Origin of the sequence: Pseudomonas protegens CHA0 (assembly GCF_000397205.1) — a bacterium.
GTDB classification, from domain to species: Bacteria; Pseudomonadota; Gammaproteobacteria; order Pseudomonadales; family Pseudomonadaceae; genus Aquipseudomonas; species Aquipseudomonas protegens.
This window is the reverse complement of the sequence record NC_021237.1, coordinates 1,094,312-1,149,619: the sequence shown is the minus strand read 5'-3', so window position 1 is coordinate 1,149,619 and position 55,308 is coordinate 1,094,312. Positions and strand designations below refer to the sequence as shown.

Sequence of the window (55,308 nt, the reverse complement as noted above, 5' to 3'; positions counted from 1 at the left end):
AGCTCCGGCCAGAACAGCAGCCCCAGCCCCAGCAGCCCCAGGCCGCCGCCCAGCAGCACGTTGCGAGCGATCTTCTGGCCGAAGAACACTCGCGCATTCAGGGCGTTCCACAGGGTCGCGGTGGAAAACACCACCGCTACCAGGCCACTGGGAATCCACTGGCTGGCGTGCAAAAAGCACATGAAGTTGATGCAGAACAGGCACAACCCCTGGGCCAGGCAGATCAGGTGACCACGACGGTTCATCGGCTGCAGCTTGCGGCTGAGCAGCAACAGGACGAACAGCACCAGGGCCGCCAGGGCGAAGCGATAGACGATGGACACCGGAATCGCCACCACCCCCAGTTGCAGTTTCAGGGCGATCCAGGTGGTGCCCCAGATCAGCACGGTCAACAGGTACAGCGATAGGTTCATGGCGCGACTCCTTTGTCAGGGGTGCAGTGTCACGCCCCGCCGGCCTTGCGCGCTTGCACAAACTTGCGCTTTTTATCCGCCCGGGGCTGGCAGCGCACGGGCTACGGAGTAGCATGCAGCACACCGGCAGCCGCACCCATGTTGACGCCCCACCATGCACGCACTGGATACCCTGCAAGTCTTCCAAGCCCTGAACCGCTCGCCCAATGCTCGCCTGGAGCACAGCGCCGAGCTCGGTGACGGCTTGTCTGCAGCCTTGTGGAGCAACCATCACGACGCCCAGGAGTACGAGGCCCCCAGCCATCACACCCTGTCCTGCTACCTGGCCGGCGGCACCGGCACCTTCCGCCGCGACCAGCCGGGCAGCAAGGGCGGCCCGGGCAAGTTGTGCATCCTGCCCGCCGAGCACCAGTCGGCCTGGGTGATCAACGGTGATATTCGCCTGGCCCATCTGTACTTCAGTCCCGAGCAGTTCGCCCTGGGCTGCGTCACCCTGCTGGATCGCGAGCCCCGGGAACTGCAACTGCGCGAAAGCACCTTTCTCGACGACCCCGAGCAGACCCAGCGCTTTGCGCAGTTGGTCCGCCTGAACTGGGACGAACCCGGCGAGCGCCTGCTGACCAGCAGCCTGGCCCACGAGATGCTCAGCCATGCCCTGCTCAATCAAGTGGGCCAGCGCCAGGGGGCCCGGCTCAAGGGCGGGCTGGCCGCACACCAGCGACGGCTGCTGGTGGACTACATCGACAGCCAGCTGGACGCGCCCCTGAGCCTGGGCCAACTGGCGGGGTTGTGCGCCCTCTCCGAATACCACTTCGCCCGCATGTTCCGTGCAAGCTTCGGCCTGCCGCCCCACCAATACCTGCTAGCCCGACGCCTGAGCCGGGCCCGGCACCTGCTGCGCACCACCGCCCAGCCCCTGGGCGAGATTGCACTGGCCTGTGGTTTTGCCAGTGCCAGCCACTTCAGCAATCGCTTCCGGCACGCCCTGGGGGGCACGCCGGGAGACTACCGCCTGGCGTTCCTGCGCTGAGGCCAGGGCTACCCAAAACCCGCCTCTGCATGCTCCTTCTTATGCCAAAGCCCAGGCTGACACGCCTGAGTCAGTGAACGGTTAAAGTTCCTTACTTAAATAAGACAATTCTTACAAGCCAATTAAAAACCCCCTACATATCTCTCTCAGAAAGATCACGCCCGGCAAGTTCTTATATGACACTCAAGAACATAATCAGGTAATTATTTTAATATTTTATTTACCACTTCATTCATGGAGCTGATGGTTATTGTTTAAGCCCAGTTTCAACTTAGTCTTCGAACCCTGAGTGCCAGGCATTCCATAAATATCCACCCCCCTCACAGGAGCCAATTACCTGAAATACCCGGCAGACTCTTGCCCACAACAATTGACACACAACTTTCACCACACCCCTGAGGCAATCCAACCTTCGACCATTGGTCGTTGAACAAACCAGCAACAACTAAGCCGTTAATCGCCTTACTCCAAAACAACAAAAACAGAGGACGATGAAATGCTTTCACAAAGTTTGCCACGGCAATGGGTCAGACACTCGCCCCTGCTGTGTGCCTCGATACTGGCCATTCCGGTAAAAGCCGAACTGCTCGAGGACAGCAGCGCACGCCTGGAACTGCGCAACTACTACTTCAATCGGGACTACCGCGAAGGCACTGCCCCTACCCGTGAAGAATGGGCGCAAGGTTTCCTCTTGCGCCTGGATTCGGGGTTCACCGAAGGCAGCCTCGGCGTCGGTGCCGACGCCATCGGCATGCTCGGGATCAAGCTGGATTCCGCTCCTGGCCGGACCAGCACCGGGCTGTTGAAGGTGGCGCGCAATGGCCGGGCAGAGGATGACTATTCGAAACTGGCCCTGGCCGGCAAGCTCAAGACCAGCAAGACCCTGTTCAAGTTCGGAACCCTGGTACCGCCGGTACTGCCGACACTGAGACCCAATGACGGCCGCCTGTTTGCGCAGATGTTCGAAGGCGGGCTGCTGACCTCCAATGAAATCGAAGACCTGGAGTTTACCGCCGGGCGTCTGAGCCGGGTCCTGCAGCGCAACGCCACGCAGTACACACCGCTGACCCTGAGCCCCTTGAACCGGCGCTTCGAGAAGCTGGGGGCCACCGCGGAACACTTCGACATGGCGGGCCTCGACTATCGGTTCCACAAGCAATGGCTGGCTCGCGTGCATGTCGCCCAGCTGCAGGATATCTACCGCCAGCAGGTCTTCACCCTGGTCAACAAGAGCCCCTGGGGAGCGGGGACGTTCAGCAGCGATCTGCGCTTGAGCCTGATGAACGACTACGGCAATGCCAAAGGCGGCAAGATCGACAACCGCGCCCTGCAGGGGTTGCTCGGCTATGCCTATAAAGGCCACAGCCTTGGCCTGACTTATCAGCGAATGTTGGGGGACACCGGTTATGCCAACATCCTGGGTACCGATGCCAACTTGATCAACTTGTCCGTACTGGGTGACTTCGCCAATGCCAAGGAGCGCTCCTGGGCACTTCGTTATGGCTATGACTTTGCCAACCTGGGCTTGCCGGGCCTGACTATCAATAGCCGCTATATATCCGGCAGCCATGCCGAGATAACCGGCAGCCAAAGAATTGGCAAGTCATGGGAGCTGGATAATGAATTGCGTTATGTCGTGCAACAAGGCCCGCTGAAGAACTTAAGTGTACGTCTGCGCAGTGCGCTCTATCGCTCCAACTACGCCAAGAACTTCATTCGCGACACTGATGATACGCGACTGATGTTCAACTACACCTGGAATATCAAGTAACCAGACCACCAGAACCGATGTAACGGATCAAATGCCTAGAGGTACTATCTCCATGCAACGTCTATTATCGAAAAGTTTGGCCAGCCTGTTGTTTTTAAGCCTGTTCAACCCGGTCGCGGCGAAACAGCCCCTGCAAGCGCAAAGTGTCCCGGAGTTCCGACCGGGTTACTTGATCGGTTATCTGAAACAGCAGGATCTGCCCGACAGTCTGTCGCTGTTGCCGCCCCCTCCTGCGGTGGGGACCCCAGCCTTCGCTCTGGACCAGAGCATGGCCGAGAAAAACCAGGCCTTGCGGGGCAGCAAACGCTGGGAGTTGGCCGTCAGCGATGCCAACCTGAAGTTCCCTGCCACCGCGCAGACATTCTCCTGTGCCCTGAATGCCCCGATCAGCGAACAGCTGACACCTACGCTGTACAGAGTCCTGCGGCGGACCCTGGCCGACGCCGGGCTGGCCACCTACAGCGCAAAGAAGCGCTACCAGCGCACCCGGCCCTTCGTCTACAACCAGCAACCCAGCTGCACCCCGGAAGACGAGGCGAAACTGGCCGCAGATGGTTCCTACCCATCGGGCCACAGCGCAATCGGCTGGGCCTGGGCGCTGTTGCTGAGCGAACTGTCCCCCGAGCACGGCAATGCGCTCTGGGCCCGCGGCCGGGCCTACTCGCAAAGCCGCATGGTGTGCAACGTGCACTGGTACAGCGATATCCGTGAAGGCCGTGAAATAGGCGCGACCACCGTGGCACGCTTGCACGCCGACCCGACCTTCCAGGCCGATTTCGCCGTCGCCCGGCAAGAGTTGCTGGCCGTTCGGGCCCAGGGCCTGACCGCCGGCGCTGACTGTGCAGCGCAAGCGCAGGCCCTGGCACTTGACGCCGACTAGGGTGCCAGGGTGAGGACCTTGAAGGTATTGGCATGAAACAGCGGGTCCGGCTTGGGTTCGGCCGGGCTCGCGGCCGGTTGGGTGAAGTCCATTGCCGCCAGGTAGACCCGCCGGGTACGCGGGTCGAACGCCATGTTGTAGGCCATGGGCTGGGTGCTGACGCTACCCAGGAGCTGGTAGCGGTCGGCATCGAGCTGGGCGACGACGCTGAGGTTGGCGTCCACCCCGCTGGCGATCAGCAAGCGCTGGGCCTGCGGGTCGTAGGCCAGGGCGTTGACGTCCCGGGTGATCGGCAGGCTGGCCTTCAGCGCACCGTTGTCGCGGTCGAGCACCAGCAGCACTGGCCGCTCACCACGGCAAGCGACGAACAACCGCCCCCGTTGTTCATCCTGGGCCAGGGCACTGGGCCGCGGGCAGTCGGGATACTGCCAGCGGTCCAGGACCTTGAAACTGCTGGAGGACAACCGCGCGACGATGCCCTCATCGCGCATCGGCAGGAAGAAACTGCCATCGCCCTTGAGCAGCAACGGGTCGATCTTCTTCACCGCCAGCTCATGGGCGGCGCTGATGCGCTCTTCTTTGGGATCGAAGACGAACAGGGTGGAACGATCGGCCCGGCGCCCGCTGACAATGATCACCTGCCCGGTGCGCGGCTCGTACACCGCGCTGTTGAGGTTGCTCTGGGTCACGGTGATGCGCTTGAGCGGCTTGAATGTGGATAACTCCACCACCCCCAGGCTGCCGTCGGTGTTGAGCACCAGCAGGCGGTCCAGCTCCGGTACCAACACCACACCATTGGCGCCCCGGGACTGTTCGAGGGTGCGCACCGGGCGCTGCTTGTCCACATCGAACACGCTCAGGCCGTTTTCCCGACGGGCCAGGAACAGGTAGGGCCGGGTCGGGTCCAGGGCGATGAAGCCCCAACTGCTGCCGGAGCCCGGCAGCTGCACTTGCTGTTCGCGGTGGTACAGGCGCTCATCCGCCGGCGCAGCCGCCTGGGCCACGCCACAGAACGCCAGGAGCACACTCAGGGTCAGGGCTTTCATCAGAACTCCAGGGTGCTGGAGAGCGACACTTGGCGAGCATCCCCCAGGGACACGAAGTACTTGCTCACCGAGGAGGTGTAGTAGGTCTTGTCGAACAGGTTCTTCACGTTGAGCTGAAACTTGACCTTCTGCCCTTCGACCTTGGTGTCGTAGGTGGCGAAGGCATCGGCCACGGTGTAGCCCGGCAGGTCGAAGCTGTTGGGCGCATCCCCGGCGCGCTCACCGACATAACGGGCACCGGCGCCGACCCGCAGGCGGTCGCCGCCGATCAGGCTGCCGAAGTCGTAGACCGCCGACAGCGAGCCGGTGTTCTTGGCCACGTTCTGCAGTTGCTTGCCCTTGTACTGGGTGTCCTTGGTCACTTCGGCGTCGGTGTAGGCGTAGCTGCCGATCAGGCTCCACTGGTCGGTGAGCTGCCCGGTCAGGTCCAGCTCCAGGCCCTGGGAATGCACTTCACCGGCCACGCTGGTGACAGTCTCGGAGGCCGTGGCGGTGGTCACCAGCACGTTGCGCTTGGTGATGTCGAACAACGCCGCACTGGCGGTGATGCGCCCTGGAATGTCGAGCTTAGCCCCCAGTTCCCAGGACTTGGCTTCTTCCGGTGCGATGGAGCCGTCCAGCACCACGCTGCCGCCGGCCAGCTGGGCAATGCTGGAGTTGGGTTTGAACGACTCGGTGTAGCTGCCGTAGAACGACAGCTGGTCGGTGTAGCGGTACACCAGGCCGGCGCGGGGCACGAACTTCTGCCCGTTGCTGTCGGTATTGGCGTGGAACGGCCGGCCCTTGCCCGCGTACTGGTCGTATTCCTGGAAACGCCCGCCGCCCACCAGGATCCATTGGTCGGTGAGGTGGATGGCATCCTGGAAGAACAGCGAGTCACTGCGCAGCAGGTCGGTCTGGTCGCTGTCCGGGGCGCTGACGTTGGTCCCCGCCACTTGCTGGCCGTACACCGGGTTGAGGTAGTTGAAACTGGTGTTCTTGCCGCGGATCAGGTCGGCGCGGTAGATCTTGCGGTACTCGTCGTCCAGGCCGAACACCAGGTCGTGCTGCATGCCGCCCAGTTGCACCTTGCCTTCCAGGCTGACGGTGGCATAGCGGTCGGTGGTCAGGGCATTCTTGGTACCGTCCATGGTCCGGGTCAGGGTGCCGTTGGCGTTCACCGCGGTCAGGCGCACCTGGCTGGCGTCGTAGGTTTCACGGTTCCAGCTGTAGCCGAAGTGGGCCTTCCAGTCGTCGCTGAGCTCGTGATCGACCTCGAAACGATACAGGTCCGAACGCCCTTCCATGTTGTTGAACGGCTCGTCCAGGCGCCGGGTGGCCGGGATGTCCAGCGGGTGGTTGGTCTTGGGGTCGATGGCCGTGCCGCGGTCGAACGGGGTCAGGAATTCGCGATGCTCATAGGCCAGCAGCACCTTGGTGCGCTCGCCGTACCAGGCCAGGGACGGCGCCACCAGGGATTCGCGGTGGGTGCCGAAGTTGCGCCAGTAGTCTTCGTCTTCGTGGTCCACGACCAGCCGGTAGGCCAGCCCGGAATCCCCCAGCGGCCCGGTGGTGTCCAGGCTGCCGCCGCTCCCGTTCTTGCCCGAGCCGTAGGTCGAACCGCGCACGGTCAGGGCCGTGGACTGCTGCAACTCGGGTTTCTTGCTGACGATATTGATCACCCCGCCCGGGTCCTGGATGCCATAGAGCAGGGACGACGGGCCCTTGATCACTTCCACGCGCTCGGCCGTGGCGTTCAGGGCACGGCCCTGCACCACCGGCATGCTGTCGCGCATGATCGAGCCGTTGCGGTTGTCGCCGAAGCCGCGCAGCAGCACCGCGTCCTGAGTGCCGCCCAGGGTGTTGGTCTGGGTGATGCCACTGACGTTCTTCAGGGCGTCATCCAGGTTGCGCGGGGTCTGGTCGCGCAGCACCTGGGCCGGGATCACGTTGATGATCTGCGGGATTTCCTGGTTCAGCGCCTGGGAGCGGGCCACCGAGGTGGTGGCCGGCGGCTGGTAGCTGGTGCTTTCGTCGACGCCCTGGGTGGTGATGCTGGAAGTCCCCAGGTTCAGCCCGGCACCTTGGGGCAGGGGTTCGAGAACCAGGGTATGGGCGTCGCTGCGGCGATAGGTGAAACCGGAATTGCCCAAGAGACGCTGCAAGGCCTGCTCGGCACTGAGCTGGCCGGTGACGGCCGGGGCCTTGAGGTTGTAGGGCGCCTCGTCGGTGTAGACCACGCTGATCCCGGTGACCCGGGTGAAATCGCTCAGGGCCTGGGGTAGCGGCTTGGCCGCGATGGCGAAGTTGAACAGCGCACTGTGCTGCTCGCTGCCGGCCTGGGCCGCCAATGCCACGCTCAGGGGCAGCAGGGCCAACCCCGAAACCACCAGCGCCGAAGCGCCGAACCACCGTTTGACCGAACCGTTTACCGCCGAATTTGCCCTGGACTTCATGCTGGAGACTCGTGTGTAAAAGCACCATGAATGCGAATTAGTCGCACTTTCAAGCACTACACGTATGTCGCAGGCAAAGACCTCAGCATTTTTTTGAAAATATTTTCAGGGCGGCGAAAACGCCCCCCGCCCGATGCATCCCCTGTAGCCAGTGCCGCAGGCTGCGATCGGGCTGGGCGGCACTCCGACGAAGATCGCGGCGCTCGTGAGGCCGCAGGAGGTTTGACGGGAGACCGTCAAGCAAGGTCCTGCGGACCTTTTCGCAGCCTCGCAGGCTCGGCAGTGGCTACAGCGCTCGTTACAGGGATCGCTGGATGCGCCCGGCACTGGTGCTGGAGCCCACGGGCTTGCCCTGCTGGTCCATGTCCTTGAGGTAGTGCAGCATCGCCTCCAGGTCGCTGACCCCCAGGTCGCTGCGGTTCAGGCCGCTCTTGAACAGGCTGAAGCGGTCGCCGCCATCGGCCAGGAAGCCGTTCATCACCAGCCGGTAGTTCGCGCCGGCCTGCAGCGGCTTGCCGTTGAGGCGCACGCTGCCGGGGACGACACGGCTGTCCGGCGGGCGCTTGGGGTCCCAGCGATAGGTGAAGCCCTGGGACACTTGCAGGATGTTGGCATCGTCCGCGCCCTTCCATTGCTGGTTGAGCACCTGTTCGATCTGCCGGCCCGTGAGGTCGAAAGCGATCAGGTTGTTGTTGAACGGCTGCAACGTCGCCAGTTGCCCGTAGTTGACCCGGGTCTGCCCGGGCTCCAGGGCCAGGTCGCTGCGAATGCCGCCGGTGTTCATGAAGGCGATCTGTGCGCCGTTGGCCCGGCCGCCGGCCAGATGCGCGTCGGCAATCAGGTCACCGATGGGCATTTCCCCGGCCGCGTCGGCACGCCGGGCAATCGGCGAGGCGGCAATCGCCCCCACCGGCTTGAGCAGCACCTGGTTGCTACGGGCCTCGACCTCCTGTTGCAACTGCGCCAGGGCCGGGTCCTGTGGATAACGGGCCGGATCGGCCAGCAGGTTGAGGGCCTGGATGCTCGCCACCCGGTGCTGGCCCGGGGTCACTTGCAGGGTCAGGTGAGTCAGCAGGTGGCCGTAGGAATTGCCCTGGGTCACCAGCAGCGGCCCGACCTTGCACAGGTAGCCCTGGTGCGAGTGGGCGCTGATCAGCACGTCCACCGCCGGGTCCAGGCGCTTGGCCACGTCGACGATATCGCCGCCGAGCTGCGAGCAGTCCTGCTTGTCGAACGGCTCCGGGGTCGAGCCGCCCTGGTGCACCACGGCGACGATGGCGTTGACACCCTGGGCATTGAGTTCGGGGATCAGCTTGTTGATGGATTCGGCTTCGTCGGCCACCTGCAAACCGCGCATGCCCTTGGCGCTGACCACCGAGGCCACGTCCCGCAGCACCGCGCCGACAAAGGCCACCTTGACCCCGCGCACCTCTTCGATGCGGTAGGCCGGCAGCAACGGCTTGCCGGTGTCGCTGTCCAGCAGGTTGGCCGCCAGGTAGGGGAAGCCGCTGCCGGGGTAGTTCGGGCGGAACTGGCAGGCCTTGTCCGGCCGCGACGACTGGCAGCCGCCATTGAGCTGGCGCAGGAACTCGGCCTTGCCGTTGTCCAGTTCGTGATTGCCGATGGCGCTGAGTTTCATGCCCATCTGGCGCAGGGCGTCCAGGGTCGGCTCGTCGGCCCACATGGCCGACAACGGCGGGCTGCCTCCCACCAGGTCGCCGGCGCCGATGAACAGCAGTTGCGGGTCCTGCTGGCGCAGTTGGGCAAGCATGCCGCCCAGGGTGGCGATGCCGCCGGCCGCAAGCTTGCGCACGCCGCCCGGGGCCTGGGGGTCCTTGTAGCTGAAGGGGTTGGCTTGCAGGTAGCCGTGCAGATCGTTGATGGCGACGATGTTCACCGCCACCGGTTGCGGCGGTTCAGACAGCGAGCTGCAACCGGCCAGGGTGACCAGGGCCAGGGTCAGTGCCCCCAGCATCCGGGGCATGGGACGAAGACGGGACATGAAAGAAATCCTTGGTAGATCAGCGAAAAAAAAGCCGCTGGCGCAGGCCGATCAGGCAGAGAACAGCGCTGGGAACAGCGCCGGCTTCGCCGTCGATCGCAACCCGTGCCCGCGGCAGCGGCTACAGGTCAGGTCATCAGGCAGGTTGCAGGCTGCCGTGGACCACCTGGGGTGCCGGCGGGGCCTTCAGCGCGGTGCCCATGCCGGCGCGCAGCAGCAGGATCTTCAGGTGGTCGGTGATGCGCTCGACCCGGTCCTGGAAGTGGTTGTGGAAGATCATGCTGCCCAGGGCAATGGCGATCCCCAGGGCCGTGGCATACAGCGCGGTGCCGATACCCTTGGACACTTCGCCCGGGTCGCTGACGCCGGTCTCGGCCAGGGCCTTGAAGGTGTCGATGATCCCCAGGATGGTGCCCAAGAGGCCCAGCAAGGGCGCAGCGGTAACCACGGTTTCCAGCAGCCACAGGCCATGCATCAGCTTGCTGCGGGTGGCGATGTAGATCGACTCGCTGAGGTCTTCCAGGTCCTTGTGGCTGGCCAGCCCCTGCTTGTGGGCAAACAGCTCGGCGACCATTTCCAGGGGCAGGCTGTTGCGCTCGCGTAGCGGGGCCGGCAGATCGTCGACGCTGTGCATCTTCGGGTTGAGCACGGTCTCCAGTTTCTTCGCCTGGCGCAGGCTGAAGCTGAAGTAGATGCCCCGCTCCACCGCGATGAAGGCGGCAATCGCGGCAGCGCCGTACATGGTGTAGAAGGTGATGTCGTGCAGCAGATTCATGTCCATCGTCATTTCCTCTTGTGCCTGAATCGAATCAGAACGCAGCTTCCAGGGAGACCATCGCGGTGCGTTCTTCACCCACGTTGTAATAGGCGGTGCTTGGCGCCAGGCCATTGGTCCTTACCGAGTTGAAAGACACGGTGCGTACCGACGCCAGGTATTCCTTGTCGAACACGTTGAGCATCGAGAAGCGCAGGGTCGCGGACTTCAGCACCTTCTTGTCCACCGGCAGGTGGATACCGGCATTGAGGTCGAACACGGTGCGTCCGGAGATCTTCTCGTCGTTGGTCAGGTCGCCGTAGAAGGCGCCGACGTACTTGCCCACCACGTTGCCGTAGTAGAGCGAATCGTCGTAGCCCAGGCTCAGGTTGAACATGTTTTCCGGAACGTTGGTCAGCTGTTTGCCGGACGTCGGCAGCAGCACGTTCTTGTTGGTCAGGTCATCCATCTGCTCGGACTTGGTGTAGGTGTACGAGGCGTAGTAGTTGAAGTTGTGTGGCAAGAGGCCGCTCCACTCCAGCTCCAGGCCACGGTTCTTCACTTCGCCGACGTTGGCCACGACGTAGTCGCCATTGAGGTCGGTGGTGGAGATCTGCCGGTCCTTGAAGGTGATGTAGAACAGGGTCGCGCTCAGGGCCATGTTCTCCTCGCTGTAGCGCCAGCCCAGTTCCTGGTTCCAGCTCAGCTCGGGTTTCAGGCTGATGGAATCACCCTTGTTGTAGAGCACGTAGTTGGGCGGCGTGCGCATGTTGCGGGTGACGTTGTAGAACGCCTGGTTGTTCGGGTCCACCTGGTACTTGGCGTTGAAGCTGGGCAGGAACTCGTGGTACTTGGCGTCGCGTTTTTCCGGCTTGTCGGTGAGGCTGCCCAGGTTGTTGCCATCACGCTCCACGTACTGGTAGGCCAGGGCCCCGGTAAGGGTCAGGTCCGGGGTCGCCTGCCAGGTGTCCTGCACCCAGAGTTTCTGCGCCGGGGTCACGGTGTACTGGTGGCGGCCCTGGACCGTCGCGCCATTGCGGTCCACCAGTTGGTCGGAGCCGTTGTAGTCGCCCCAGACGTTTTCCGGAGCGCCGTTGCCCTTGATGCCAATGAAGGGCTGGGTCTGGCGCTGGCGGGCGCGCTCGTACCAGTAGCCGACGTCCAGGCTGTGCTCTTCGTTAAGGTCCCATTTGAGCTTGGTGGTCATGCCGGGGCGCCAGGTCTCGGTCCACGAAGGCCGGTAGTAGGTGCCGCTGGGCAGCCCGCTCAGGTCATAGTTGCCGGCCCGGCTGGAGGTGCTGGACAAGGTGGTGGCGGTCTGGCCGCTGAAGCTGCCGCCGTTGGACCAGACGTAGTACGGGTTGAAGGTCAGGCTCAGGTCGTCGCGCAGCTGGAAGCGCTGGGTCACCGAGGCGGTCACGCTTTCGAAGGGGTTGCGGTTGAGCTTGTAGGACTGGGACACGCTGCCGTTCTTGAACACGGTGCTTTCCGAGTAGTCCAGGCGCCGGCCCTGGGTCTGGAACTGGGACTTGCTGACGCTGTTGTAGTTGTAGTTTTCCTGCAGGTTGTATTTGACGATGGCGTTGGTGGAGTTGCCGTTGCCGTCTTCGAACAGGGTGTTCCACTCGATCTTGTCGGCCCGCAAGGTGCCCTTGCCCTTCCACTTGTCACCTTCGGTATGGGACGCCGAGACCCAGGTCTTGAAGCCCCCCAGCTCGCCGGTGTTGAGGCGGGCAAAGGATTTGCGCAGGTTGTTGGAACCCACAGACTGCTTGACGAACACCCCGAAATCCTTGGTCGGGCGCACGGTCACCAGGCCGATGTTGCCACCGCTGGAACCGATGTGCGGGCCGTCGGCTTCGGACGAACCCTGGGTGACGAAGACTTCACTGAAGTTCTCCGGGTCGCCCATCAGGTTCGGGTAGATGCTGTAGTCCCCCGAGTCGTTGATCGGGAAACCGTCGGCGGAGAGCCCGACCTGGTCGGAGTTCATCCCGCGCATGGTGAAGTTGGTGCCGCTCAGGCCCGAGGCGTCGGTGCTGGAAACGTTGATCCCCGGGGTGTACTTGAGCTTGTCCACGGCGTTGGCGGTGGGGGCCATCTGATCCATGGCCTCCTTGGTCACGGTGGAGCGGCCCTTGGCGCTTTCTTCCTTGATCATGTGGCCGTTGCCCAGGGTCTGTTTACCGGCAACGTTCACCGAACCTACGTCCACGGTATCGTCGGCCAAAACCAGTGGCGCAAAACTGCCCAGGCCCGATGCCAGAAGCAGGGCATAAAGTTTATTGATCTTCACGGGTCAATCCCTTGCTTACAACTTTCGTTAATAGGTGATGGGTTTATTCCACGTTGTAACTAAAGGTCGCGGTAAAACGTTGCTTGTTCTTGCCGGAGAACGCGTCCGAGGGAAACGGCGAAACTTTCTCCACGCGGCGCAAACTGGTTTGCGCCGCGCGATTGAGCAACATGTTCGGCGCCTTGTTTTCGATGCCACTGTCGAGCACGTTGCCGGCCCGATCGACTTCCAGCCAGATCACCACATCGCCCTGGGGACGTTGCAGCGAGGCCTCGCGGCCGCTGGGGTATTGCTTGTGCTTTTCCAGTTCCTTGCGCAAAGCGGCGGTGTACAGACTTTCCTTGATTGCACTGCTGGGCGCCGCGGGCGCGGTGGCCGGAGCAGGTACGGGAGCCGGTGCGGCCACCGGTTTCGGCGCAGCGGCCACTGCGGGCTGCAGCGCGGTGGGGGCGTTCTGGGCCACGGCCGGGGCCGGCTTGGGTGGCGCAGGCTTGGCCACCATGGGCTTGGGCACCGGCGGCTTGGGCTTGACCACCGGCTTGGGTTTCGGCGGCTCGATCACCAGCGGTTCTTCCTCCGGCACCACCTGCGGCGGCTCGGGCTCGATGGGCAACGGCTCAGGCGGTGGCGGTGGTGGCTCGGCCGCCGCCAGCAGTTCGGCGGCATCGACCAGGGCGATTTCCACGGTGCTTTCGTCATACACCGGCTTGATCTGCAACTGCTGCAACTGGCTGGTATAGATCACCAGCAACAACAGGCCAGCCGGCAGCAGGCACGCAAGCAACTTGCGAGTTCTATAGAGGCTGAACATGGCGTCAGGACTTGCGTGTAGCGATGGAGACGGAAGAGAAGCCATTGCCCTTGAGCAAGTCCATCACCGAAACCAGGCGTTTAACTTCCACGCCCTGATCGCTGTTGATAATGATCACCAACTTTTCACTGCTGTCGTTCAACACTTTGAGTTGCGCCAGCAATGCACTTTCATCCAGGTCCTGGCCATCGAGTTGCAGGCGCTCTTGCAGGCCCAGGGTAATCACTGCCTTGTTTTGCGGCTTCAACTGTTGCGCGGTACTGGCGACCGGCAACTGCGTCTTGATCCCTACGGCCGGGATCACGTTGAGGCTGATGAGTACGAAGAACACCAGCAGAAACATCATCACATCGATCATCGGAATGATCTCGATATGAGCTTTTTTCTTTTTAGCTACATCCCAGCTGCGCATCGTCTTGCTCCCGCTTCAGCCATCCCTCCCTTGTGAGAGCTGAATCACAACCCTCGCCGATCCTGACCATGTGCTCAGGAATGCGCAGATCATCCCCGTCTGATGTAACGGTTTGGTGACAGAACGGAGTGATAACGATGAATGTTCGGGAGCTCTGGGACGCGGTTCTCAGCGCAGGACGATGAATCTCCCGAGCACCCGATGCTGCTGGAAGCCGAGCACCGCCTGCAGTGAATCGAGGACCGCCTGCGGGTCCTTGCTGGAGAAACTGCCACTGATGCGCCGCGCCGCCAGTTCATCGTTGAGCAGCAGGATACGCCCGGGGAAATAGCGCCGCAGGTCGTCCACCACCTCGGCCAGAGGCGCGTGGTAATAGTTCAGCCAGCCCTGGCGCCAGGCCAGTTGCGCCTCACTGTCGACAGCGTGCAGCGGGGCCGCAACGCCATGTCCGTAGGCCACTTGCTGCCCGGCGCCGAGCACCTGCTGCGCCGCGCCCTTGGCCGGCGTGACCCCCACCCGGCCGGACAGCACCGTGACCTGGGCCCCGCCCGGCTGCAGGCGCACTTCGAACTGGGTGCCCAGCACCCGCGCCTCCCCCTCTTGCGCGTCCACCACAAAGGGCTCGCCGGTGTGGCTGACGCTGAAGAAACCGGCGCCGCGACGCAGCTGCACATGCCGCTCGCCGCGGCTGAAATCCACGGCAATGGCGCTGTCGGCATCCAGGGTCACCTGGCTCTGGTCGGCCAGGATCAGGGTGCGCACCTGGCCCGGCGCGGAAACGTAGTCGGCCCCCAGGTCATCGACCCAGCGCCCGGGCTGCCAGCCGGCGCCCAGGGCCACCGCCAGCAATACACTGGCGGCCAGCGCCAGCCCCGCCGACCAGCGCCGCCGGGCCCGGCCCCTGGCAGCATCCATGGAACGCAGCAGGCCGTGCAGGGCAAAGGCGTCTTCATCGGCCAGGGTGCGCGCCGGCTGCTCGCTCAGCTCCCACACCACCTGGGCCTGGGCATAGGCCTCGATATGCGCGGGGTCGGCCTGCAACCACTGGCTGAAGGTGGCCTGGTCGCCACTGCTGGGCTGATCGTGGAGCAGGCTCAGCCAGGCCAGCGCGGCCTGCTCCTGAGCGGGCGTCGGGCAGATACTCGTGCGGTGGTTCACGGTGCATTCCTTGGCGTGCGCGTGCCCGGGGCTTCCCGCAGGCTGGCCTTGCAGGCTTCGAGGGCGCGCATCATATGTTTTTCCACGGCGCTTTGGGACAAGCCCATGGCCTTGGCGATCTCGGCGTACTTGCGCCCGTGGATGCGGTTGAGGAGGAAGATCTGCCGGGTGCGCTGCGGCAGGCTGCGCAGGGCCGCTTCGACATGCCGCAGGTCGTTGCCGGCTTCCAGCGCCGCCTGGGGCTCGCTGCCCTGGTTGTCCTGCTGCTCTGGCAGCCAGCCTTCATTGACCCGCACTCGCGCGCCCTCGCTGCGCAGGTGGTCGATGGCGATATTGCCGGCGCAACGCAGCAGGTAGGTGCTGAGTTCCTCGACCTGCACCAGGGGCCGGCGCCAGAAGCGCAGGAACAGGTCCTGCACCAGGTCGGCGGCGGTGGCCCGGCAACCGACCCGGCGGCTGACCAGGGCCTCCATCTGCGAACGCTGGGACAGGAACACCTGGAGAAAATGCGCACGGCTGCCCTGCGGATCAGGGTGATCCCCCTCGGCAGGCTCCGGTGGCAGGGTGCTCATCATCGTCGGTCCGCTCAGAAGTGGGCCAGGGCCGCGACCGGGCTGGCCAGCAGGCTGGCCCCCGCCATCGTCAGCACCAGGCGCGGCCGATAGGGCAACAGCAGCACCAGCAGCAAGGCGCTGAACATCAGCACCGCGCACCACTGCACCAGCCCCAGGCTCCAGCCGGTGCCCTGCACTGCTGCTGCCAGCGACAGGCCCAGCAACAGCCAGCCGCCCAGGCGCAGGCCGTGGCGGCGCAGGGCCGAAGGCTTGTGCCCGAGCAGCTCGCCGTGATGCCGGTCCAGGGACAGGCACAGGCCGGTGAATCCGGCAAAGCACAGCAGCAGCGCCAGCAGCATTCAGTTCACCTCGGTGTCAGGGGCCGGTGGCCGTTGTCGTGCGGCACGGGCCGCCGCCGGCTGGCCGCGATGCATCTTGCGCGCCGCCCAGGCCAGGAACAGGCCGCTGCCCAGGCAGGTCAGGTCGAAGCCTGCCAGCATCCAGTCGCCGCGGACCATGAGGCCGTCGGCCCGGCTCGGGCTGGTCAGGACGTCCAGCAAAGGAATGCCGGCGAACAGCAAGGCCGCCAGGCTCAGTTGCTCGACCCAGGCACGACGCTCCGGCCGCAGCACGGCATGCAGCAAGCTCAGGCCCCACAGCATGAAGAAGCCGTTGACCTCCCAATCGGCACGTTCGGCCAGGGTCACCGGCAACAGCCGGTTGGCCCAGAAGAATCCGGCCACAGCCAGCACCAGCCCGGCCATGCTGGCCAGGTTCAGCACCTGCACCAGACGCAGCTCGAAGGGCAGCGCCGGGCTCCTGGCGTGCTTGAGCTGGCGCTTGCCGAGCCAGAGCACCAGCCCGGTGCCGATCATCGCGGTGCTTGCCAGGCCACAGGCGAAGTACAGCCAGCGCAACAGCGGACCGGCGAACAGCCCCATGTGCAAACCATAGAAACTGCCGCTGATGGCCTTGGGCAGGGATTGTTCCGGACTGGCCTGCAACAGCTGGCCACTGACCCCGTTGAACGACAGGGTGCTGCCCCCATCGCGCACCACCCGGTCGGCGCTGTGGCGCATCACGTGCACCGAAGCGTTGGCATCCCCCGGGTGATTGATCACCAGCCGCTGCACCCGGCCCCCCGGCCAATGGTCCAGGGCCTGTTCGAGCAGCGGGTCGAGGGCGGTCAGGGGCGCTGCCCGACCGGCCGCCGGGGTGTTGTTGCTGGCCGGCCGCAGGTCCTTGAAGTAGGCGTTGCTGTCACCCTTGTAGGCCACCTGGATGCTCGCCGGCATGACCATGGACATGAAGATCACCAGGCTGCTGTAGGTGATCATCAAGTGGAACGGCAGCACCAGCACGCCCAGCGCGTTGTGCCCGTCGAGCCAGGTGCGCTGGCCCTTGCGCGGGCGGAAGGTGAAGAAGTCCTTGAAGATTTTCTTGTGGGTGATGATGCCGCTGATCAGCGCCACGAACATCACCATGGCCGCCAGGGTCGAGAGCCAGCGACCCCAGGGATAGGGCATCTGCAACTGGAAGTGGAAGCGGTAGAAGAACTCGCCGCCACGGGTATCGCGCACATGCACTTCGCTGCCGGTGCCGGGGTCCAGGAGCTTTTCCGTGAACACGCCGCGCTCGCCGGGGGCGCTCGGCGCCTGCCAGGCCACCGCCAGCAGCGGCTGGCGCGGGTCCGGCAGGTCGATGAACCAGCGCTGGGCGCCCTGGCCGTGCTGTTCCAGGTAGCGCTGGGCCAGCTCCAGACTGACGTCGGCGTTCAGGGCGCGGGCCGGCGCCTCGGGCTGCATCCAGTGGGTGATTTCCGCCTTGAAGTAGGACAGGGTGCCGGTGAAGAAAATCGCGAACAGCAACCAGCCCAGCAGCAGCCCGCTCCAGGTGTGCAGCCAGGCCATGGATTGCCGCAACCCCTCCTTCATGACCAGGCCGCCCAGTAGAGACTGCCGCTCACCAGCGCCAGCACCAGGCTCGGCAGCAATACCCCGGCCCAGGCCTGCCAGGCACTGCGACAGGCGAAGCACCAGAGCACCGCCAGCAGGTAGAACACGAAGGACAGGAGCATCCCGCTGAGCACGGCATCGACCCTGGGGCCAGGCAGCAACAGGGTCAGGCAGACACTGGACAGCGCCGCCAGCAGGTAGCCCCCCAGGACTGCGGCGCAGACCCGCGAGGCAACCGCCAGACGATAGGAAGCGGGGAGCCCGCCGGCCTTGCTTTTCATGTTTGGACCTGGATACGAAGGGAGAAGCCCGGGATGCCACGCAAGCACCCGGAGCCAACAGGCGCACGATAATAATGATAAATATTCTCATATGCAAAAAAGCCCAGGCACAGCCACTGGCTGCCGGCGATGCGGGCGGATTGCCGAATGCCATATCGCCCCACTACAATGCGAACAATTCTTGTTCTCTTATGCGCCATCTCGGTGCAGGAGCGTCCGGCTTGTCCCACACCGCTACCGTCGAAGGCCTCTACCAGGCCCATCACAGCTGGTTGAACACCTGGTTGCGGCGCCGGCTCGGCTGCCCCCACAGCGCCGCAGACCTGGCCCAGGACACCTTCATCCGGGTACTCAGCGCCCGGGAAACACCGGCCCTGATCGAGCCCCGGGCGTTTCTCACCACCATCGCCAAGCGCGTGCTGTTCAACCACTACCGGCGCCAGGACCTGGAGCGGGCCTATCAGGAAACCCTGGCGCAGATGCCTGAACAGGTGGCGCCCTCCGAGGAAGAGCGGGCCATCATCCTGCAAACCCTGATGGATCTGGACAGCCTGCTCGACGGCCTGCCGCGGCCGGTCAAGCGAGCCTTTCTGCTGTGCCAGCTGGACGGCCTGACCTACGGCGAAATCGCCCGGGAGCTGAATATCTCCATCGCCACGGTCAAACGCCACCTGAACAAAGCGGCGATGCGCTGCTACTTCGCCCTGTGAGTGCCTCGATGAACCCACACCTCAATGGCCAGCCCGATTTCAGCAACCAGGTGGCCGAACAGGCCGTGCACTGGCTGCTCGAAATGCAGGGCGGGCCCTTGAGCCCGCGCCAGCAACAGGCCTGGCAGCAATGGCACGATGCCCACAGCGAACATCAGCGGGCCTGGGAGCATATCCAGCGCGTCAACCAGCGCCTGCGTGGCCTGTCTTCGCCCCTGGCCCACGCCGCCCTGAACGCGCCGAAATCCGCCAGCCGGCGCCAGGCACTGAAGCTGCTGCTGATTCTCGGCGCCGGCTCGGCCGCCGCCTGGGGCCTGCGCGAACACAACCCGCTGCCGCCACTGCTGGCGGATTACCGCAGCCCCCTGGGGCAGCGGCGCAAACTGCAACTGAGCGACGGCAGCCAGTTGCAGCTCAATACCAGCAGCGCGGTGGATGTGCGCTTTGATGGCCAGCAACGGCTGATCCGCCTGCTGGAGGGCGAGATCATGCTCACCAGTGCCCAGGATGCCCGGCCGCTGCGGGTGCAGACCGCACAAGGGCAGGTAAGCCCGCAAGGCGCGCGGCTGAACCTGCGCCAATTCAAGGACTACACCCAACTGGCGGTGTTCTCCGGAACCGTCGGCGTGACGCCCTTGGACTACGCCACAACCCCGCCCCAGGTGGCGGCCGGGCAGCAACTGAACTTCACCGGCAACAGCTGGCAAGCTCCCCGGGCCCTGGATGCCGGCAGCGGCGCCTGGAGCGAAGGCATGCTGGTGGCAGCGCACATGCGCCTGGCGGACTTTCTCGACGAACTGGGGCGCTACCGCCGCGGCCAGCTCAACTGTGATGCGCAGGTGGCGGACCTGCTGATTTCCGGCAGCTACCCCCTGGATGACAGCGAGCGGATTCTCGACCTGCTGGAGATCAGCCTGCCGGTCAAGGTACGTCGCTTCACCCGCTATTGGGTCACCGTCCAGGCCCGCGCCTGACGGCACTCTGTCGCCGCTGCCGCGGGCTGCAACCGGCTCCGCAGGGGACGCGCCCTTGACCCGGGCCGCACCCAAGCCCCCGCAAACCAATCGCCGCCCGCCCCGGCACCGAAAAAAAACCACCGCCCATGAGCCGTTTCTCCAGGTTCAAGTGACAGAGAAGGAAAGCCACCTTGATTCCCCCTTCTCAGGACCCACCTTCATGACCGAGCAACCCACCTGCCTCACGCCTCTGGCCCGTACCCTGCGCCACTTGCTGCTGGGGGCCAGCCTGAGCCTGGCCAGCCTGCCCCTGGTCCAGGCCGCCGAGGCCCAGGCCCAGAGTTATCACATCGCCCCGACCTCGCTGGAAAACGCCCTGAACCAGTTCGGCCGGCAAGCCGGGGTGCTGATCTCCTTCGGCTCACACGTCACCAGTGGCGTGCAAAGCCGTGGCCTGCAAGGCCAGTACAGCCCGCAGGAAGGCCTGAACGTTCTGCTGCAAGGCACCGGCCTGCAAGCCCGGGCCGAGGGCAACAATGCCTTCAGCCTGCAACCGGCCAGCCCCGAGGCCGCTGCGCAGCCGCTGCACCTGGGCGCCTCCAGCGTGGTCGGCGACTGGCTCGGCGATGCCCAGCAAAGCGATGTGTTCGAGCACCCAGGGGCCCGGGACGTGATCCGTCGCGAGGAGTTCGAACGCCAGGGCGCCACCCAGGCGCGGGACGTGCTCAATCGGATTCCCGGGGTCAACGCACCGGACAACAACGGCACCGGCAGCCACGACATGGCGCTGAACTTCGGCATCCGCGGCCTCAATCCGCGCCTGGCCTCGCGCTCCACGGTGCTGATGGACGGTATCCCGGTACCCTTCGCCCCCTACGGTCAGCCGCAACTGTCGTTTGCCCCCATCAGCATGGGCAACATGGATGCAGTGGACGTGGTGCGCGGTGGTGGCGCGGTGCGCTATGGCCCGCAGAACGTCGGCGGCATCGTCAACTTCGTGACCCGGGCAATTCCCGACGCGCCGACGGTCAAGGGCGGCTTCCAGACCGAAACCAGCCCCTCCTCCAGCCATGACGGCTTCAAGACCACCGGCAACCTGCTGGCCGGTGGCACCGCCGACAACGGCCTGGGCGGCGCCCTGCTGTACTCCGGCACCCGCGGCGGCGACTGGCGCGAACACAGCGACACGCAGATCGACGACCTGATCCTCAAGGGCAAGTACCAGCTCGATGAAGCCAACAGTTTCAATGCCATGGCCCAGTACTACGAAGGTGAGGCGGACATGCCCGGCGGCCTGAACGTGGCGGACTACAAGGCCGACCCGTACCAGTCGACCCGCCCCTACGACAAGTTCTGGGGCCGGCGCACGATGTTCAACGTCGGCTACCGCTACCAGGAAGACCGCCGCGAATTCACCGTCAACAGCTTCTTCACCAAGACCCTGCGCAGCGGTTACCTGGACCAGGGCAGCTTCCTCTCCCTGTCGCCTCGCGAATACTGGGTACGCGGCCTGGAAACCCGTTTCGCCCAAGGCTTCGACCTGGGGGACAGCAGCCACGAAGTGGGCGTCGGCTACCGCTACATCAACGAAGCCGGTCATGAACTGCGCTATCGCACGCCGCTGACCGCCAACCAGCAACTGCCCACCAGCAACAGCCGCAATGACCGCGACACCCGTGGCGGCACCGAAGCCCATGCGTTCTTCGTCGATGACCGGATCGATATCGGCAAGTGGACCCTGACCCCGGGCATCCGCTACGAGATGATCGAGTCGCAGCAGAGCAACAACCTCACCCACGTCAAATACAAGGGTGACTACAACACCGCGCTGCCGGCGCTGAATGTGATGTACCACCTCAACGAGAGCTGGAACCTCTACGCCAACACCGAAGGTTCCTTCGGCAGCGTGCAATACAGCCAGATGCCCAACCGCGTGGCCAGTGGCGAGGTCAAGCCGGAGAAAGCCCGCACCTGGGAACTGGGCACCCGCTATGACGACGGCACCCTGCGGGCGGAGATCGGCGCTTTCCTGATCAACTTCGACAACCAGTACGACAGCAACCAGACCAACGACACGGTGATCGCCCGGGGCGAGACTCGCCACCAGGGTATCGAGAGCAGCGTCAGCTACGCCCTGGATGGCCTGGCCCCGGCGCTGGCGGGCTTCGATGTCTACGCCACCTACGCCTATGTCGATGCCACCATTCGTGAAGACGGCCCGAACAAGGGCAACCGCGCGCCCTTCTCTTCCAAGCACAAGGGCACCCTGGGGGTGAGCTACACCGAAGGCCCGTGGAAGCTCAACCTCGACAGCAGCTACCAGAGCAGCCAGTTTGCCGACAATGCCAACACCCGTGCCGAAAGCGCCGATGGCAGCACCGGGCGCATCCCCGGCTACATGCTGTTCAGCACCCGCGCCGGGTATGACTTCGGCCCGCAACTGTCGGACCTGAACGTGGCGGTGGGGGTGAAGAACATCTTCAACCACCAGTACTTCACCCGTTCCTTCGACGACAACAACAAGGGCAAGTACGTAGGCGAGCCCCGCACGCTCTATGTGCAGACCTCCGTGGCGTTCTGATTAATTTTCCCCACAAAGCAAAACGGGCCTGCAATGCAGGCCCGTCCGGTTGGGGGGTGAAACTCGGCCGTCAGCTATTGAGCGCGGCCTGTTGGTTCTCCAGGAATTCTTCTTCGAGCAGGGCATCTGCCTCGCTGCCATCGGCTGTGGGCACCGCTGCCGCACGTTTGCCGCGCAATTTGCCGAACATGTGCTCCAGGGCACTTTCCAACTTGACGGTGGCGCCGTCGAGGGCCTGCTCCAGGGTGTCGGCCTTGTGGGTCACAGAAACCGGTTGGTGACCTTTCGGACGGGCTTCCAGCTGGCAGCGCATATCGTCCGGACCCGACTTGCCACCGTTCTCGTCCCGCAGGTGGACCACTACCCGGGTCAGGTCTTCTTCGTAGCGTTCGAGCGTGCTTTCAACGGTGCTGCGCACCCACTCCTCCATCCGAAGGCTGCTTTGAATATGGTTATCGCTATGGACTTGGATTTGCATAGTTCTTCCCTTATTTCAGCTTGCTCGTAAGAGGGTCAAGGCAATGCGTATGAACCTGCATTTCGTGACCTCTTGATTACACAATTAGGCACGGCGACGAACATTTCAACCCCTTAAAAAAGATAAATATTCATACGCAAATAAAGCCGGACAAACCGCAAAGGCGCTGTTAAGGTCGGGAGTTAACCCGCCCCATGCGTCAGTCAAAACCGCTCACAGCTGCCCCTCGCCCAGAGGGTGCAAGCCGCGAAAGATCTCCGCTTCCTCCACCAGCCAGTCATGCACCGCGCGTACGCCCGGATGGCTCAGGGCGCCCGGCGCATAGAGCAGCACGTAGCGTTTGTGGTTGGGCACCGCCAGGCCGAAAGGCACGATCAGGGTGCCACGCTCCAGTTCGTCATTGAGCAGGGTGCGCCGGGCAATCGCCACGCCCATGCCGGCAATCGCCGCCTCGATGGTCAGGTGGTTGCGATTGAAGGTATGGCCACGACGCACGTCCGCGCCCTCGAAGCCGATGGCATTGAGGTAGAACTCCCACTCGGCGTATTCATAGCTGCCGCGCCAGGCGGTGATGTCGTGCAGCAATGGAAAATGCGCCAGGTCCGCCGGACCGTGCAACGGCGGACGGCCCCGCAGCAGACTCGGCGCGCAGACCGGGAAAATCTGCTCATCCAGCAACGCGGTGGACTGCAAGCCGGGGTAGCTGCCGTCGTTCAGGTCGATGGCCAGGTCGAAGTCGCCCTCGTGCAGGGCCACGCTGCTGTCTTCGGCCACCAGCCGCAGCTGGATCTCCGGATAACGCTGCTGCAGGCGCGGCAGGCGCGGAGTCAGCCACTTGCCGAGAAACGACGGGATCGAGCGCAAGCGCAAGGTCCCCCCGATCATCCCCGCATCCAGGCGCCGCAGTTCCGCGTCGATGCTGCCGTAGGCCTCGCTCACCGTCAGCGCCAGCCGCTGGCCTTCGGCACTCAGCTCCACCCCCCGGGGCCGCCGGTGAAACAGGCGAAAACCCAGGCGCTCCTCCAACTGGCGGATCTGCTGGCTGACCGCCCCCGGGGTGATGTGCAGCTCTTCGGCACACCGGGTAAAAGACAGGTGCCGCGCGGCACAGGAAAACACATGCAGCCAGACATAGGTCTGGGCATGAAATTGTCGGCTCATCGTTTAGCCCTGCTAAAGGATCTCTTAGGAAGTTTCGTTGGTCAGTGCTGACCGAGGCGGGCAGTATCGCCGACATTGCGCTTGGCCTACAAAAAATGGCAGCGATCCACCTTCCATTGCTTGTAAGGCTTTAGCATGGCTATCAGTGTTTTCGATCTCTTCAAAGTCGGTATCGGCCCCTCCAGCTCCCACACCGTGGGCCCGATGCGCGCCGCCGCGACCTTCGCCCAGGCGCTGTTCGAGCAGGGCCTGCAAGACCAGGTGCAGCGGGTACAGATCCGTCTCTATGGTTCGCTGTCCGCCACCGGCGTCGGCCATGCCACCGACCGCGCCAGTGTCATGGGGCTGATGGGTGAATGGCCAGACAGCATCGACCCCACCAGCATCAACCCTCGCATCCAGCAGTTGCGCGACAGCGGCCAACTGCTGCTGGGCGGGCACAGCCTCATTGCCTTTGACTGGCAGCAGGACCTGCTCCTGCTGGACGAAAGCCTGCCCTACCACCCCAACGCCATGTCCCTGACCGCCTTTGGCGAGCAGGGCAAGCTGCTGGAGCAGACCTACTACTCGGTGGGTGGCGGCTTCATCATCGAAGCGGCCCAGGTCGAGGCCGGTGCCGAAACCACCACCGGTGTCCAACTGCCCTACGACTTCAACAGTGCCGCTGAACTGCTGGCCCTGTGCAAGACCCATAAGCTGCGGGTCGGCGAACTGATGCTGGCCAATGAACGGGCCTGGCGCAGCGACGCCGAGATCCGCAGCGGCCTGCTGCACATCTGGTCGGTGATGCGCGAATGCGTGGAACAGGGCCTGCGCCACGAAGGCATCCTGCCCGGCGGCCTCGACGTACCCCGCCGCGCCGCCAAGCTGCACCGCAGCCTGCTGGAAATCGGCAAGCCGAATGTCATCACCTCGACCCTCTCGGCCATGGAGTGGGTCAACCTCTATGCCCTGGCCGTGAACGAGGAAAACGCCGCCGGCGGGCGCATGGTCACCGCGCCCACCAACGGCGCGGCGGGGATCATCCCGGCGGTGCTGCACTACTACATGAAGTTCAACCCGCAGGCCTGTGACGACGACATCCTCAACTTTTTCCTCGGTGCCGCCGCCGTGGGCATCCTGTGCAAGAAGAACGCCTCCATCTCCGGCGCCGAAGTCGGCTGCCAGGGCGAAGTGGGCTCGGCCTGCGCCATGGCCGCTGCGGGTTTGGCGGAAGTCCTCGGTGCCACGCCCGAGCAACTGGAAAACGCCGCCGAGATCGGCCTGGAACACAACCTCGGCCTGACTTGCGACCCGGTGGGCGGCCTGGTGCAGGTGCCCTGCATCGAGCGCAACGCGATTGCCGCGGTGAAAGCGATCAACGCCACCCAGATGGCCCTGCGCGGTGACGGCAAGCATTTCATTTCCCTGGACCGGGTGATCCGCACCATGCGCGATACCGGCGCCGACATGCATGACAAATACAAAGAGACTTCACGGGGCGGCCTGGCAGTGAGCTGGGTGGAATGCTGAGGAGCCTTCCCTGACCGTCCGTAACACGTGAGCCCGAGCAAAAATAATAACGAGGCGATACCGATGACCGATGTACCCACACCTGCTGCCCAAAACCCTGCTGTAGCCATACCCCGCGACACCGCAACAGCCCGGCAAGGCTGGAGCAAGCACGACACCACCTGGATGCTCGGCCTGTATGGCACCGCCATCGGCGCCGGCACCCTGTTCCTGCCGATCAACGCCGGGGTCGGCGGCTTCTGGCCGCTGATCGTGCTGGCGCTGCTGGCCTTCCCCATGACCTTCTTCGCCCACCGCGGCCTGACCCGCTTCGTTCTTTCCGGGCGCTCCGGAGACATCACCGAAGTGGTCGAGGAGCATTTCGGGGTCGGCGCCGGCAAGCTGATCACCCTGCTCTACTTCTTTGCCATCTTCCCGATCCTGCTGGTGTACAGCGTGGCGCTGACCAACACCCTGAGCAGTTTCATGGAACACCAGCTGCACATGACTCCACCGCCGCGGGCGCTGCTATCGCTGCTGCTGATCCTCGGCCTGATGGCCATCGTGCGCTGCGGCCAGGGCGTGATCGTGCGGGCCATGAGCCTGCTGGTCTACCCGTTCGTCGCCGCGTTGCTGCTACTGGCCCTGAGCCTGATCCCCAACTGGAACGGCGCGTTCTTCGCCTCGGCCGGCGAAGGCATGCCCCTGCCGCTGTTCTTCAAGACCCTGTGGCTGGCGATCCCGGTGATGGTGTTTTCCTTCAACCATTCGCCGATCATCTCGGCCTTCGCCCTGGATCAGAAGCGCCATTACGGCCCGCAGGCCGAAGCCAAGAGCAGCGGTATCCTGGCCACGGCCCACGGCATGATGGTGCTGACCGTGATGTTCTTCTGCTTCAGTTGCGTGCTGGCCCTGTCGCCGGCGGACCTGGTAGCGGCCAAGGAACAGAACATCTCGATCCTGTCCTACCTGGCCAACCACTTTCAGACCCCGGTGATTGCCTATGCCGCCCCGCTGATCGCCCTGGTGGCCATTACCAAGTCGTTCCTGGGCCACTACATCGGCGCCAGCGAAGGCTTCCAGGGCCTGATCGTGAAAAACCTGCGGGGGCGCTCGCTGTCCTCCAGCAGCCTGGAGAAGATCACCGCGCTGTTCATGATCCTCACGTGCTGGGCCGTGGCCACCTTCAACCCGAGCATCCTGCACATCATCGAGACCATGGGCGGACCGGTAATCGCCTGCCTGCTGTTCCTGATGCCGATGTATGCGATCCGGCGGGTGCCTTCACTGCGCCAGTATTCGGGCCAGTTGTCGAACCTGTTCGTGGTGCTGATCGGGCTGGTCGCACTGTCTGCGATCATTTATTCAGTCGTGCCCTGAATCGGGCCTGGATAAAAAAAGCGGACCTCGTGGTCCGCTTTTTTGTCCCCGTATTCATTGCCCGGCGCGTTTCCCGGCATGTCCCTTGCTTTGTCCCGGGGGAGGAATACGGACGTTGGCCCCCCTCGGCGAACGACTGGCCAGTGGTCCGGAATCGCGAACTAATTCCGCGCCTTGCCGGTCAATGACTGCACGATCCAATCAGGCGGTGACGCATCATGGACAACCCTTTTCAACTGATTACCGACACCTTCACCCCGCAATACCAGGTCAACCTGAGCATCCAGGGCCTGGACGGCAGCATCATGCTGACCTTGTCCGAAGGTGGCCGGGTGGTGGCCAAGCGCATGATCAGCGCGGCCCAGCGCAATGACCCGCAGCGCATCAAGCGCCTGGTGCAAAGCATTCAGTTTGGTATCGCCATCGAGCAGGGCCACAGTGCCGTGGCCATTCTCGAAGCCATGACCAACGGCGACAGCCTGGGCCTGCCGCCGCCCACCGGCCGGAAGCTCGCGCCGCCGGCCCTGAGGTTCTAGAGCTCGCCCTTCTCCACTTCCGGGTGTTCGCCGGAGCCCGCGCCGATCTTGCGCTGCGGATGCTCGATCTTCACCGAAGGGAACTGCGACGAGGCGTAGCGCACCACCAGGATGGCGAAGGCCAGCAACAGGATGCCGCCGCACAGGTAGATGATGCCCAGGTCCGGCGGGTTGTGGTGCGAGACGTTGGAGATCAGCAACCGGGTCAGCGCGGTGATCGCCACGTAGATCAGGAAACGCACCGGCATATGGTTGGTCTTGAAGTAGATGCCGACCATCGCCCCCAACTCCAGGTAGATGAACAGCAGCAGGATGTCATCGATCTTGATGTGGCCCACCTCGATCATCTGCAAAAATTCCATCACCGCCGCCCAGGCGGTCACCGCACCGATGGCGAACAGCGCCAGGTAGTGGAACGACTCGACGAACAAGTTGCCCAGGGATTCGGCCAGCTGGTGGACGTTCTGCCGCAGGTTCTCGGCCCAATTGATTTTCACGATGGTTTTTCCTTAGGTCGTTTCGACCGGATGATGCGGATTGGACGTGACGGTTGTTCTGCATGCAGAAAAAAGGCCAGGAGCCTTCAATGAGATGGTGGCCGCCGGCAACGAGGCACGGCCTGGTAACAATCGGCCCGGGAAAAAAATTGCGTCTACATTAAAAAGCCACTATCCAAGGGAAAAGGTTTCGCCTATTCTCTCGACCTGTATATAGATACAGTGTTTATACAGACCCATTATCGTGAAGGCATGTGAGGTGGTGAATGGCCGTCGAAGTGGTATACCGCAGCAGCCGAGATCTGGAGCGCTTGTTCATGGATAAAGCCGAAGCTGACCGTCATGACAAAATGCTCGAACTGGCTGAATTGCTCGCTGAAGTGTTGCACAAAGCCGTGCCGTCGCTGAGCGAACAGCAGGTGGAAGAAGCCGGGATCTACATGGCGAAGAACCGCGATGTGTTCGCCAAGGCGTTCAAGAGCCAGCCGGACGCGTTGTCCGAGTTGCTCAGTGCCCCCGCTCCCGTAGTGGAGGCTGTGGCAGAGCCGCAACCTGTTGAAGCCGAGGCGCCAGCCAAACCGGCGAAAGCGGCCAAGGCCGCGAAATAGGCTTTACGCGAATTGAATAAGCCCTGTGCCCCTGGCACAGGGCTTTTTTCATGCCTGCGAAGGCAAGAGTGGCACTTGTGCGGTGGCCGGTTGAAGCGCTGTCGCCCCTGGCGGATCAGGCAATTCGATAGCGTTGCGATGCAGCAGGGAAGTGATCTTGCCCAGGAAGGCCAGGGGCATCTCAGTCGAGTCGCCATACAGGTCAACCATTCCCACCTCAACTGCGCTGTCAACGATGCAAGAGAACGCCTCGACCTCTTCAGGCGCTATCAAGGCGACAAGCTCCTGGGGCCAATCATCTCCGCGACCATTGAGTGCCAGCAGCGCCCCGGCTCTCTCCCACGCCAGTAGATCGCCCTTTGGCGGGTAGCCCTCAAGGTGCTTTATCAACTCATCGATGGACGGGTGAGCAATGCCTTTTCGTTCGCAGTAAACCGCCAGGCATGCCGCTGCGTACAACTGCAGTTGCCTGATGGAGCAGCCAGTCAATGGTGGGGCCATATCTGGCACTGTCATTGCACGACGTCCCAGACCCTGGAGCCTGCGGAACAAAAACCTGATGCGATATCCATGGCTTCCAGAATTCGGTCCTCCAGCTCTTCTGATGCGCCAGGCCGGAGTGATGCCAGATGCTTGTATACGGCCTCTGCGCAAAAGCCCTTGTCCCGGTATGCCACAAGAACATCACGAACCGCCTGAATGTCCGCCCCCACCCGCAACAGGCAGGACAACTGCTCATCCAGCCCGGTCTCCAGCGCTTCACGCATCGTCGATACATTCCTTGTCAGTGGGCACTTCGCAGCCGGATGGTACACAGAGCCTGGCCAAGGGTTAAGGCAAGAATGCCTAGCGGTACAGCACCCGTTCCGCCAGTTCATCGGCCACTCGCGCCGGGGAGCGCTTTTCGGCCTGGGCGTGGGCGAAGATTTCCGTCAGCCGCTGGCTGATCTTCGACAGGTGGGCGGTGATGACCGGCAGTTCCGTGTTGCGGTGCTTGAGGGACACATAGATCAGCCCCCCGGAATTGATCACGTAGTCCGGCGCATAGAGAATCCCGCGGCGCTCCAATTGATCGGCCACCTGCAGGTTGGTCAGTTGATTGTTGGCCGAACCCGCCACCGCCGAGCAGCGCAGTTGCGCCACGCTGAGGCTGTTGAGCACCGCCCCCAGGCCGCAGGGTGCGAGGATGTCGCAAGGGGTGCTGAGCAGAGAATCGTTGGCGATGGGATGGGCGCCCAGTTGCTCCATGGCCAGTTGCACCTTGCCGGCATCGATATCGCTGACCAGCAACTCCGCCCCGGCAGCGTGCAACTGTTCGGCCAGGGCATAGCCGACATTGCCCAGCCCCTGGATCGCCACCCGCAGGCCTTCCAGGTTGTCGCTGCCCAGGCGCGCCATGGCGGTGCTGCGTATGCCGGCGAACACTCCCATGGCGGCATGGGGGGCAGGGTCGCCCGCGGCACTGGTGCTGGTGACGTAACGGGTCTGCTGGGCGATGCAGTCCATGTCGGCCACCGAGGTACCGCTGTCGATGGCGGTGATGTAGCGCCCGTCCAGTTGCTCGACGCATCGGCCAAAGGCTTCGAACAGGGCGGCGCGGCTTTCCACATGGGCGGGGCGGATGATCACGGCGGTACCGCCGCCCTGGGGCAGGCCGGCCAGGGCGGCCTTGTAGCTCATGCCCTGGGCCAGGCGCGCAGCATCCGTCACGGCACTGCTGTCGTCGGGGTAGGCGAGGTAACGACAGCCGCCCAGGGCGGGCCCCAGGCGGCTGTCGTGGATGGCGATCACGGCCTTCAACCCGGTACAGGGGTCGACGCTGAGGTGCAGCGATTCAAGGCGGGTGCTGTGCATGAGAGCGAACATCGACGGGCTCCCGAATCACTTCTTGTAGACGCCAGTATAGGCTTGCGCCTGGAATTTGCTGCGCCGCGCAGGAATAAGCCCCGGGTTTTTGCAGGCTTTGGGAAATAACCTGCTACCACGCATTTCAACACTGGACGAAGCTTCGTCACGAGGCTAAAACGAGGCATCCGTCGGAGATCGAGATGAACCCGCGCCAAGCTTTTTTCGCCTGTCTGCACCGCTCGCCACCCGCCCTGCTGGAAGCTGCCCTTTGGATTGCTGCCGAGCATGATCCCCAGGTGGTGCCCGGCCTGTTGCTGGAGGAGTTCAAGCAACTGCAGCAGCAAGTGGGCAGCAGCCTGCCGACGCTGCCGGCGAATGAGCTCGGCCAACCGCTGTTGCGCCGGCTCAACGACCTGGGTTTCCAGCAGGACGAACACCTGCCCCTGCGGCCCCAGGCTGCGCTGATGGACAAGGTCTTGGAGCGTCGGCGCGGCCAGCCCCTGGCCCTGGCCCTGATCGCTCTGGAGCTGGCGCAGCGGCTGCAGGTGCCGCTGGCGGGGGTGAACTTTCCCGGGCACTTCCTGCTGCGGGTGCCCGGTGCCGACCACCTGCTGGACCCGTGCGGCGGGCGGCGGCTGTACCCCAACGATTGCCGGGAACTGCTGCAGCGCCAGTACGGCGCCCATATCAAACTCAGCGCCGAGCACCTGGCCAGCGCCGAACCGCTGCAGATGTTCCAACGCCTGTCACGCAACCTGCGCCAGTTGCACCTGTCCTACGACGACCATCTGGGGGCCCTGATCAATGCCGAACGGGTCCTGGAAATCGGCAACGGCAGCGCCGCCGACTACCTGGCCCGGGCCAGCCTCTACCAGCGCCTGGAATGCCCGAATGCCGAACGCTTCGACCTGGAGCACGCCCTGCTGCTCAGCGACGATCCGATCCAGCGCCTGCGCCTGACCGAACGCCTCGGGCACCTGCCGCCTAATACCATCGTGCACTGAATCCTCCCGCGGTTCCGCGCCTGCCGTGCAACAATGCCCGCCGCTCACCCGCCTGCTGCAAGGATGAAAAAGCATGAACAGCGCCGAACGCTTCCTCCAGGATTTCCACCAGCGCCACCCCGGCACCACGCCACCGGCCTTCGCCGGGCTGAGCCTGGCGGGGCGTGGTTCCTCCTACGACATACTGGCAACCACCCTCAAGGCCCTACCACCCGAGGCGCGGGTGCTGGACCTGGGTTGCGGCGACGGTTTCCTGCTCGACCTGCTGGCCAGGCACCACCCCACGGCACGGTTGCTCGGGGTCGACATGAGCGCCACCGAATTACAGGCGGCCCATGTGCGCCTGGCGGGCCGGGGCCTGCTGCTGGAGGAGCGGGCGCAAGCCCTTTCCCTCGCCAGCGCCAGCGTCGACGCGGTGCTTTCGCACCTGGCGCTGATGCTCATGAGCGATATCGAGCAGGTGCTGCAGGAGGCTCATCGAGTGCTGGTCCCGGGCGGCCAACTGTCAGCGGTGGTCGGCCGGGAATTTCTCCTCGGGGAACTGGGCCAGCACTACCTGCAGGTGTTCCGCGCCGCCGCCCGACGCGACCACCTGGCGCACCTGCCCCTAGTGGACCCACGGGCGCAGTCGGAGGATGGCTGGCGGCAACTGCTGGGCCGGCACTTCACCGCGCTGCACTTCGAAGACCTGGACCTGCCCTGGACGCCAACCTTCGAGGAACTCTGGGTTGCCCTTGGCGACACCTACGACCTGGATCGCCTGAGCCCTGCCAACCGCGCCAGGATGAAGCAGGAACTGCACGACGCCACCCGGCACTTGCAATGCGCCGACGGCACCCTGCCCACCGGCTGGGGGCTGTTGCTGATACAGGCCAGGGCCGCATGACAGCAGCGCTCGGGCTCTGGCAGGATGGGCGGCTAACCCCAGGGAACGGACACAGCATGCTCATCAGAAAAGCCCACGGCGCCGACGCACAACGAGTCTTCGACATTCGCAACCAGGCCATCAACCAGCAGTGCGCCGGCCACTACCCCGAAGCGGACCTCCAGGTCTGGACGGCTGGCGAACTGAGCGACTACTTCATCGAAGTGGTGGAAAACACCGGCCATGTCGCGGTCATCGACAATCAGGTGACCGCCAGCGGCATGCTCGACCTGGAGACCGGGCAGGTCGACGCGGTGTTCGTCGACCCGGCCTACATGGGACGTGGTATCGGCCGCAAGATGATGGAGTACCTCGAAGAACGGGCGCTGGAGGCCGAGTTGCCCCACCTGATCCTGGATTCGACCCTCAATGCCGCCGACTTTTATCGCCGTTGCGGCTTTGTCGGTGAGCGCATCGCTCAGTACCAGTCGCCCCGGGGCCTGACCCTGGCCTGCGTGCCGATGATCAAGCACCTGGCACGCTGAAGCACCCTGCCCCTCAGGACTTGAGCGGGGCCTGCCGTTGCGCGGCCGGCCCCGCCTCACTTGAGGCCGACGCCAGGGGCGAACGCACCTGGATGATCAACAACGCCGCAAGCAGGGCCGGAATCGCGCAGAAGAAGAAAATCTGCTGCACCGGAATATGCATCGCCAGCAGCATGCTGCCGAACAGCGGACCGAGGATCGAACCGAAACGCCCCACGCCCAAAGCCCAGCCGGTGCCGGTGGCGCGCACCTGGGCCGGGTAGAAGTTGCTGGCGAAGGCATTCAGGGTCAACTGGCCACCGATGATGCAGAAGCCCGCGGCAAACACGAACACCACCAGGTAGCGCGGGTTGTCGTGGTTCAACCCCAGTAGCACGGTGCACAGTGCGGCGGCGCTGAGCACCGCGGCCAGCAGGCGCACCTTGCGTTTCAGGCGGTCGGCGAACCAGGCCATGCAGATCGCGCCGAGGGTGCCGGCGAAGAGGAACATCGAAGTCACCAGGTTGGCCTGCCTCAGGGCCAGGCCACTCTCCAGCAGCAGCGTCGGCAACCAGCTGATCATGAAATACAGCAGGATCAGGCTGACGAAAAAGGTCGCCCAGATCAGCAAGGTCGGCCGTGCATAGCCATGGCGGAACAGCTCCAGCACCGTGAGCTTGCTGTCCACCTGCTCACCGCTGTTGAGCACTGCGGCCGGCGGTTGCCAGTCCGGGAGCATCTGTGCGGTGACCTTGCGCAGCCGCGCATAGGGCGGCGCGTCCCGCAGCAGGCGCGGCAGCGATTCGGGCAGGCGCCAGAGCAGGAAAGGAAACAGCAGCAGTGGCGTGATGCCACCGGCGAGGAACACCGCTTCCCAGCCAAAGCGATCGATGAACCCGGCGGCAACGAAACCACCCGCCGCGCCGCCAAAGGAGAAACCGCAGGCGGCCAGGGTCACCATCAGGGTGCGCAGGCGCGGCGGCGAATATTCGGACATCAGCGCCATCGCGCTGGGCATCGCCCCGCCCATGCCGATGCCACAGATAAAACGGGCGGCCATCAGGCTTTCAAGGGAATTGGCGAACACCATCAGCACCGTGAGGCTGGCGTAGATCAGCACGCAACAGAGCAGGATCCGGCGCACGCCAAAACGGTCCGCCAGGGGCGTCACCGCCAGGGACCCCAGGGTCAGGCCCAGCAGGTTAGCGCTGAACACCGGGCCGAAGGCGGCCTTCTCCAGCCCCCAGTCCTGGGCCAGGGCCGGCACCACATAGCCCAGGACCTGGGCGTCGTAGCCATCGGTGACCAGCAGCAAGGCGAGAAGCAACAAGAGCAACCACTGGTAGCGGGACACCGGGCGGGCGTCGAGCGCAGCACGAAAGCTGGCAATCTGATTTTGCATCGCAAAGTACCTGTTCGGTTTTTTATGGTTATGGGCAGCAGTGTTGCGCAGGTCACAGGCGGTGACCGCTCAGGCCCCGTTGCGGGGCCTGGGTGATGCAGATGCCACGCTACCCCGGATACCGGGCAGCGTGCAGGTTCAGGCTGGCGTATCTGGCTGGTTGGCCGGGTGCGCAGCCTGGAACGCCGGGTGCTCGGCGGCCAGGGCCGCGACCCGGAGGATCCGCGGATAGGCGTCCAGGGACACCTTGAAACGCTCGGCCGCATACAGCTGGGGAATCAGGAACACATCGGCCAGCCCCGGCTCATCGCCAAAACAGAAGCCCTGGTCGCCGATCAGTTGCTCCAGGGCCGCCAGCCCCTGGCTGATCCAGTGGTCGATCCACACCAGCAGTTGCGCTTCCTCATGGCCCCATTCCCGTAGCAGGTTTTGGGTGCTGGAGTTGTGCAGCGGATGAATGTCGCAGCCGATGATCGCGGCAACCGCCCGTTCCCGGGCGCGGCTGACCAGGTCCGTGGACAGCAGCGGCACCTGTGGATAACGCTCCTCCAGGTACTCGATGATTGCCAGCGACTGGATCAGCAGGTCGCCTTCATCGGTCCGCAGGGCCGGCACCCGGCCCTGAGGGTTGATCTCCAGGTACTCCGGCTGGCGATTCGCACCGCCCTTGGGCACCAGCAGATTGACCGGTATGGCCTGGAACTCCAGGCCCTTGAGGGCCAGCGCGATGCGCACCCGGTAGGACGCAGTGGAGCGGTAGTAGGTATAGAGCTGCATGGGGGCTCTCCCTTAACGTGCCGGCTGGACCGTGCCACGGCATTCGCCGAAGCCGATGGAGGCGAAACCCTCACGGCTGCAACGCCCGCGCAGGATGATTTCATCGCCGTCCTCGAGGAACTTGCGCACCTCGCCGGACGCCAGTTCGATGGGTTTCTTGCCGCCTTCGGTGATCTCCAGCAGGCTGCCGAACTGGCCGTTCTGCGGGCCGGACAAGGTGCCCGAACCGAACAGGTCGCCAGCCTGCAACTGGCAGCCGTTGACGCTGTGGTGCGCAACCATCTGCGCCACGGTCCAGTACATGTACCGAGTGTTGCTCAGGGTCAGGCGGTGTGCCGGCAGGCCCTGCTCGCGCATGGTGCGAGTGGTCAGCAGCACTTCCAATTCGATGTCGAAGCCACCGCCGGCCTGGTCGCGCTTGTCCAGCAGGTACGGCAGCGGTTGCGGGTCGCCTTCAGGGCGCGGGGCCTGAGCCTGGCGGAACGGCTCCAGGGCCTCAGCGGTCACCACCCAGGGCGAAATGCTGGTGATGAAGCTTTTCGACAGGAATGGGCCCAGCGGCTGGTATTCCCAGGCCTGGATATCCCGCGCCGACCAGTCGTTGAGCAGGCAGAACCCGGCGATGTGTTCGGCGGCGTCGCCAATGGCGATGGGCTCGCCCATCTCGTTGCCCTGGCCGATCCAGATGCCCAGCTCCAGTTCGTAGTCCAGGCGCGCGCAGGGGCCGAAGGTCGGTTCGGACTGCCCGGCCGGCAGGGTCTGGCCCTTGGGCCGGCGCACGTCGGCACCGGAGGTACGGATAGTGGAGGCGCGACCGTGATAGCCGATCGGCACGTACTTGTAGTTGGGCAGCAGCGGGTTGTCGGGGCGGAACAGCTTGCCGACGTTCTGCGCGTGTTCGATGCCCACATAGAAGTCGGTGTAATCGTTGATCTTAGCCGGCAGGTGCATCTGGCAGTCCGCGGCCTGGGGCAGCAGTTTCGCCCCCTGGGCCTCGATCTTGCCGCGCAGGCTGCTGCCTTCGCCGAGCAGTTCCAGCAGGCGTTCGCGCAAGGCGACCCGGGCCGGGCGGCCGAGTTCGAAGAACGCATTCAGCTGGCCGCCACGGGCCGCCTGCACCGCAGCCTGGGCCTGGCCTTCGAACAGCCCGGCATCCAGCGCCGCTTCCAGGTCGAAAATCTGTTCGCCAATGGCGACCCCGCTGCGGGGCGCCGAACCCTGGGTGCTGAAGACGCCCAGGGGCAGGTTCTGCAACGGGAAGTCGGGGTGACCGTTGGCGGACTCGACCCAGCTACGGGTGATGGTGGGCAAGGTCATGGGTTATCTCCGATTCGGGTTGAAGGTGACGGGCAGCGAGGCCCAGCAAGCATCGTAGTCGTTCTGCAGCTCTGGGCACTCCAGGGCGAACTGGCTCGGGCGCAGCACCTGGCTGGTCTCGAACATGAAGGCCATGGTGTTGTCGATCTTGGCCGGCTGCAACTGGGCGTTGATCGCCTTGGTGCAGGTTTCGCCGTCCGGGCCGTGGGCGCTCATGCAACTGTGCAGCGACGCGCCGCCGGGCAGGAAGCCTTCGGCCTTGGCATCGTAGGCACCCTGGATCAGGCCCATGAACTCGTTCATCAGGTTGCGGTGGAACCACGGTGGACGGAAGGTGTTCTCGGCCACCATCCAGCGTGGCGGAAAGATCACGAAGTCCAGGTTGGCCAGGCCCGGCACGCTGGTGGGCGAGGTCAATACGGTGAAGATCGACGGGTCCGGGTGGTCGAAGCTGACGGTGCCAATGGTGTTGAAACGACGCAGGTCGTATTTGTACGGCACGTTGTTGCCGTGCCAGGCCACCACGTTCAGTGGCGAATGGTCGAGCTCGCAGCCCCAGAGCTCGCCGAGGTACTTCTGGACGAGCGTGGTGGGCTGGCGCAGGTCTTCGTAATGAGCCACCGGGGCCAGGAAATCCCGGGGGTTGGCCAGGCCGTTGCTGCCAATCGGCCCAAGGTCCGGCAGGCGCAGCGGCGCGCCGTGGTTCTCGGCGACGTAGCCGCGGGCTTGCGGGTCCAGCAGTTCGATGCGGAATTTCAGCCCGCGAGGCAGCACGGCGATTTCCAATGGCTCCAGGTCCAGCATGCCCAGTTCGGTGACGATGCGCAGGCGGCCCAGCTCCGGCACCAGCAGCAGCTCGCCATCGGCATTGAAGAACACCCGCTCCATCGAGCGGTTGGCACGGTAGTGATAGACGCTGATACCCGCCGGCTTCTGCGCCGCCGAGTTGGCCACCATGGCCACCAGGCCGTCGATGAAATCGGTGGCTTCACCAGGAATCTGCAGGGGGCTCCAGCGCAGGCGGTTGGGGGTGACCTCACCCAGGGGGCCGCCTGCCAGCTGGCGCGCAAGCTTGGCGAAAGCCGGGTGCTTGGCCGAGGGCTGGATGCGGTACATCCAGGTACGCCGGGCTTCGCTGCGGGTCATGGTGAAGGCGGTGCCGGAAAACAGTTCGGCGTACAGGCCGTAAGGGGCTTTTTGCGGGGAGTTCTGGCCGACGGGCAGCGCCCCTGGCAGGGCCTCGCTGGCAAATTCGTTGCCAAAGCCCGATTGGTAGCTGAGGGCCGACGCCGAAGAATCGAGGTTCATGGAGCCTCCTGGAAGTTGGAATAGGCAGGGGCCACCACTCCCTTACAAGAGCTATCGGCACGCCTGGGTTATTTTTATCGTAATCCAATTACGCATAACGTAATTTGATTGCCCAGGAGCGTCAAGCTATAAAGACCGCCACTTGTCACGGGACCCCAATGCCTCCATGGAAAAGCCGCGCAGCATCAGCGACAGCACCGGTAAACAGAAAGTCCGCTCGGCCGAGGTCGGTACCGACATCCTCAAGGCCCTGGCCGAACTGTCGCCGGCCACTTCCCTTTCGCGCCTGGCCGAACATGTGCAGATGCCGGCAAGCAAGGTGCATCGCTACCTGCAGGCCTTGATTGCCAGCGGCTTTGCCGAACAGAACAGCGCTACCAATCACTACGGCCTGGGCCGCGAAGCCCTGCGGGTAGGCCTGGCCGCCCTGAGCAGCATGGACGTACTGAAAGTCGCGACCCTGCCCCTGGCGGAACTGCGGGACGAATTGAACGAAACCTGCTTCCTCGCGGTGTGGGGCAACCAGGGCGCGACGGTGGTGCATATCGAACCGGCGGTGCGGGCGGTGACCGTGGTCACTCAACTGGGCTCGGTGCTGCCACTGCTCAGTTCATCCACCGGGCTGGTGTTCAACGCCTACCTGCCACAGCGCGAAACCCTCGACCTGCGCCAGCAGGAACTGGCAACCGGCAGCCCCCACGCCCTGGCCGACAAGCAGGTGCACGATGCCCTGGCCGAGCAGATTCGCCAGCGCGGGCTGCACCATGTCCACGGTTTGCTGATGCCCGGTGTCGATGCCCTGTCGGCGCCGGTGTTCGATGCCACCGGCAAAATCGCCGCGGTGCTGACCGTGGTAGGGCCGACGTCGCTGTTCCACGCCGATGAACATGGGCCCGCAGCCCAACGTCTGCTGGCGGCCAGCTCTGCAGTGAGCTGGCGCATGGGTTATCAGCCGCAATAACCGCTAGCGCTCAACTCATCAGCCCCAGGGCCTGGGCCTTGGCTACCGCCTGGGTACGCCGCTCCACCCCCAGTTTGCTGTGAATCCGGCGCCCGTGGGTCTTCACGGTATGCAGGGAAATGAACAATTGCTCGGCGATCTGCTGGTTTGAACAGCCCTGAGCGATCAGTTGCAGCACTTGCAGTTCCCGCAGGCTGAGCAGGCTTTCGCGGTTTTCCAGGGGGCCTGCCGATGATGGCGTCTGCAGCGCTTCCCCCGCAGCCAGCAAGAGTGGTTGCCGCAGGCGCAGTTCGTGCAGTGCCTGCGGCAGGTTGCATCGCTGCACCAGTGCCTGCCCCGCCTGCAATGCTTCCTGCGCCAGCGCCGGGTTGCCTTGCAGGTGGGCGACCTCGGCCAGGGCCAGTTGCACCTCGGCCTCCAACCCCTGCATGCCGTGGCGTTGGGCCCGGGCCAGCAGCCCCTGCAAGGTAGCGATCGGCGCCTGGGCCCGCCCCAGGTGCACCTCGGCCAGCACCAGCAGGTATTCGATCCCCGGAATCAACTCCAGGGTGGCCGGTGGCGCCTGTAGCGCCTGGGGGCCGCGAAAGTGCCGGAGCAAGCGGCTCAAGGCCTCCTGAGCCAGCTCCGGTCGCCCCTGTTGCAGCCAGAGCTGGCTGCTGACCTGCAACAGCACGCCCCGGTACACCGTGTCGGGAATCTGCCGCTGCTGCATCAGCCGCTCCGCATCCCGCAGGCGCACGAAGGCCTGGGCATAATCACCCTGGTTGGCCGCCAGTTGGGCCTGGCCGAGGAAACCATACAAGGCACGCTTGTCGTGGCTCAGCAGGCAATCCTCGAGGCCGCTGCGAAAGTAGCCGGCCGCCTGCTCTGCATGCCCCTGGCGCAAGGCCAGGCGACCGAGACGCAGGGCGATGCGACCGAGCAGCGGGGTCGCCCGCAGCGCCTGCATCGACAAGCGCTCACAGACCTGCTCCAGCAGGCTCTGGGCCCGATGCGGCGCGCCCCTTTGCTCCAGCAACTGGGCATGGTCCAGTTCCAGCAGGCCTTCGAACAGCTGGGCATCCTGGGCCCGGGCCAGGCACAGGGCTTCACGATTGAGGGCCTGGGCCACATCCAGCTCCGCACCCAGCAGGGCCTGCTGGGTCAGCCCCGACAGGCACAGCAGGCGGGTGGTCCAGGCGCTGTCCGCCAGCTCATCCAGGGCCTCGATAAAATGCTGCCGCGCCGCCGTCATCCGCCCGCTCAGGTGCAGCAGCCAGCCCTGCTGTGCCTGCCAGCGGGCCAGCAACTGACGCTGCTGAGCTGCGGAGGGCTGGGGGGCGAACCGGGCCATCTGCGCCATGCACTGCCCCGCCTGCTCGAAGCGCCCGGCAAACAGCATGGCCGCAACCAGCAGCCCCACCAGGTGCGGCGACACCAGCAAGAGTTCGCCACCGTGGCGCTCATGCAGTTGCAGCAACAGCAGCGCATTGTCCTGCTGGAACAGGAACTCGAAACTGAAATGCTCCAGCAGGCTGACCGCGACTTCATACTCTTCGGCCCGCAGCGCCTGCTCAAAGGCCGACTGCCAATCCTCCTGGGCAATGAACCACTGGCAGGCCCGGCGATGCCAGGAGCGCCCGCCCGGCCAGGCCTCGTCGCGCATCAGCCGGGCCAGCGGCGGAAACACCTGGAGCCAGTCGCCGCCACCGTCCCAGGGTTCGATGAAGCAGGCCATGTCCTGCAAGGTCCGCAGGTACTGGGCCCCCTCCCCGACGCCGAACAGATGCTCGCACAGCTCGGCGTTGAAACGTGGCAGGTGCGCCAGTACTTGCCAGACTTGCGCCAGCTCCGCCGGCAGCACGCTGAACAGCTCGTGCTCCAGGTACTCCAGCAAGGTATTGGGGCGCCCCGGCTTGCAGGGCTGAATCGTCAGCTCGCTGCCTTCCAGCAAGGCAATGCGCACCCCGGCGCACCAGCCGCCACTGCGTTGCAGAATGCGACTGGCGGTCTGCGCACACAGGGGTTGCGGCAGCCGTTGCAGCAGTTGCTCGATCTCGATCTGGCTGAATGCCAGTGCCGGGCCGTCCAGCTCGAACAACTGATCGTCCAGCAGCAGGCGTGGCCAGTTGCACAGGGGCCGGCGACGGCAACCCAGCCACCAGGTCAACTGCGGGTTGTCCAGGCTCAGCAGGCGATCGAGCAGCAGGTCCAGGTCCGCAGCCGCGACCCGGCAATAGTCATCGATGAAGATCCAGGCCGGCGCCTGCAGGTGCGCCAGGTGCTGCAGCACCGTGGCTTCGTCATCGCGTTCCAGCCCCAGGGCCTGGGCCAGGGCAGCGCACAGCCCCTGCGGGCTATGCCGCCCGCCGGACAACGGCAACCAGCTCACCCGGCAGGTCTCTGGTGCCTGTTGCAGGCACTCAGCCAGCAGCGCCGTCTTGCCGCTGCCGGCAGGCGCGCAAAGCAGCTTGACCCGCGCACCGGAGGCCAGCAACGGCGCGCTCAGGCGGCTGCGGGAAAAATGATGGGAGGACAAACGGGGCATGAACCCGGGACGCTCTGGACAACGAGTCATGGCGGTCATTGCGGCGTGCCTTTTTATAGTTTTAGCCAGCGTAGCCCCACCCTAGCCCCGACCTCCCGGCCAGTTGAAGAAGTATTCAGCAGGCTGATCAGCCCCCATAAAAAAACCGACCAGGCAGTCGGATAACTGCCAGTCAAGAGGAACGCAGTATTGCCGCGACTGTGGCGAGCAAGCTCGCTTGCCAGGACTGGCCGCCCTAAAAAACCGCACGCCCCAAGAGCGTGCGGCTCGACCATTACTCCACTGCAACCCAAGAGGCGCCTAGCGCACTCCGCTGGCGCGCAGGGCCGCCGGGGTGTAGTCGGCCGCCTTGGCGGCAAAGCCGAACTCCAGGCTGTGCTTCTCTTCGTTCTTCATGCCCAGGGCCAGGTAACGGCCGGCGTTCAGGTCATACAGGGCCTCCAGGGTGTAGGCCGGTACCTGGTGGTCGTAGTAGTACTGCGCATGACCTTCGGCTACCCGCCACAGTTGGCCACGCCCGTCATAGTGGTCCACCAGGGCCACCTGCCAGCTGTCCTCGTCGATGTACATGTGCCGAGTGGCGTAGATGTGCCGCTGGTTGGGCTTGACCGTGCCCACCACTTCCCACACCCGGTGCAGTTCATAGCGGGTCAGGTCCTGGTTGATGTGCCCGGCCTTGACGATGTCGTCGTACTTGAGGCTCGGGGAATCCAGCTTGTAGCTGTTGTAGGGGATGTACATCTCCTTCTTGCCCACCAGCTTCCAGTCGTAACGGTCGGGAGCACCGGAGAACATGTCGAAGTTGTCCGAGGTGCGCAGGCCGTCGGCGGCGGTGCCCGGGCCGTCGTAGGCCACTTGCGGGGCGCGGCGCACGCGACGCTGGCCCGCGTTGTAGATCCATGCCGAACGCGGCTCCTTGACCTGGTCCAGGGTCTCGTGGACCAGCAGCACGTTGCCCGCCAGCCGCGCCGGGGCGGTCACCGACTGCTTGAAGAAGTTCTGCACGTTGGCTGCCTTGGCCGGGTCCAGGTCCGGGATCAGTTGCGGCGCCGCCACCTCTTCCTCGAAACGGATCGAGGTGTAGCTGCCGTTGGTCTGCGGGGTGACCTGGGTGACGATGCGCTTCTGGTTGCCGCCGTGATAACGGGTCAGGTGGTTCCACAGCACCTCGATGCCGTTCTTCGGAATCGGGAAGGCGTAGTAACGGTTGCCGGTAAAGTTGGCCAGGCCGTTGCCGTCGTTGGTAGTGGTCACGCTCAAGGCGCTGCGCTTGGCCGACTCGTAGATCTCGGGTGGCAGGCCGACACTGCGGTGAGTGGGGTAAACCGGGATCCGATAGCTGTCCGGGTAGCGCTTGAACATCGCCACCTGGCCGTCCGAAAGCTTGTCCTTGTATTTGTCCACCGTCGCCGCGGTGATGATGAACAGCGGTTTTTCATTGGCGAACGGGTCGGCGAGAAAGCCCTTGCTGTCCACCGCCCCGGCATTCTTGGGAATGCCTCCGGTCCAGGCCGGGATCGAGCCGTCGGCATTACCGGCTTTTTCCGCACCCACCGGGGTCAGGCTGGTTCCCAGCTTGGCGGCTTCTTCCGGGCTCACGGCGGCCATCAGGTTGGCCGCCCACAACCCCAGTGCCAGGGCGCTGCATTGCAGAATCATCTTGCGCATTCAAATGCTCCTTCTTGTGCCGGTTCAGAAGTTCACGCCAAAGCTCAACGCGAGGAAGTCCCGGTCGGTCAGGGTGTTGTAGCGCCCGCCAAAAAAGTCGGTGTAGCTGAGGCTGGCGGTGTAGGTGTTGCGGTAGTCGGCATCCACGCCAACGCTCAGGGCCTTGGCGCCCTGGTTGAACAGGCCGTTGGGCCCGTAGCCATTGACGTCATGGGACCAGGAAAGGTTGGGCTTGAAGTTGATGCCGGCGATCACGTTGCTGTAGTCGAGGATGGCCCGGGCGCGATAGCCCCAGGAGGTGGCCGTGACGAAACCGTCGGTGTCGCCCCCATAGCCGTATTGGCCGTACACCGAGTCCCGGCCGTAGCGCAGCTTGCTCTTGTCTTCCAGGCCTCCGACGTGGACCACTGCCGCCTCGCCCACCAGGGTCAGGCGGTCGGCCCCCAGCACCTGATCGAAGAACTGGGTCATGGAACTCTGGATCTGAGTGATTTCCTTGCGCCGGTAGCCGGTGTTGTCAGCCCCCATGGCGGTCTTGATCGGCGACGCCGCGCCCCCGGAAATAGGGTTGAGCAGGGCCAGGGTCAGGTCGTTGGTGTTGACCTGCACCGGCGCGTTGGGCCGATAGCTGATCTCGCCGGTCCAGGCGGTGCCGGTGGGCAGGGTGGTGGAGAAACTGGCGCCATACAGGCGGATGTCTTCCGGGTATTCGAGGTAGTACTGGCCACGGCCAAGCATCACGCTTTGCACCAGGCCACTGCCAGAACCCGGAACGATGCCGTTGGCGACGCCGGCAATGGCGCCCAGGGTCGCCGCGCTGACATTGGCCGTGGTGGTACTCACCACCGGGCTGCGGGAGTGGTAGTTCATGAAGTACAGGCCGTACTCGGTGTCATCGCCGAGCCAGCGCAGGGCGGCGCCCCACTGCCCGGAGTCGCGGGCATCACGATCACCGCCGCGGGGCAGGATCACCCCTTCGCGGGTCACCTGGAAGCCCTGGCCGAAGGCCGCCGCCACCGGCTGCAACGGCGCGATGGCCGGGCTGCCGACGGTGTAGCCGGTGGTGCAGCCATCGGCCACCACGTCGTTGCCGAAGAAGGTGCCGCAGTTGTCCACCACGGTCTGGTCCCACTCCAGCTGATAGAAGCCTTCCACGGTCAGCTGGTTGGTCAGGCCCTGGGACGCGAACAGCATGTTCACCGGTACCAGGCCTTCCTTGATTTCGGCGCCGGGGCGGCGAAAGGCCGAGACATCCACAGGGTTGATGCTGTTGATGGAGTTGCCGATGAAGGTGCTCTCGCCCCAGCTGACCACCTGCTTGCCGGCACGCACGGTACCCGGCAGGTCGGCAATGGAATAGTTGTGGTAGACGAAGGCATCGAGGATCTGCGCCCCCGAGGACTTGGCGCCCTCCTTGCGGTTGTGGTCGCTGATGGGCTTGAACTCGCGGTCTTCGTCCTTGAGCTCGAAGTCGTACCAGTACTTGCCGCGAACGAAGACCCCGGTGTCGCCGTACTTGAGTTCCAGGTCATGCAGGCCCTTGAAGATCTTCGAGAAGGTTTCGCCCTTCTTGAAGTTCAGGCGGCCATCGTCGCCAGTGGACGACTGGGCGGTACCGCCATTGACCGTTCCGACGAAGGCGCGGTCGGCATTGCGCATGCCCCAGCTGGCACCAACCGATAGCGACGAGTCGAACTGCCCTTCGATTTCCCCGATGTTGAACGACACCGCCTGCGCCTGGGCGCAGCAGCCCAGCGCCACCGCGACGGCCAGCGCCTGCGGTTTGAAGATGGCGCGCATTGTTATTCTTGTCATGCGTCTTCCCCGGTGAGTGACAGGAGGCCTCACCCTACTGCCGGGGTAGCACGGTCGATAAGCGCACCAAGGAGGTATTCGCGCTGTCACTCGAAGGAATTAGTGCCCTTGCCATCACGGCCGTTCAAGGGGTTATCCAGCGGCTGGATGCAGGCTTATCAGGGGCGTCGATGCAGGGGGATGACCGGGGCGAAAAAACGCTCAGACTGTTGCTCAGGCTGTAACAGTCCTTGTCCTGAATCGCTATTTTTCCGTACCCGGCCAGGGCTTATTCTTCACTCGCAGTCACGGCAAACAACCGCTTGCCACTGACCTTGCAAGTACCGGGCACGAACTGTTCCCGGGAATGATTTCCAGCCGCTTGAAGGCGTGTGATTCAAGCTGCTGCCCCTGGTTCACCGACGTTGATTTTGTAGCTCCTTGATCTAACGTCTTGCTTCGGCCGCTGCTCTTGCAGCGGCCTTTTTTATGCCTGGAACACCAGAGGAAAGTGGCAACTACGCCGCGTCGTCCTCGCTCTCGTCGTAATGAAACTTGTGCAGCAGACGGTGCGCCACTGGGGACAGGATCAAGCCCAGGGTGGCAGCGAAGACCAAGTTGGTATAAAGCCCGTAGCTGGCAAAAAACAGTTTGCCACCAGGGGTTTGCGGCATGTTGATGGGGCCGATGCCGCCGAGGATCATGGCCGCGTCATACAAGGCGTCATGGAAGGAAATGTCTTGTTCGAAGTACAGCAGGCCGCTGATACCCAGCAGCACCGAGAAGATGATCAGCGCCAGCACCACCAGCCCATGCATGCATAAACGGCGGATGAACAGCAGCCGCGACAATACCGGCTGATCCTTTGACTCATACATATGCAGCACTCCCTGTTCGTTCGCGGACCGTCGAGCATAGTGACGAACGCTGCAGGAGTAAAACCGCCGGGGCCAGGGCCCGGCGGGGTGATGCATCCAGTGCTGAAAACCCGGCGCACTTAGGGCCAGAAGCCGGCCCCTATCATCCTGGCGCAGGCGATAGGGGATGGACAAAGGGGCGCTTCAGAGGGCGTACTTTTGCAGATTCTGCATCATCTCCTTCAATGCCTCGATATTGTCCTTGGGGTGCGCCGCGCCCTCGAAGTCGCAGATCTGCTGCCAGTGGGCCGCCACGTCTTCCGGGGAAAAGCCCTGGCGAGGATCGAAGCCGGCGCCCAGGCTGCGCTCCCAGCGCACCTTGCCGATCCAGCCGCCGCCCACTTCGAACAGGCCGGAGGTTTCCTGGCACTGCTCGCTGCCCAGGTACACCACCAGCGGGCTGACCAGTTCGGGCTTGAGCTGCTCGAACACCTGGGGCGGAATCAGCCCCTCGGTCATCCGCGTACCGCCGGTGGGCGCGATGGCGTTGACCAGGATGTTGTTCTTGCGCCCTTCGATGGCCAGGGTCCGGGTCAGGCCGTACAGGCCGAGCTTGGCCATGCCGTAGTTGGACTGGCCGAAGTTGCCATAGATGCCCGAGGTGGAAGCGGTGAAGATCACCCGCCCATACCCCTGGTCGCGCAGGTGTGGCCAGGCGGCGCGGGTGACCTTGTAGGCCCCCTCAACATGCACCCGATACACCAGGTCCCAATCGGCGTCCTCCATCTTGTGGAAGGTCTTGTCCCGCAGGATCCCCGCGTTGTTGACCACCACATCGACCCGACCAAACACATCCAGGGCGTTCTGCACGATCTTTTCACCGTCGGTGACCGAGTCATGGCTGGCTTCGGCGATACCGCCGGCCTCGCGGATCTGCGCCACCACGCGGTCGGCGGCCGAAGCGCTGGCGCCTTCGCCCTGGGCCGAGCCGCCGAGGTCGTTGACCAGCACCTTGGCGCCGTGCCGGGCGAACAGCAGTGCATGGGCCCGGCCCAGGCCACCGCCGGCCCCGGTGACGATCACCACTTTATCTTCCAAGCGCACAGACTCACTCATACCGAACTCCAGCAGGGCCAATGGACAATGCTTCGAGTGTCAGGCAGCCAGCCTTTGGTCACAATAAAAACGTTTTGACCTGAATGGTGCGCAATAAGGCAGCGGGATAATCGCCTTGCCCGCTCAAGGCCGCGGGGTTCAGGAACACGCCAACCGTGATGATGGCGACAGCAGATTGTCGCGAAACTCCAGGTAATGCTTGAGCACCGCCAGGGGCGCTTCGATCTGCGGGTAATGCCCGATGTTCGGCAGCAGCACCGTGTCGGCCCGTGGGATCAATTGCCGATAGCGCTCCACCATGTGTGCCCCGGAAATCGGGTCCAGGGCACCATCGATCACCCGCAGGGGCACCTCGCCGCGCTGCATGGCACTGACCCAACGTTCACGCCGGGCCCGGCGTTCAGGGATGTAGCCGATCAGCTTGTGCAGGATTCGCGGGCCATCGTTGCTCTGCACCAGGCTCCAGAAATCATCCAGCACCGACTCGCTGGGGCGGTTCTGGGGGCCGAATATCTGCCGAAAACTCTTGGCCAGGCCCTGGCGGCTGAACGTGCGCCCGAGCATCCAGCCCAGCGGGCTGAGCAGCAGCTTCTGGGTCAGCACCGGGCGATGGGTTTCCGGAAACAGGCCGCCGTTGAGAAACACGCAACTGGCGATATCGATCCGCTCTTCGTAGTGCCGGGCCAGCAACTCCTGGGCAACGCTGTCGCCGTAGTCGTGGGCCAGCAGATGCACCGGCTCGGCGATACCCAGATGGGCCAGCAGCGCCTGCTGCAGGTCAGCCTGCTCCAGCAGGCTGTAGTCATGCTCCAGGGGCTTGGCCGAATCACCGAAGCCCAGCATGTCGCAGGCGATCACCTGATGATGCCGGGCCAGGGGCTGCCACAGGTAGTGCCAGTCCCAGCTGGCGGTGGGAAAGCCATGGATCAGCAGCAGCGGCTCGCCCTGCCCGGCTACCCAGTAACGGATGCGCTGGCCGCGAAAGAGCAGGTCATGTCCGCGTGTACGCCACACGCACAGCGGGATCTCGGCAATAGGCATCAGAGTGTGTAACCCGGGTCGAGTTGATCGAGTTTGCGCAGCAGGGCCGGCCAGGCCAGAGCGCCGCCCATGCCCTGAGCGCTGCGGGTGACACCAGCGATCATCGCCCTGGCCCCGGCCAGGATCGGCGCAGGGATGCCAATCAGCTCGGCGCCGCCGTTCTGCGCCAGCACCTGGATCTCGCAGGCGCGCTGGAAGGTGAACATCATCAGGAAGGTGTCGGCGATGGTCGCGCCGCAGGTGAGCAGGCCATGGTTGTGCAGCATCAGGAAACTGTTGTCCCCCAGGTCGGCCTGCAGCCGGACCTTCTCCTCGGGGTTCAGGGCCACACCTTCATAGGGGTGGTAACCCAGGCTCGACAACACGAACAGCGACTGCTGGCTGATGGGCAAGACGCCCTGCTTCTGCGCCGACACCGCAACCCCGGCCGCGGTATGGGTGTGCAGCACGCAAACCACATCGTGACGCACCGCATGCACCGCGCTGTGAATGGTGTAGCCCGCCGGGTTGATCTCGTAGGGGCTGTCCATCAGCTTGTTGCCGGCCTGGTCGACCTTCACCAGGCTCGACGCGGTGATCTCGTGGAACATCAGGCCAAACGGGTTGATCAGGAAATCTTCGGTGCCCGGCACCTTGGCGGATATGTGGGTGAAAATCAGGTCGTCCCAGCCATGCATTGCCACCAGGCGATAGCAGGCGGCCAGGTCCACGCGGGTTTGCCACTCGATGGCGCTGACCTGGTTTTTTACACTCGGTGTCGATTGAACGGGGGCTAGGCTCACGGCAAGGACCTCGGTGATGGTTCTTATAGGAAGAGGACCTCCAGAGTCTAGACAGCTCACGCCGCTGGCGGAGTTGCATTGGCAGCCAGCTTGATGGCCGTGCGGGTCAGCCGGGAATCAGGCCCTGGCCCGGGGCTTGCGCGTCAAAGCAACGACGCCAGCAAAGGCGCGGCGAACAGGTTCAGAAGCCCGGTCAGGACCATCACCAGCCCTGCCACCGAACCTTCTTCACCCCCCACTTCATGGGCCCGGCTGACCCCTGCACCATGGGCCCCGACGCCAAACAGGGCGCCGCGGGCCAGGGCGCTGCGCAGCGGCAGCCAGCGCAGCAGCACACCGCCGAGCATGGCCCCGAACACCCCGGTGAACATCACGAATACCGCGGTCAGCTCGGGTACGCCGCCCAGGTCATGGGCCAGGGGCATGGCGAACGGCGTGGTGATGGAGCGCGGCACCAGGGACAGGGTCACCGAGCTGTCCAGGGCCAGGGCCTTGGCCAGGCCGAACGAGCTGCCAATGGAAGCCGCGCTGCCCGCCAGCATGCCCAGCAGCAATGCCGACCAGTGGCGCATCAGCAGTTGCCGCTGCTGCCAGATGGGAATGGCGAAGGCCACGGTCACCGGCCCCAGTACCAGCATCAGCCAGTGGGTATTGGCGGCGTATTCGGCGTAGGCGGTGTGCAGCGGCACGGCGACCGCCAGCAGCAGGGCCGGCACCAGAATCAGCGGCGACAGCAGGTAGCGCCCGGTGCGCCGGTAGATCCAGCGGCTGAACAGGTAGGCGCCCAGGGTCAGGGCCAGCCAGAACACCGGCATGGCTTCAAGCTTCATGGCGCATCCTCCAGCGGCACACCAGTTCCACGGTCAAGGCTGTCACCAGCATCACCAGCAGGGTGCTGACGCCTATTACCAGCAGAATTCGCCAGCCGTCCTGGCGCAGCAGGCCGCCGTAGTCCAGCAGGCTCATCAGTGCGGGAATGAAGAACAGCAGCATCTCGGCCATCAACAGGCCGGCCCCCAGCTGCAGGGCCGCCGGCTTGACCCAGCCCAGGGCGAAGGCCAGCAGCAACAGCGCAAGGCCCATGACCCCGCCAGGAATCGGCCAGGGCAGCCAGCTGGCCAGTTGGCAGCCGAGAAAATAGATGGCCAGCAGCACCGCCAGTTCAAGAATCAGGCGGCCCAGGCGTTTGCAGGTGGAAATGTTCATGGTGGTTCGGTCCTCTCAGGGGCTTATTTTATGAAAAGCCCCATCATTACCGAAGCGAATTGTTAGACTGGAAGCCATTCCAATCCGGAATCAACGCCATGGATTTCAAACAACTGCGCAGCTTTGTCGAGGTGATCCGCCAGGGCGGCTTCACCCAGGCGGCCAGGACCCTGCACATCAGCCAGTCGGCGGTCAGCAAGCAGATCGCCCAGCTGGAACAGAGCCTCGGCACGCCCTTGCTGGAGCGCCAGGGTTCGCATATCCACCTCACCGCCGCCGGCAACGTGGTGCTGCAACGGGCCGAAGGCATGTTGCGCCTGCGCCACGAACTGCTCAGCGAACTGGACGACCTGAGCCAGCTGGCACGGGGTGAACTGCGCCTGGGGCTGCCGCTGCTAGGCAGTGACGCGCTGTTCGCCAGCCGTTTTGCCGAATACCGCCGGCGCTATCCGAATATCCAGGTGCAGTTGCTCGAAGGCGGCAGCCTGAATGTCGAACAGGCGGTGCGCAACGGCGAACTGGAACTGGGGGGCAGCCTGACCCCCAAGGACCCGGCGTTCGCCTACCAGCCCTTCTGCGATGAACCGCTGGATGCCTTGCTGCCCGCCGATCACCCCTTGGCGATGAACGCCCAGGTACGCCTGGAAGAACTGGCAGACACGCCGTTCCTCCTGTACCAGCGCAGTTTCGTGCTCAACGACCGGCTGTTGCAGGCCTGCCAGCAGGTGGGTTTCACCCCCAGGGAAGGCGGGCGCAGCGGCCAGGCGGATTTCCTGGCGGCGCTGGTGGCCGCCGGCCAGGGCGTGGTGCTGTTGCCCAGTGTGGTGGCCCGTGGCCTGGTGCGGCCTGGGGTGGTGCGCCTGACCTTGAAGGCGCCGGACTACCTGCGATGGGATATCGCCTTCATCTGGCGCCAGGGCGCTTATCTGTCCAAGGCAGCGCAAGCCTGGCTGGCGCTGCTGCGGGAACAGCCGGTCAGCCCCGCAGGGCGCTGATCAGCTCGGCCAGCCAGGGCTCGGCGTCGGTTTCCGGGGTCACGCTCTCGCTGGCGTCCAGGCGCAGCATGGGCAGCACTTCCTGCACGCCCAGCTCGGCGAACAGCTCGCGCATCTGCTCGCCACCGCCACAGAAGGTATCGCCGTAGCTGGAATCCCCCAGGCCGATGACCGCTCCTGGCAACCCGCGCCAGGCGGCGGGCAACTGATCGCGAATACTCGAATACAGCGGCAGCAGGTTGTCCGGCAACTCGCCCATGCCGGTGGTGGAGGTCACGGCCAGAAACGCCTGCGGGGCGAAGGCCTGAAGCTCGGCCAGAGTGGCGCGCGGGTTGTGCCAGGCCTCGAAACCTGCGGCGTTGAGGAGTTTGGCGGCATGCCGGGCGACTTCTTCAGCCGTGCCGTACACCGAGCCGGAAAGGATGGCGACTTTCATCAATCTGATCCTGAAGCTGACTAAAAGGCTGGGATATTAACAGCTACGGAGTAAAATCCCGCCTGTGCCGCCACCTCTGCTGCAAAGCGCTGGTGGACAGCGGGCCAGCCTCTCTTACACTCCAGCACTTGCTGATCGAAAGCGGAACTTCAGGATGATCAACGCTCATCTGCTGCAACGGATGATCAACGCCTCCAACGACGGGATTGTGGTCGCCGAGCAGGAAGGCGAAGACAACATCGTGATCTATGTGAACCCGGCCTTCGAGCGGCTGACCGGCTACAGCGCCGACGAAGTGCTGTACCAGGATTGCCGCTTCCTGCAATCCGGGGACCGTGACCAGCCAGGCCTGGAAGTGATCCGCCAGGCCCTGCGACAAGGCCGCCCGTGCCGCGAGGTGCTGCGCAACTACCGCAAGGACGGCAGTCACTTCTGGAATGAGCTGTCGATCACCCCGGTATTCAATGACAGTGATCAACTGACCTATTTCATCGGCGTGCAGAAAGACGTCAGCGTCCAGGTCAAGGCCCAGCAACGCTTGCTCCAGCTGGAGCAGCAACTGGCCGAAGTGGAAGCTGAACTGGCCGCCCTCAAGGCGACCAGCGGCCACTAATAAATCGCGGAATTCGTGGTCGTAGGGATATTCCCCGCCGATTTGTCCTCCACCCTCCGAGCAACATCATGCAGCGTGACGCCCTCCTCACCCAGGATGAACTGGACTTCATCCAGACCATGCAGCACAACCCGCAGCTCAATGTGCGTGATACCACCTCGAGCCTGATGGTCAATGGCGGCGCGCAGATCCGTGACCTGCTGACGCGCCTGGCGGCCAATGAAAAGGTCACCATCCAGGCCCGTTTCGACAACCAGCAGATGACCTTCCCGCTGCAGCTGGTGGAAGACGAATTCCATGCCCTGCACCTGCGGCTGGGGGTGCCGAGCATCTTCGAGGATGGGCCCATGGTGCGCCCCTGGCGCCTGGCCCTGGAGCAGCCGGTGGCCCTGGAAAATGCCAGGGGCCAGCCTGGCCGCCTGTGGGTTCGGGAGGTCTCGTTCAAGGGGATATTGGTGGAGATCCGCAACGGTACCCGGCCACCGCGGCAGTTCGCCCAGTGGTTCAGCCCCTCGGGCTATGAACGGATTGCCCTGCACGGGCGCTTCGAGCGCCAGACCGAAGCCGGTTTCTACGCCTACCGCCTGGATCAGAGCGACCTGGAGGAAACCGAGCGCCTGCGCCAGTTCATCCTCCAGCAGCACCGCCACAGCCATCCGGCACTGCACGCCTGAAGGCTAGCGCCTCAAAGAAACCCGCGCAGGCGCTGCTGCATCAAGCGCCCCTCGTTACCCAGGCAAGCCACCGGCGAACCGACCAGGCTGTCCTGAGCCAGGTCCGCCGCGTCCCCGGCCAGCAGCAATGGGCAATCCAGGGTCAGTGCCAGGCGCTTGAGGCGCTTGGGCAACTCGGCCGAGGGTGCGTGATTGGAAAACACCACCAGGGCTACCGGCGCGACCTTTTCGCAGACCAGGGTCAGTTCCTCCAGCGGCACACCCGCGCCTAGAAGGCGCACACCGATCGGGTCCTGCCCGAGCATCAGCGCCGCCACCAGCAGCTCCAGTTCGCGGCATTGCTCATTGAGCGCCGTCAGCAGCAGATAGCGGCTCTGGGTGGCGCGTTGCAACAGCAGGCGCTGGGTAATCCGCGCCCGCAGGAAGCCATCCAGGAACAGCCATTCGCTGGTCTGGCCAAAAGCCTCGCGCGCCAGCAGTAACTGCTTCCAGAACGGCAGGAAGATGTCCTGGAACACCACCGGCAAGGCATAGCTGGAGAAGATCTGCCCGTAGAGGCGCTCAAGCTGCTCCTCATCGAACGCGCTGACCGCCAGCTTCAATTGATCGCGCCACTGGCCGTATTCGCCCTGCAAGCCGCCATCCACCGGAGCCTTGAGCTGGGCCTGGGCAGCCCGGCCCTTGGCCAGGATCTTGCCCACTTTGCTCACCGCCACGCCGCGTTCGATCCAGCCGAGAATCTCACGCACCGCCTCAACATCGTGCATGGAGTACAGGCGATGCCCACTTTCGGTGCGTGTCGGCTGAATCAGACCGTAGCGTCGTTCCCAGGCCCGCAGGGTCACCGGGTTGATTCCGGTCAGGCGCGCCACCTCACGGATCGGAAACAACTCGTCCTGACGAACGGCTTCGGGGGCGTGAGGGGCGGGGGCAAGTTCAGTCATGACGGGCATCTGGGAAGAAAACACCGGGAAACAAAGTGGCGATCATTCTACTCCCCTCAGGTGGCGATGCTTCAAGCACGAGAAAAACCGACCGCCGTCATTGGTGCCTGGGCAGCAATCAGGAATAATCCTTGCTTGCTTCAGGCGCGGCCCGCCACCCCGGTGCCTCGTCAAGCGACTGCCTTACCCAGGCAGCGCATTGGTTTTACGGAGATACATAATGTCTACCTCACCCGTCACCCTGATGGTTGCCCGGCGCGTTGCCGACGGCCGTTACCAGGACCTGATCGCCTGGCTGCGCGAAGGCGAACAACTGGCTACCGACTTTCCCGGCTACCTGGGTTCCGGCGTTCTTGCGCCGCCCCCCAACGATGACGAATTCCAGATCATCTTCCGCTTCGCCGACGAATCCACCCTGCATACCTGGGAACACTCCGCCTCGCGTACGGCCTGGCTGGCCCGGGGCAGCGACCTGTTCGCCCACCCTTCGGAGCACCGGGTCAGTGGTATCGACGGCTGGTTCGGCGCCACCGGCCATCGCCCGCCGCGCTGGAAGCAGGCCGTGGCCATCTGGCTGGCATTCTTCCCGGTGTCGCTGCTGTTCAACTTTGTCCTGGGCCCGTTGCTCGGCGACCTGAGCCTGCTGCCTCGGGTATTTGTCAGCACCCTGGCCCTGACCCCGCTGATGGTCTATTTCTTCATTCCGCTGTCCACCCGGCTGCTGGCCAACTGGCTCAACAGCACACCGGCCCGACCGCTACCGGCCACCCCCTCGACGCAGAATCCGTGATTCGCCGGCAAGCCGGCTCCTACCACACCTCGCGCGACATTCGCGCCTACCGTAGGAGCTGGCTTGCCAGCGAAAAATCCCCGCAAGATCGCATTCGCCGGCAAGCCCGTTGCCTGCAGGCACAGGGCCTTCCCTCGCTGGTATAGTTTTCCCACTACCCGCGACGCGAGCCCTTCATGAACACCTCTCCTGCCCCGATCCTGATCACCGGCGCCAGCCAGCGAGTCGGCCTGCATTGCGCCCTGCGCCTGCTCCAAGACGGGCAGCCGGTGATCGTCACCTACCGCAGCCAGCGCCCGGGCCTTGAGGCCCTGCGGGAAAAGGGCGCGACCCTGCTGTTCGCCGATCTCTCCAGCGAAGCCGGAATCCTGGCCCTGATCACCGAGCTGAAAAACCGTACCCAGAGCCTGCGGGCCATCGTCCACAACGCCTCGGAATGGCTGCAGGAGAGCCCTGGCGACGAAGCAGCGGCCTTTGCCCGGATGTTCGGCGTGCACATGCTGGCGCCCTACCTGATCAACCTGCATTGCGCCGAGTTGCTGCAGCGCTCGAGCCCGGCAGACATCATCCACATCAGCGACGACGTGACTCGCAAGGGCAGCAGCAAGCACATCGCCTACTGCGCCAGCAAAGCCGGACTGGACAGCCTGACCCTGTCCTTCGCAGCGAAATACGCCCCGACAATCAAGGTCAACGGCATTGCCCCAGCCCTGCTATTGTTCAATCCCGACGACGACGCGGCGTACCGCGCCAAGACCCTGGCCAAATCCGCGCTGGGCATCGAACCCGGCAGCGAAGTGATTTACCAGAGCCTGCGCTATCTGCTGGACAACCCCTATGTCACCGGCACCACCCTGACCGTCAACGGCGGGCGGCACCTCAAGTAAGCCGGCCCCTGTGAGGACCTTGCATGACCCTTTCCCTGCCCCAGCACTATCGCGAGATCCTCAAGGACCTGGGCGAAGACCCCGAGCGCGAAGGCCTGCTCGATACCCCCAAGCGCGCGGCCAAGGCCATGCAATACCTGTGTCACGGCTACGGCCAGTCGCTGGAGGACATCGTCAACGGCGCGCTGTTTGCTTCCGACAGCGATGAAATGGTGATAGTCGCCGACATCGAGCTGTATTCCCTGTGCGAACATCACCTGCTGCCCTTCATCGGCAAGGCCCATGTGGCTTATATTCCTACCGGCAAGGTCCTGGGGCTGTCGAAGATCGCGCGGATCGTCGACATGTTCGCCAGGCGCCTGCAGATCCAGGAAAATCTCACTCGGGAAATCGCCGACGCGGTACAGAGCGTGACTCAGGCCGCCGGCGTCGCGGTGGTGATCGAGGCCAAGCACATGTGCATGATGATGCGCGGCGTCGAGAAACAGAATTCCACCATGCACACCTCGGTGATGCTCGGCGCCTTCCGCGATTCGAGCACCACTCGCCAGGAATTCCTGCAATTGATTGGACGGAGCAAGTAGCAATGCCACAACTTCAGCCAGGAATGGCTCGTATCCGAGTCAAGGACCTGCTCCTGCGGACCTACATCGGAATCAACGAGGAAGAGATCCTCAACAAGCAGGATGTGCTGATCAACCTGACCATCCTCTACGCGGCCCAGGACGCGGTGCGGGACAACGACATCGACCACGCACTGAACTATCGCACCATCA

General features: G+C 64.1%; 54 protein-coding genes and 1 pseudogene (2 of these 55 only partly in view). 21 read left to right on the top strand and 34 right to left on the bottom strand.

Going from position 1 to position 55,308, the window contains the following annotated elements:
* Positions 1-413, bottom strand: the 5' portion of a protein-coding gene (locus tag PFLCHA0_RS05095) for a DMT family transporter (RefSeq protein WP_015634221.1). The gene continues 535 nt to the left of window position 1, outside the view; only the first 413 of its 948 coding nucleotides appear in the window; the start codon lies at positions 411-413; its stop codon lies beyond the left edge, outside the window.
* 154 nt (positions 414-567) lie between these two features.
* On the opposite strand from PFLCHA0_RS05095, the gene PFLCHA0_RS05090 reads away from it, so the two are divergent.
* The 3 genes from PFLCHA0_RS05090 to PFLCHA0_RS05080 all read left to right on the top strand — a co-directional run bounded on the left by PFLCHA0_RS05090 (position 568) and on the right by PFLCHA0_RS05080 (position 4,094).
* Positions 568-1,443, top strand: coding sequence for an AraC family transcriptional regulator (locus tag PFLCHA0_RS05090; RefSeq protein ID WP_011059353.1), 876 nt, complete (start codon positions 568-570; stop codon positions 1,441-1,443).
* A 496-nt stretch (positions 1,444-1,939) separates the two neighbouring features.
* On the top strand, positions 1,940-3,214 hold the full coding sequence (locus PFLCHA0_RS05085) for an OprD family porin (protein WP_015634220.1): 1,275 nt from the start codon (positions 1,940-1,942) through the stop codon (positions 3,212-3,214).
* Positions 3,215-3,266: 52 nt separating this feature from the next.
* Entirely contained in the window at positions 3,267-4,094 is an 828-nt protein-coding gene (locus tag PFLCHA0_RS05080; RefSeq protein WP_015634219.1) for an acid phosphatase, read from the top strand.
* Here PFLCHA0_RS05080 and PFLCHA0_RS05075 read toward each other — a convergent pair.
* The 12 genes from PFLCHA0_RS05075 to PFLCHA0_RS05020 all read right to left on the bottom strand — a co-directional run bounded on the left by PFLCHA0_RS05075 (position 4,091) and on the right by PFLCHA0_RS05020 (position 17,798).
* Positions 4,091-5,140, bottom strand: a complete 1,050-nt coding sequence (locus PFLCHA0_RS05075; RefSeq protein ID WP_015634218.1) for a hypothetical protein — start codon at positions 5,138-5,140, stop codon at positions 4,091-4,093. The genes PFLCHA0_RS05080 and PFLCHA0_RS05075 overlap by 4 nt on opposite strands.
* Positions 5,140-7,575 (bottom strand): TonB-dependent siderophore receptor, encoded by a 2,436-nt coding sequence (locus PFLCHA0_RS05070; RefSeq protein WP_015634217.1) that lies wholly within the window; start codon positions 7,573-7,575, stop codon positions 5,140-5,142. Before PFLCHA0_RS05070 ends, PFLCHA0_RS05075 begins: the two co-directional genes overlap by 1 nt.
* 298 nt (positions 7,576-7,873) lie before the next feature.
* Entirely contained in the window at positions 7,874-9,577 is a 1,704-nt protein-coding gene (locus PFLCHA0_RS05065; protein ID WP_011059348.1) for a bifunctional metallophosphatase/5'-nucleotidase, read from the bottom strand.
* Positions 9,578-9,713: 136 nt separating this feature from the next.
* On the bottom strand, positions 9,714-10,358 hold the full coding sequence (locus PFLCHA0_RS05060) for a MotA/TolQ/ExbB proton channel family protein (RefSeq protein WP_011059347.1): 645 nt from the start codon (positions 10,356-10,358) through the stop codon (positions 9,714-9,716).
* A 28-nt stretch (positions 10,359-10,386) separates the two neighbouring features.
* Positions 10,387-12,627 (bottom strand): TonB-dependent receptor family protein, encoded by a 2,241-nt coding sequence (locus PFLCHA0_RS05055; protein ID WP_015634216.1) that lies wholly within the window; start codon positions 12,625-12,627, stop codon positions 10,387-10,389.
* 43 nt (positions 12,628-12,670) lie between these two features.
* Positions 12,671-13,438, bottom strand: a complete 768-nt coding sequence (locus PFLCHA0_RS05050) for an energy transducer TonB family protein (protein ID WP_015634215.1) — start codon at positions 13,436-13,438, stop codon at positions 12,671-12,673.
* Positions 13,439-13,442: 4 nt separating this feature from the next.
* A complete protein-coding gene (locus PFLCHA0_RS05045) occupies positions 13,443-13,850 on the bottom strand; it encodes an ExbD/TolR family protein (RefSeq protein WP_011059344.1) in 408 nt (135 codons plus the stop codon).
* A 168-nt stretch (positions 13,851-14,018) separates the two neighbouring features.
* The gene (locus PFLCHA0_RS05040; protein ID WP_015634214.1) at positions 14,019-15,008 is read right to left on the bottom strand and encodes a FecR family protein; all 990 of its coding nucleotides are present in this window, start codon (positions 15,006-15,008) and stop codon (positions 14,019-14,021) included.
* Positions 15,005-15,583 carry an RNA polymerase sigma factor gene (locus PFLCHA0_RS05035; protein ID WP_011059342.1) on the bottom strand — a complete coding sequence of 193 codons (579 nt, stop codon included), beginning with the start codon at positions 15,581-15,583 and terminating at the stop codon, positions 15,005-15,007. The genes PFLCHA0_RS05040 and PFLCHA0_RS05035 overlap by 4 nt, the downstream gene beginning before the upstream one ends.
* Positions 15,584-15,594: 11 nt before the next feature.
* Entirely contained in the window at positions 15,595-15,921 is a 327-nt protein-coding gene (locus PFLCHA0_RS05030; RefSeq protein ID WP_015634213.1) for a DUF3325 domain-containing protein, read from the bottom strand.
* Positions 15,922-17,496: a PepSY-associated TM helix domain-containing protein gene (locus PFLCHA0_RS05025; protein ID WP_015634212.1), complete on the bottom strand. Its 1,575-nt coding sequence runs from the start codon at positions 17,494-17,496 to the stop codon at positions 15,922-15,924. It lies immediately after the preceding gene.
* Positions 17,493-17,798, bottom strand: a complete 306-nt coding sequence (locus PFLCHA0_RS05020) for a DUF3649 domain-containing protein (protein WP_041116026.1) — start codon at positions 17,796-17,798, stop codon at positions 17,493-17,495. Before PFLCHA0_RS05020 ends, PFLCHA0_RS05025 begins: the two co-directional genes overlap by 4 nt.
* A 221-nt stretch (positions 17,799-18,019) precedes the next feature.
* Between PFLCHA0_RS05020 and PFLCHA0_RS05015 the strand changes: the two genes are divergently transcribed.
* The 3 genes from PFLCHA0_RS05015 (at position 18,020) to fecA (ending at position 22,045) form a co-directional block, all read left to right on the top strand.
* Positions 18,020-18,508 carry a sigma-70 family RNA polymerase sigma factor gene (locus tag PFLCHA0_RS05015; protein ID WP_019093370.1) on the top strand — a complete coding sequence of 163 codons (489 nt, stop codon included), beginning with the start codon at positions 18,020-18,022 and terminating at the stop codon, positions 18,506-18,508.
* An 8-nt stretch (positions 18,509-18,516) separates the two neighbouring features.
* Positions 18,517-19,482 (top strand): FecR domain-containing protein, encoded by a 966-nt coding sequence (locus PFLCHA0_RS05010; protein WP_015634209.1) that lies wholly within the window; start codon positions 18,517-18,519, stop codon positions 19,480-19,482.
* A 202-nt stretch (positions 19,483-19,684) separates the two neighbouring features.
* The gene (gene fecA, locus PFLCHA0_RS05005) at positions 19,685-22,045 is read left to right on the top strand and encodes a TonB-dependent Fe(3+) dicitrate receptor FecA (RefSeq protein ID WP_015634208.1); all 2,361 of its coding nucleotides are present in this window, start codon (positions 19,685-19,687) and stop codon (positions 22,043-22,045) included.
* A 70-nt stretch (positions 22,046-22,115) separates the two neighbouring features.
* Here the strand turns inward: fecA and PFLCHA0_RS05000 are convergent, their stop codons facing one another.
* On the bottom strand, positions 22,116-22,523 hold the full coding sequence (locus PFLCHA0_RS05000) for an HPF/RaiA family ribosome-associated protein (RefSeq protein WP_011059335.1): 408 nt from the start codon (positions 22,521-22,523) through the stop codon (positions 22,116-22,118).
* A 213-nt stretch (positions 22,524-22,736) separates the two neighbouring features.
* On the bottom strand, positions 22,737-23,684 hold the full coding sequence (locus PFLCHA0_RS04995; protein ID WP_015634207.1) for a LysR substrate-binding domain-containing protein: 948 nt from the start codon (positions 23,682-23,684) through the stop codon (positions 22,737-22,739).
* A 135-nt stretch (positions 23,685-23,819) separates the two neighbouring features.
* On the opposite strand from PFLCHA0_RS04995, the gene PFLCHA0_RS04990 reads away from it, so the two are divergent.
* The 3 genes from PFLCHA0_RS04990 (at position 23,820) to PFLCHA0_RS04980 (ending at position 27,091) form a co-directional block, all read left to right on the top strand.
* Positions 23,820-25,196 (top strand): L-serine ammonia-lyase, encoded by a 1,377-nt coding sequence (locus PFLCHA0_RS04990; protein WP_015634206.1) that lies wholly within the window; start codon positions 23,820-23,822, stop codon positions 25,194-25,196.
* Positions 25,197-25,259: 63 nt separating this feature from the next.
* Positions 25,260-26,555: a serine/threonine transporter gene (locus PFLCHA0_RS04985; protein ID WP_015634205.1), complete on the top strand. Its 1,296-nt coding sequence runs from the start codon at positions 25,260-25,262 to the stop codon at positions 26,553-26,555.
* 218 nt (positions 26,556-26,773) lie between these two features.
* A complete protein-coding gene (locus tag PFLCHA0_RS04980; protein ID WP_015634203.1) occupies positions 26,774-27,091 on the top strand; it encodes a DUF3509 domain-containing protein in 318 nt (105 codons plus the stop codon).
* Here the strand turns inward: PFLCHA0_RS04980 and PFLCHA0_RS04975 are convergent.
* Complete coding sequence (locus PFLCHA0_RS04975) at positions 27,088-27,588, bottom strand: phosphate-starvation-inducible protein PsiE (protein WP_011059330.1); 501 nt, start codon at positions 27,586-27,588, stop codon at positions 27,088-27,090. The genes PFLCHA0_RS04980 and PFLCHA0_RS04975 overlap by 4 nt on opposite strands.
* A 266-nt stretch (positions 27,589-27,854) precedes the next feature.
* Between PFLCHA0_RS04975 and PFLCHA0_RS04970 the strand changes: the two are divergent.
* Positions 27,855-28,109: pseudogene (locus PFLCHA0_RS04970) on the top strand (YebG family protein); the annotation flags it as partial.
* 135 nt (positions 28,110-28,244) lie between these two features.
* Here PFLCHA0_RS04970 and PFLCHA0_RS04965 read toward each other — a convergent pair.
* From PFLCHA0_RS04965 to PFLCHA0_RS04955, 3 genes are all read right to left on the bottom strand, one after another.
* The gene (locus PFLCHA0_RS04965; RefSeq protein WP_041116016.1) at positions 28,245-28,697 is read right to left on the bottom strand and encodes a hypothetical protein; all 453 of its coding nucleotides are present in this window, start codon (positions 28,695-28,697) and stop codon (positions 28,245-28,247) included.
* A gap of 11 nt (positions 28,698-28,708) precedes the next feature.
* Positions 28,709-28,963 (bottom strand): hypothetical protein, encoded by a 255-nt coding sequence (locus PFLCHA0_RS04960; RefSeq protein WP_015634201.1) that lies wholly within the window; start codon positions 28,961-28,963, stop codon positions 28,709-28,711.
* A gap of 79 nt (positions 28,964-29,042) precedes the next feature.
* Positions 29,043-30,062, bottom strand: coding sequence for a Leu/Phe/Val dehydrogenase (locus tag PFLCHA0_RS04955; protein ID WP_011059327.1), 1,020 nt, complete (start codon positions 30,060-30,062; stop codon positions 29,043-29,045).
* A gap of 182 nt (positions 30,063-30,244) precedes the next feature.
* Here PFLCHA0_RS04955 and PFLCHA0_RS04950 point away from each other — a divergent pair, with 182 nt between their 5' ends.
* The 3 genes from PFLCHA0_RS04950 (at position 30,245) to PFLCHA0_RS04940 (ending at position 32,458) form a co-directional block, all read left to right on the top strand.
* Entirely contained in the window at positions 30,245-31,048 is an 804-nt protein-coding gene (locus tag PFLCHA0_RS04950) for a SirB1 family protein (RefSeq protein WP_011059326.1), read from the top strand.
* Between the two features lie 73 nt (positions 31,049-31,121).
* Positions 31,122-31,934, top strand: coding sequence for a class I SAM-dependent methyltransferase (locus PFLCHA0_RS04945; RefSeq protein WP_015634199.1), 813 nt, complete (start codon positions 31,122-31,124; stop codon positions 31,932-31,934).
* 56 nt (positions 31,935-31,990) lie between these two features.
* Positions 31,991-32,458 carry a GNAT family N-acetyltransferase gene (locus tag PFLCHA0_RS04940; protein ID WP_015634198.1) on the top strand — a complete coding sequence of 156 codons (468 nt, stop codon included), beginning with the start codon at positions 31,991-31,993 and terminating at the stop codon, positions 32,456-32,458.
* A 13-nt stretch (positions 32,459-32,471) separates the two neighbouring features.
* Here the strand turns inward: PFLCHA0_RS04940 and PFLCHA0_RS04935 are convergent, their stop codons facing one another.
* The 4 genes from PFLCHA0_RS04935 to hmgA form a co-directional block, all read right to left on the bottom strand.
* On the bottom strand, positions 32,472-33,839 hold the full coding sequence (locus PFLCHA0_RS04935; RefSeq protein WP_015634197.1) for an MFS transporter: 1,368 nt from the start codon (positions 33,837-33,839) through the stop codon (positions 32,472-32,474).
* Positions 33,840-33,977: 138 nt separating this feature from the next.
* Positions 33,978-34,616 carry a maleylacetoacetate isomerase gene (gene maiA, locus PFLCHA0_RS04930; protein ID WP_015634196.1) on the bottom strand — a complete coding sequence of 213 codons (639 nt, stop codon included), beginning with the start codon at positions 34,614-34,616 and terminating at the stop codon, positions 33,978-33,980.
* 12 nt (positions 34,617-34,628) lie between these two features.
* On the bottom strand, positions 34,629-35,933 hold the full coding sequence (fahA, locus tag PFLCHA0_RS04925; RefSeq protein WP_015634195.1) for a fumarylacetoacetase: 1,305 nt from the start codon (positions 35,931-35,933) through the stop codon (positions 34,629-34,631).
* A gap of 3 nt (positions 35,934-35,936) precedes the next feature.
* Entirely contained in the window at positions 35,937-37,241 is a 1,305-nt protein-coding gene (gene hmgA / locus PFLCHA0_RS04920) for a homogentisate 1,2-dioxygenase (protein WP_015634194.1), read from the bottom strand.
* A gap of 166 nt (positions 37,242-37,407) precedes the next feature.
* On the opposite strand from hmgA, the gene PFLCHA0_RS04915 reads away from it, so the two are divergent.
* Positions 37,408-38,202, top strand: a complete 795-nt coding sequence (locus PFLCHA0_RS04915; protein ID WP_015634193.1) for an IclR family transcriptional regulator — start codon at positions 37,408-37,410, stop codon at positions 38,200-38,202.
* 10 nt (positions 38,203-38,212) lie between these two features.
* On the opposite strand, the gene PFLCHA0_RS04910 is transcribed toward PFLCHA0_RS04915, so the two are convergent.
* From PFLCHA0_RS04910 to PFLCHA0_RS04870, 9 genes are all read right to left on the bottom strand, one after another.
* On the bottom strand, positions 38,213-40,768 hold the full coding sequence (locus PFLCHA0_RS04910) for a LuxR C-terminal-related transcriptional regulator (RefSeq protein ID WP_015634192.1): 2,556 nt from the start codon (positions 40,766-40,768) through the stop codon (positions 38,213-38,215).
* Positions 40,769-41,029: 261 nt separating this feature from the next.
* Positions 41,030-42,397 (bottom strand): DUF1329 domain-containing protein, encoded by a 1,368-nt coding sequence (locus tag PFLCHA0_RS04905; protein ID WP_015634191.1) that lies wholly within the window; start codon positions 42,395-42,397, stop codon positions 41,030-41,032.
* Between the two features lie 24 nt (positions 42,398-42,421).
* A complete protein-coding gene (locus tag PFLCHA0_RS04900) occupies positions 42,422-44,212 on the bottom strand; it encodes a DUF1302 domain-containing protein (RefSeq protein ID WP_015634190.1) in 1,791 nt (596 codons plus the stop codon).
* Between the two features lie 497 nt (positions 44,213-44,709).
* The gene (locus PFLCHA0_RS04895; protein ID WP_019093356.1) at positions 44,710-45,069 is read right to left on the bottom strand and encodes a hypothetical protein; all 360 of its coding nucleotides are present in this window, start codon (positions 45,067-45,069) and stop codon (positions 44,710-44,712) included.
* Positions 45,070-45,252: 183 nt separating this feature from the next.
* Positions 45,253-46,164, bottom strand: a complete 912-nt coding sequence (locus PFLCHA0_RS04890; protein WP_011059315.1) for an SDR family oxidoreductase — start codon at positions 46,162-46,164, stop codon at positions 45,253-45,255.
* Between the two features lie 138 nt (positions 46,165-46,302).
* On the bottom strand, positions 46,303-47,205 hold the full coding sequence (locus PFLCHA0_RS04885) for an alpha/beta fold hydrolase (RefSeq protein ID WP_015634188.1): 903 nt from the start codon (positions 47,203-47,205) through the stop codon (positions 46,303-46,305).
* Positions 47,205-47,987: a class II aldolase/adducin family protein gene (locus PFLCHA0_RS04880; protein ID WP_015634187.1), complete on the bottom strand. Its 783-nt coding sequence runs from the start codon at positions 47,985-47,987 to the stop codon at positions 47,205-47,207. The genes PFLCHA0_RS04885 and PFLCHA0_RS04880 overlap by 1 nt, the downstream gene beginning before the upstream one ends.
* A gap of 143 nt (positions 47,988-48,130) precedes the next feature.
* Positions 48,131-48,817: an LrgB family protein gene (locus PFLCHA0_RS04875; protein ID WP_011059312.1), complete on the bottom strand. Its 687-nt coding sequence runs from the start codon at positions 48,815-48,817 to the stop codon at positions 48,131-48,133.
* Positions 48,807-49,193: a CidA/LrgA family protein gene (locus PFLCHA0_RS04870; protein ID WP_011059311.1), complete on the bottom strand. Its 387-nt coding sequence runs from the start codon at positions 49,191-49,193 to the stop codon at positions 48,807-48,809. The genes PFLCHA0_RS04875 and PFLCHA0_RS04870 overlap by 11 nt, the downstream gene beginning before the upstream one ends.
* 98 nt (positions 49,194-49,291) lie before the next feature.
* On the opposite strand from PFLCHA0_RS04870, the gene PFLCHA0_RS04865 reads away from it, so the two are divergent.
* Positions 49,292-50,188 (top strand): LysR family transcriptional regulator, encoded by an 897-nt coding sequence (locus PFLCHA0_RS04865; RefSeq protein WP_011059310.1) that lies wholly within the window; start codon positions 49,292-49,294, stop codon positions 50,186-50,188.
* Here PFLCHA0_RS04865 and PFLCHA0_RS04860 read toward each other — a convergent pair.
* Positions 50,169-50,624 carry a flavodoxin gene (locus PFLCHA0_RS04860; protein ID WP_015634186.1) on the bottom strand — a complete coding sequence of 152 codons (456 nt, stop codon included), beginning with the start codon at positions 50,622-50,624 and terminating at the stop codon, positions 50,169-50,171. The genes PFLCHA0_RS04865 and PFLCHA0_RS04860 overlap by 20 nt on opposite strands.
* Positions 50,625-50,778: 154 nt before the next feature.
* On the opposite strand from PFLCHA0_RS04860, the gene PFLCHA0_RS04855 reads away from it, so the two are divergent.
* Both PFLCHA0_RS04855 and PFLCHA0_RS04850 read left to right on the top strand, forming a co-directional pair.
* Entirely contained in the window at positions 50,779-51,237 is a 459-nt protein-coding gene (locus tag PFLCHA0_RS04855; RefSeq protein WP_015634185.1) for a PAS domain-containing protein, read from the top strand.
* Positions 51,238-51,305: 68 nt separating this feature from the next.
* Positions 51,306-51,911, top strand: coding sequence for a hypothetical protein (locus PFLCHA0_RS04850; protein ID WP_011059307.1), 606 nt, complete (start codon positions 51,306-51,308; stop codon positions 51,909-51,911).
* An 11-nt stretch (positions 51,912-51,922) separates the two neighbouring features.
* Here PFLCHA0_RS04850 and PFLCHA0_RS04845 read toward each other — a convergent pair whose 3' ends face one another.
* A complete protein-coding gene (locus tag PFLCHA0_RS04845) occupies positions 51,923-52,864 on the bottom strand; it encodes a MerR family transcriptional regulator (RefSeq protein ID WP_015634184.1) in 942 nt (313 codons plus the stop codon).
* 211 nt (positions 52,865-53,075) lie between these two features.
* Here PFLCHA0_RS04845 and PFLCHA0_RS04840 point away from each other — a divergent pair, with 211 nt between their 5' ends.
* The 4 genes from PFLCHA0_RS04840 to folX all read left to right on the top strand — a co-directional run.
* Positions 53,076-53,645 carry an antibiotic biosynthesis monooxygenase gene (locus PFLCHA0_RS04840; protein ID WP_015634183.1) on the top strand — a complete coding sequence of 190 codons (570 nt, stop codon included), beginning with the start codon at positions 53,076-53,078 and terminating at the stop codon, positions 53,643-53,645.
* Between the two features lie 176 nt (positions 53,646-53,821).
* Entirely contained in the window at positions 53,822-54,532 is a 711-nt protein-coding gene (folM, locus tag PFLCHA0_RS04835; protein WP_015634181.1) for a dihydromonapterin reductase, read from the top strand.
* 23 nt (positions 54,533-54,555) lie between these two features.
* A complete protein-coding gene (gene folE, locus PFLCHA0_RS04830) occupies positions 54,556-55,116 on the top strand; it encodes a GTP cyclohydrolase I FolE (protein WP_011059303.1) in 561 nt (186 codons plus the stop codon).
* A 2-nt stretch (positions 55,117-55,118) separates the two neighbouring features.
* Positions 55,119-55,308, top strand: the beginning of a protein-coding gene (folX, locus tag PFLCHA0_RS04825) for a dihydroneopterin triphosphate 2'-epimerase (RefSeq protein WP_011059302.1). It continues 191 nt past the right edge of the window; the window shows 190 of its 381 coding nt (coding positions 1-190); the start codon lies at positions 55,119-55,121; its stop codon lies off the right edge, out of view.

Bases quoted from the DNA above. Each gene is read 5' to 3' on its own strand.
- fecA (WP_015634208.1), top strand. From the start codon at position 19,685: ATGACCGAGCAACCCACCTGCCTCACGCCTCTGGCCCGTACCCTGCGC.
- PFLCHA0_RS05030 (WP_015634213.1), bottom strand. From the start codon at position 15,921: ATGCTGCTGGCGCTGCTGCTGTGCTTTGCCGGATTCACCGGCCTGTGC.
- fahA (WP_015634195.1), bottom strand. From the start codon at position 35,933: ATGACCTTGCCCACCATCACCCGTAGCTGGGTCGAGTCCGCCAACGGT.
- PFLCHA0_RS05050 (WP_015634215.1), bottom strand. From the start codon at position 13,438: ATGTTCAGCCTCTATAGAACTCGCAAGTTGCTTGCGTGCCTGCTGCCG.
- PFLCHA0_RS05090 (WP_011059353.1), top strand. From the start codon at position 568: ATGCACGCACTGGATACCCTGCAAGTCTTCCAAGCCCTGAACCGCTCG.
- PFLCHA0_RS04855 (WP_015634185.1), top strand. From the start codon at position 50,779: ATGATCAACGCTCATCTGCTGCAACGGATGATCAACGCCTCCAACGAC.
- PFLCHA0_RS05025 (WP_015634212.1), bottom strand. From the start codon at position 17,496: ATGAAGGAGGGGTTGCGGCAATCCATGGCCTGGCTGCACACCTGGAGC.
- PFLCHA0_RS04870 (WP_011059311.1), bottom strand. From the start codon at position 49,193: ATGAACATTTCCACCTGCAAACGCCTGGGCCGCCTGATTCTTGAACTG.
- PFLCHA0_RS05085 (WP_015634220.1), top strand. From the start codon at position 1,940: ATGCTTTCACAAAGTTTGCCACGGCAATGGGTCAGACACTCGCCCCTG.
- PFLCHA0_RS05010 (WP_015634209.1), top strand. From the start codon at position 18,517: ATGAACCCACACCTCAATGGCCAGCCCGATTTCAGCAACCAGGTGGCC.
- PFLCHA0_RS04900 (WP_015634190.1), bottom strand. From the start codon at position 44,212: ATGACAAGAATAACAATGCGCGCCATCTTCAAACCGCAGGCGCTGGCC.
- PFLCHA0_RS04915 (WP_015634193.1), top strand. From the start codon at position 37,408: ATGGAAAAGCCGCGCAGCATCAGCGACAGCACCGGTAAACAGAAAGTC.
- PFLCHA0_RS05060 (WP_011059347.1), bottom strand. From the start codon at position 10,358: ATGGACATGAATCTGCTGCACGACATCACCTTCTACACCATGTACGGC.
- PFLCHA0_RS05020 (WP_041116026.1), bottom strand. From the start codon at position 17,798: ATGAAAAGCAAGGCCGGCGGGCTCCCCGCTTCCTATCGTCTGGCGGTT.
- PFLCHA0_RS04895 (WP_019093356.1), bottom strand. From the start codon at position 45,069: ATGTATGAGTCAAAGGATCAGCCGGTATTGTCGCGGCTGCTGTTCATC.
- PFLCHA0_RS05065 (WP_011059348.1), bottom strand. From the start codon at position 9,577: ATGTCCCGTCTTCGTCCCATGCCCCGGATGCTGGGGGCACTGACCCTG.
- PFLCHA0_RS04865 (WP_011059310.1), top strand. From the start codon at position 49,292: ATGGATTTCAAACAACTGCGCAGCTTTGTCGAGGTGATCCGCCAGGGC.
- PFLCHA0_RS04960 (WP_015634201.1), bottom strand. From the start codon at position 28,963: ATGCGTGAAGCGCTGGAGACCGGGCTGGATGAGCAGTTGTCCTGCCTG.
- PFLCHA0_RS05080 (WP_015634219.1), top strand. From the start codon at position 3,267: ATGCAACGTCTATTATCGAAAAGTTTGGCCAGCCTGTTGTTTTTAAGC.
- PFLCHA0_RS04860 (WP_015634186.1), bottom strand. From the start codon at position 50,624: ATGAAAGTCGCCATCCTTTCCGGCTCGGTGTACGGCACGGCTGAAGAA.
- PFLCHA0_RS04985 (WP_015634205.1), top strand. From the start codon at position 25,260: ATGACCGATGTACCCACACCTGCTGCCCAAAACCCTGCTGTAGCCATA.
- PFLCHA0_RS05035 (WP_011059342.1), bottom strand. From the start codon at position 15,583: ATGATGAGCACCCTGCCACCGGAGCCTGCCGAGGGGGATCACCCTGAT.
- PFLCHA0_RS04885 (WP_015634188.1), bottom strand. From the start codon at position 47,205: ATGCCTATTGCCGAGATCCCGCTGTGCGTGTGGCGTACACGCGGACAT.
- PFLCHA0_RS04980 (WP_015634203.1), top strand. From the start codon at position 26,774: ATGGACAACCCTTTTCAACTGATTACCGACACCTTCACCCCGCAATAC.
- folM (WP_015634181.1), top strand. From the start codon at position 53,822: ATGAACACCTCTCCTGCCCCGATCCTGATCACCGGCGCCAGCCAGCGA.
- hmgA (WP_015634194.1), bottom strand. From the start codon at position 37,241: ATGAACCTCGATTCTTCGGCGTCGGCCCTCAGCTACCAATCGGGCTTT.
- PFLCHA0_RS04940 (WP_015634198.1), top strand. From the start codon at position 31,991: ATGCTCATCAGAAAAGCCCACGGCGCCGACGCACAACGAGTCTTCGAC.
- PFLCHA0_RS04955 (WP_011059327.1), bottom strand. From the start codon at position 30,062: ATGTTCGCTCTCATGCACAGCACCCGCCTTGAATCGCTGCACCTCAGC.
- PFLCHA0_RS04875 (WP_011059312.1), bottom strand. From the start codon at position 48,817: ATGAAGCTTGAAGCCATGCCGGTGTTCTGGCTGGCCCTGACCCTGGGC.
- PFLCHA0_RS04890 (WP_011059315.1), bottom strand. From the start codon at position 46,164: ATGAGTGAGTCTGTGCGCTTGGAAGATAAAGTGGTGATCGTCACCGGG.
- PFLCHA0_RS04945 (WP_015634199.1), top strand. From the start codon at position 31,122: ATGAACAGCGCCGAACGCTTCCTCCAGGATTTCCACCAGCGCCACCCC.
- PFLCHA0_RS04910 (WP_015634192.1), bottom strand. From the start codon at position 40,768: ATGACCGCCATGACTCGTTGTCCAGAGCGTCCCGGGTTCATGCCCCGT.
- PFLCHA0_RS04995 (WP_015634207.1), bottom strand. From the start codon at position 23,684: ATGAGCCGACAATTTCATGCCCAGACCTATGTCTGGCTGCATGTGTTT.
- PFLCHA0_RS04845 (WP_015634184.1), bottom strand. From the start codon at position 52,864: ATGCCCGTCATGACTGAACTTGCCCCCGCCCCTCACGCCCCCGAAGCC.
- PFLCHA0_RS05075 (WP_015634218.1), bottom strand. From the start codon at position 5,140: ATGAAAGCCCTGACCCTGAGTGTGCTCCTGGCGTTCTGTGGCGTGGCC.
- PFLCHA0_RS05045 (WP_011059344.1), bottom strand. From the start codon at position 13,850: ATGCGCAGCTGGGATGTAGCTAAAAAGAAAAAAGCTCATATCGAGATC.
- folE (WP_011059303.1), top strand. From the start codon at position 54,556: ATGACCCTTTCCCTGCCCCAGCACTATCGCGAGATCCTCAAGGACCTG.
- PFLCHA0_RS04990 (WP_015634206.1), top strand. From the start codon at position 23,820: ATGGCTATCAGTGTTTTCGATCTCTTCAAAGTCGGTATCGGCCCCTCC.
- PFLCHA0_RS04840 (WP_015634183.1), top strand. From the start codon at position 53,076: ATGTCTACCTCACCCGTCACCCTGATGGTTGCCCGGCGCGTTGCCGAC.
- PFLCHA0_RS04935 (WP_015634197.1), bottom strand. From the start codon at position 33,839: ATGCAAAATCAGATTGCCAGCTTTCGTGCTGCGCTCGACGCCCGCCCG.
- PFLCHA0_RS04905 (WP_015634191.1), bottom strand. From the start codon at position 42,397: ATGCGCAAGATGATTCTGCAATGCAGCGCCCTGGCACTGGGGTTGTGG.
- PFLCHA0_RS05000 (WP_011059335.1), bottom strand. From the start codon at position 22,523: ATGCAAATCCAAGTCCATAGCGATAACCATATTCAAAGCAGCCTTCGG.
- maiA (WP_015634196.1), bottom strand. From the start codon at position 34,616: ATGCAGCTCTATACCTACTACCGCTCCACTGCGTCCTACCGGGTGCGC.
- PFLCHA0_RS05070 (WP_015634217.1), bottom strand. From the start codon at position 7,575: ATGAAGTCCAGGGCAAATTCGGCGGTAAACGGTTCGGTCAAACGGTGG.
- PFLCHA0_RS04965 (WP_041116016.1), bottom strand. From the start codon at position 28,697: ATGGCCCCACCATTGACTGGCTGCTCCATCAGGCAACTGCAGTTGTAC.
- PFLCHA0_RS04950 (WP_011059326.1), top strand. From the start codon at position 30,245: ATGAACCCGCGCCAAGCTTTTTTCGCCTGTCTGCACCGCTCGCCACCC.
- PFLCHA0_RS04850 (WP_011059307.1), top strand. From the start codon at position 51,306: ATGCAGCGTGACGCCCTCCTCACCCAGGATGAACTGGACTTCATCCAG.